48 protein-coding genes and 5 tRNA genes are annotated in these 57671 nt (G+C 45.6%); 14 read left to right on the top strand and 39 right to left on the bottom strand.

The window, feature by feature from the left end; translation table 11 throughout:
• Window positions 1–76 precede the first annotated feature (76 nt).
• The 3 genes from FE392_RS17275 to rarD all read left to right on the top strand — a co-directional run bounded on the left by FE392_RS17275 (window position 77) and on the right by rarD (window position 3164).
• Window positions 77–562: a thioesterase family protein gene (locus FE392_RS17275; protein WP_319931432.1), complete on the top strand. Its 486-nt coding sequence runs from the start codon at window positions 77–79 to the stop codon at window positions 560–562.
• Between the two features lie 495 nt (window positions 563–1057).
• Window positions 1058–1942 carry a hypothetical protein gene (locus tag FE392_RS17270; RefSeq protein ID WP_319931431.1) on the top strand — a complete coding sequence of 295 codons (885 nt, stop codon included), beginning with the start codon at window positions 1058–1060 and terminating at the stop codon, window positions 1940–1942.
• 331 nt (window positions 1943–2273) lie between these two features.
• Window positions 2274–3164, top strand: coding sequence for an EamA family transporter RarD (gene rarD / locus FE392_RS17265; RefSeq protein WP_319931430.1), 891 nt, complete (start codon window positions 2274–2276; stop codon window positions 3162–3164).
• Between the two features lie 119 nt (window positions 3165–3283).
• Here the strand turns inward: rarD and corA are convergent, their stop codons facing one another.
• From corA to lptM, 7 genes are all read right to left on the bottom strand, one after another.
• Window positions 3284–4234, bottom strand: a complete 951-nt coding sequence (gene corA / locus FE392_RS17260) for a magnesium/cobalt transporter CorA (protein WP_319931429.1) — start codon at window positions 4232–4234, stop codon at window positions 3284–3286.
• A gap of 88 nt (window positions 4235–4322) precedes the next feature.
• Window positions 4323–6488 (bottom strand): DNA helicase II, encoded by a 2166-nt coding sequence (uvrD, locus tag FE392_RS17255; RefSeq protein WP_500692697.1) that lies wholly within the window; start codon window positions 6486–6488, stop codon window positions 4323–4325.
• Between the two features lie 70 nt (window positions 6489–6558).
• Window positions 6559–7275, bottom strand: a complete 717-nt coding sequence (yigB, locus tag FE392_RS17250) for a 5-amino-6-(5-phospho-D-ribitylamino)uracil phosphatase YigB (protein WP_319931428.1) — start codon at window positions 7273–7275, stop codon at window positions 6559–6561.
• Window positions 7275–8189 (bottom strand): tyrosine recombinase XerC, encoded by a 915-nt coding sequence (gene xerC / locus FE392_RS17245; RefSeq protein WP_319931427.1) that lies wholly within the window; start codon window positions 8187–8189, stop codon window positions 7275–7277. Before xerC ends, yigB begins: the two co-directional genes overlap by 1 nt.
• On the bottom strand, window positions 8186–8899 hold the full coding sequence (locus tag FE392_RS17240) for a DUF484 domain-containing protein (protein WP_319931426.1): 714 nt from the start codon (window positions 8897–8899) through the stop codon (window positions 8186–8188). The genes xerC and FE392_RS17240 overlap by 4 nt, the downstream gene beginning before the upstream one ends.
• Window positions 8900–8947: 48 nt before the next feature.
• Window positions 8948–9772: a diaminopimelate epimerase gene (gene dapF / locus FE392_RS17235; protein ID WP_319931425.1), complete on the bottom strand. Its 825-nt coding sequence runs from the start codon at window positions 9770–9772 to the stop codon at window positions 8948–8950.
• Between the two features lie 33 nt (window positions 9773–9805).
• Complete coding sequence (gene lptM / locus FE392_RS17230; RefSeq protein WP_319931447.1) at window positions 9806–9988, bottom strand: LPS translocon maturation chaperone LptM; 183 nt, start codon at window positions 9986–9988, stop codon at window positions 9806–9808.
• A 78-nt stretch (window positions 9989–10066) separates the two neighbouring features.
• On the opposite strand from lptM, the gene cyaY reads away from it, so the two are divergent.
• Window positions 10067–10387, top strand: coding sequence for an iron donor protein CyaY (gene cyaY, locus FE392_RS17225; RefSeq protein ID WP_319931424.1), 321 nt, complete (start codon window positions 10067–10069; stop codon window positions 10385–10387).
• Between the two features lie 68 nt (window positions 10388–10455).
• On the opposite strand, the gene FE392_RS17220 is transcribed toward cyaY, so the two are convergent.
• Entirely contained in the window at window positions 10456–13044 is a 2589-nt protein-coding gene (locus FE392_RS17220) for a class I adenylate cyclase (RefSeq protein ID WP_319931423.1), read from the bottom strand.
• Window positions 13045–13676: 632 nt separating this feature from the next.
• On the opposite strand from FE392_RS17220, the gene hemC reads away from it, so the two are divergent.
• From hemC to hemY, 4 genes are read left to right on the top strand one after another with little or no spacing between them, the layout of a single operon-like run.
• A complete protein-coding gene (hemC, locus tag FE392_RS17215; protein WP_319931422.1) occupies window positions 13677–14618 on the top strand; it encodes a hydroxymethylbilane synthase in 942 nt (313 codons plus the stop codon).
• Entirely contained in the window at window positions 14615–15355 is a 741-nt protein-coding gene (hemD, locus tag FE392_RS17210; RefSeq protein ID WP_319931421.1) for a uroporphyrinogen-III synthase, read from the top strand. Before hemC ends, hemD begins: the two co-directional genes overlap by 4 nt.
• A 20-nt stretch (window positions 15356–15375) precedes the next feature.
• Complete coding sequence (hemX, locus tag FE392_RS17205; RefSeq protein ID WP_319931420.1) at window positions 15376–16581, top strand: uroporphyrinogen-III C-methyltransferase; 1206 nt, start codon at window positions 15376–15378, stop codon at window positions 16579–16581.
• A 2-nt stretch (window positions 16582–16583) separates the two neighbouring features.
• Complete coding sequence (gene hemY / locus FE392_RS17200) at window positions 16584–17789, top strand: protoheme IX biogenesis protein HemY (RefSeq protein ID WP_319931419.1); 1206 nt, start codon at window positions 16584–16586, stop codon at window positions 17787–17789.
• Window positions 17790–18619: 830 nt separating this feature from the next.
• Here the strand turns inward: hemY and FE392_RS17195 are convergent.
• The 20 genes from FE392_RS17195 to trxA form a co-directional block, all read right to left on the bottom strand.
• Window positions 18620–18696 (bottom strand) — tRNA-Pro (locus FE392_RS17195).
• A 27-nt stretch (window positions 18697–18723) separates the two neighbouring features.
• Window positions 18724–18810, bottom strand: a tRNA-Leu gene (locus FE392_RS17190).
• 15 nt (window positions 18811–18825) lie between these two features.
• Window positions 18826–18901: transfer RNA gene (locus FE392_RS17185), tRNA-His, on the bottom strand.
• A 104-nt stretch (window positions 18902–19005) separates the two neighbouring features.
• Window positions 19006–19082, bottom strand: a tRNA-Arg gene (locus FE392_RS17180).
• A 176-nt stretch (window positions 19083–19258) separates the two neighbouring features.
• Window positions 19259–20629 carry a bifunctional threonine/serine APC transporter ThrP gene (gene thrP / locus FE392_RS17175; RefSeq protein ID WP_319931418.1) on the bottom strand — a complete coding sequence of 457 codons (1371 nt, stop codon included), beginning with the start codon at window positions 20627–20629 and terminating at the stop codon, window positions 19259–19261.
• Window positions 20630–20683: 54 nt separating this feature from the next.
• A complete protein-coding gene (locus FE392_RS17170; RefSeq protein WP_319931417.1) occupies window positions 20684–20833 on the bottom strand; it encodes a hypothetical protein in 150 nt (49 codons plus the stop codon).
• Window positions 20834–21064: 231 nt separating this feature from the next.
• Window positions 21065–21802 (bottom strand): lipopolysaccharide N-acetylmannosaminouronosyltransferase, encoded by a 738-nt coding sequence (gene wecG / locus FE392_RS17165; RefSeq protein WP_319931416.1) that lies wholly within the window; start codon window positions 21800–21802, stop codon window positions 21065–21067.
• A complete protein-coding gene (wzyE, locus tag FE392_RS17160; RefSeq protein WP_319931446.1) occupies window positions 21789–23213 on the bottom strand; it encodes an ECA oligosaccharide polymerase in 1425 nt (474 codons plus the stop codon). The genes wecG and wzyE overlap by 14 nt, the downstream gene beginning before the upstream one ends.
• An 11-nt stretch (window positions 23214–23224) precedes the next feature.
• Window positions 23225–24307 carry a TDP-N-acetylfucosamine:lipid II N-acetylfucosaminyltransferase gene (locus FE392_RS17155; protein ID WP_319931415.1) on the bottom strand — a complete coding sequence of 361 codons (1083 nt, stop codon included), beginning with the start codon at window positions 24305–24307 and terminating at the stop codon, window positions 23225–23227.
• Complete coding sequence (gene wzxE / locus FE392_RS17150; protein WP_319931414.1) at window positions 24304–25554, bottom strand: lipid III flippase WzxE; 1251 nt, start codon at window positions 25552–25554, stop codon at window positions 24304–24306. The genes FE392_RS17155 and wzxE overlap by 4 nt, the downstream gene beginning before the upstream one ends.
• 1 nt (window position 25555) lies before the next feature.
• On the bottom strand, window positions 25556–26686 hold the full coding sequence (rffA, locus tag FE392_RS17145; protein ID WP_319931413.1) for a dTDP-4-amino-4,6-dideoxygalactose transaminase: 1131 nt from the start codon (window positions 26684–26686) through the stop codon (window positions 25556–25558).
• Window positions 26673–27428, bottom strand: a complete 756-nt coding sequence (gene rffC, locus FE392_RS17140; protein WP_319931412.1) for a dTDP-4-amino-4,6-dideoxy-D-galactose acyltransferase — start codon at window positions 27426–27428, stop codon at window positions 26673–26675. Before rffC ends, rffA begins: the two co-directional genes overlap by 14 nt.
• The gene (rfbA, locus tag FE392_RS17135; protein ID WP_319931411.1) at window positions 27412–28287 is read right to left on the bottom strand and encodes a glucose-1-phosphate thymidylyltransferase RfbA; all 876 of its coding nucleotides are present in this window, start codon (window positions 28285–28287) and stop codon (window positions 27412–27414) included. The genes rffC and rfbA overlap by 17 nt, the downstream gene beginning before the upstream one ends.
• Window positions 28288–28305: 18 nt before the next feature.
• Window positions 28306–29391: a dTDP-glucose 4,6-dehydratase gene (gene rffG, locus FE392_RS17130; protein ID WP_319931410.1), complete on the bottom strand. Its 1086-nt coding sequence runs from the start codon at window positions 29389–29391 to the stop codon at window positions 28306–28308.
• The gene (gene wecC / locus FE392_RS17125; RefSeq protein ID WP_319931409.1) at window positions 29388–30650 is read right to left on the bottom strand and encodes a UDP-N-acetyl-D-mannosamine dehydrogenase; all 1263 of its coding nucleotides are present in this window, start codon (window positions 30648–30650) and stop codon (window positions 29388–29390) included. Before wecC ends, rffG begins: the two co-directional genes overlap by 4 nt.
• A complete protein-coding gene (wecB, locus tag FE392_RS17120; RefSeq protein WP_319931408.1) occupies window positions 30647–31777 on the bottom strand; it encodes a non-hydrolyzing UDP-N-acetylglucosamine 2-epimerase in 1131 nt (376 codons plus the stop codon). The genes wecC and wecB overlap by 4 nt, the downstream gene beginning before the upstream one ends.
• A gap of 53 nt (window positions 31778–31830) precedes the next feature.
• A complete protein-coding gene (wzzE, locus tag FE392_RS17115) occupies window positions 31831–32886 on the bottom strand; it encodes an ECA polysaccharide chain length modulation protein (protein ID WP_319931407.1) in 1056 nt (351 codons plus the stop codon).
• Window positions 32887–32917: 31 nt separating this feature from the next.
• Window positions 32918–34006, bottom strand: a complete 1089-nt coding sequence (gene wecA, locus FE392_RS17110) for a UDP-N-acetylglucosamine--undecaprenyl-phosphate N-acetylglucosaminephosphotransferase (protein ID WP_319931406.1) — start codon at window positions 34004–34006, stop codon at window positions 32918–32920.
• A gap of 371 nt (window positions 34007–34377) precedes the next feature.
• On the bottom strand, window positions 34378–35637 hold the full coding sequence (rho, locus tag FE392_RS17105; protein ID WP_319931405.1) for a transcription termination factor Rho: 1260 nt from the start codon (window positions 35635–35637) through the stop codon (window positions 34378–34380).
• A 1025-nt stretch (window positions 35638–36662) separates the two neighbouring features.
• A complete protein-coding gene (gene trxA, locus FE392_RS17100) occupies window positions 36663–37028 on the bottom strand; it encodes a thioredoxin TrxA (RefSeq protein ID WP_319931404.1) in 366 nt (121 codons plus the stop codon).
• A gap of 119 nt (window positions 37029–37147) precedes the next feature.
• Here trxA and rhlB point away from each other — a divergent pair, with 119 nt between their 5' ends.
• Both rhlB and gppA read left to right on the top strand, forming a co-directional pair.
• Complete coding sequence (rhlB, locus tag FE392_RS17095) at window positions 37148–38431, top strand: ATP-dependent RNA helicase RhlB (protein WP_319931403.1); 1284 nt, start codon at window positions 37148–37150, stop codon at window positions 38429–38431.
• Between the two features lie 58 nt (window positions 38432–38489).
• Window positions 38490–40016, top strand: a complete 1527-nt coding sequence (gene gppA, locus FE392_RS17090; protein ID WP_319931402.1) for a guanosine-5'-triphosphate,3'-diphosphate diphosphatase — start codon at window positions 38490–38492, stop codon at window positions 40014–40016.
• 72 nt (window positions 40017–40088) lie between these two features.
• Here gppA and FE392_RS17085 read toward each other — a convergent pair whose 3' ends face one another.
• Together FE392_RS17085 and rep are read right to left on the bottom strand one after the other, a co-directional pair.
• Window positions 40089–41045, bottom strand: coding sequence for an AEC family transporter (locus FE392_RS17085; protein WP_319931401.1), 957 nt, complete (start codon window positions 41043–41045; stop codon window positions 40089–40091).
• A 119-nt stretch (window positions 41046–41164) separates the two neighbouring features.
• Window positions 41165–43186 carry a DNA helicase Rep gene (gene rep, locus FE392_RS17080; RefSeq protein ID WP_319931400.1) on the bottom strand — a complete coding sequence of 674 codons (2022 nt, stop codon included), beginning with the start codon at window positions 43184–43186 and terminating at the stop codon, window positions 41165–41167.
• Between the two features lie 235 nt (window positions 43187–43421).
• On the opposite strand from rep, the gene FE392_RS17075 reads away from it, so the two are divergent.
• On the top strand, window positions 43422–44537 hold the full coding sequence (locus FE392_RS17075; RefSeq protein WP_319931399.1) for a class II histone deacetylase: 1116 nt from the start codon (window positions 43422–43424) through the stop codon (window positions 44535–44537).
• 85 nt (window positions 44538–44622) lie between these two features.
• Here FE392_RS17075 and ilvC read toward each other — a convergent pair whose 3' ends face one another.
• Window positions 44623–46101, bottom strand: coding sequence for a ketol-acid reductoisomerase (gene ilvC, locus FE392_RS17070; RefSeq protein ID WP_319931398.1), 1479 nt, complete (start codon window positions 46099–46101; stop codon window positions 44623–44625).
• Window positions 46102–46260: 159 nt separating this feature from the next.
• Here ilvC and ilvY point away from each other — a divergent pair, with 159 nt between their 5' ends.
• A complete protein-coding gene (gene ilvY, locus FE392_RS17065; protein WP_319931397.1) occupies window positions 46261–47139 on the top strand; it encodes an HTH-type transcriptional activator IlvY in 879 nt (292 codons plus the stop codon).
• Between the two features lie 133 nt (window positions 47140–47272).
• Here the strand turns inward: ilvY and ilvA are convergent, their stop codons facing one another.
• The 6 genes from ilvA to ilvL form a co-directional block, all read right to left on the bottom strand.
• Window positions 47273–48820 carry a threonine ammonia-lyase, biosynthetic gene (ilvA, locus tag FE392_RS17060; protein WP_319931396.1) on the bottom strand — a complete coding sequence of 516 codons (1548 nt, stop codon included), beginning with the start codon at window positions 48818–48820 and terminating at the stop codon, window positions 47273–47275.
• 2 nt (window positions 48821–48822) lie between these two features.
• Entirely contained in the window at window positions 48823–50673 is a 1851-nt protein-coding gene (gene ilvD / locus FE392_RS17055; RefSeq protein WP_319931395.1) for a dihydroxy-acid dehydratase, read from the bottom strand.
• A gap of 88 nt (window positions 50674–50761) precedes the next feature.
• Window positions 50762–51688: a branched-chain amino acid transaminase gene (locus FE392_RS17050; RefSeq protein WP_319931394.1), complete on the bottom strand. Its 927-nt coding sequence runs from the start codon at window positions 51686–51688 to the stop codon at window positions 50762–50764.
• Between the two features lie 24 nt (window positions 51689–51712).
• Window positions 51713–51970, bottom strand: a complete 258-nt coding sequence (gene ilvM / locus FE392_RS17045) for an acetolactate synthase 2 small subunit (RefSeq protein ID WP_319931393.1) — start codon at window positions 51968–51970, stop codon at window positions 51713–51715.
• Window positions 51967–53613 (bottom strand): acetolactate synthase 2 catalytic subunit, encoded by a 1647-nt coding sequence (ilvG, locus tag FE392_RS17040; protein ID WP_319931392.1) that lies wholly within the window; start codon window positions 53611–53613, stop codon window positions 51967–51969. Before ilvG ends, ilvM begins: the two co-directional genes overlap by 4 nt.
• 143 nt (window positions 53614–53756) lie before the next feature.
• On the bottom strand, window positions 53757–53855 hold the full coding sequence (gene ilvL / locus FE392_RS17035; RefSeq protein WP_071822532.1) for an ilv operon leader peptide: 99 nt from the start codon (window positions 53853–53855) through the stop codon (window positions 53757–53759).
• Window positions 53856–54454: 599 nt separating this feature from the next.
• On the opposite strand from ilvL, the gene FE392_RS17030 reads away from it, so the two are divergent.
• The gene (locus FE392_RS17030; protein ID WP_319931391.1) at window positions 54455–55981 is read left to right on the top strand and encodes a YifB family Mg chelatase-like AAA ATPase; all 1527 of its coding nucleotides are present in this window, start codon (window positions 54455–54457) and stop codon (window positions 55979–55981) included.
• A gap of 54 nt (window positions 55982–56035) precedes the next feature.
• On the opposite strand, the gene FE392_RS17025 is transcribed toward FE392_RS17030, so the two are convergent.
• On the bottom strand, window positions 56036–56374 hold the full coding sequence (locus tag FE392_RS17025; protein WP_319931390.1) for a MaoP family protein: 339 nt from the start codon (window positions 56372–56374) through the stop codon (window positions 56036–56038).
• A 116-nt stretch (window positions 56375–56490) separates the two neighbouring features.
• Here FE392_RS17025 and hdfR point away from each other — a divergent pair, with 116 nt between their 5' ends.
• Window positions 56491–57327 (top strand): HTH-type transcriptional regulator HdfR, encoded by an 837-nt coding sequence (gene hdfR / locus FE392_RS17020; RefSeq protein ID WP_319931389.1) that lies wholly within the window; start codon window positions 56491–56493, stop codon window positions 57325–57327.
• A gap of 240 nt (window positions 57328–57567) precedes the next feature.
• Here the strand turns inward: hdfR and FE392_RS17015 are convergent.
• Window positions 57568–57643 (bottom strand) — tRNA-Trp (locus FE392_RS17015).
• Window positions 57644–57671 lie beyond the last annotated feature (28 nt).

Raw genomic sequence — 57671 nt, 5'->3', positions numbered from 1 at the left:
GACTTAACAAGTTATTAACGATAAAGATCTATTAAATGACAGTTTTTTTACTTTTTTCATTATCAGGAAACTCACAATGGAAAATATGCCGCAAGTGGACAAAATATTAACACCAGAAGAAGCCCGTAAATTTGTAGGTGAAGTCTTTGTTTATCAAATGCCATTCAACCGACTTTTGGGGCTTGAACTACTCCGCTTAGAACAAGACTACGCAGAACTGCAATTTCGCAATCAAGAAAAACTGGTCGGCAATATGATTCAGAAAATCCTGCATGGCGGAGCGATCGCGTCCATACTGGATGTTGCCGGAGGGCTGGTTTGTGCGGCCAACGCCTTAACTTCGCTGGAAACACTTACAATTGCAGAAATGCAAAAGCGTCTGACTACACTCGGTACAATTGATTTACGTGTGGATTACCTGCGCCCCGGACGTGGCGAAATATTCACGGCCAGTTGCAGTATTCTCCGTAATGGAAATAAAGTTTCTGTGGCCAGAATTGAACTGCATAATGAAAAACAAATGCATATTGCCAGTGCTACAGGGACTTATTTAGTTGGTTGATATTTTTATCAGGGCTGTTGGTGTCTTATAAAAGAAATTTGAACCGCACGATAATTTGGTCTTACGGTTTTTACCCAAAAACCACGATATCGAGCCATTACGCCAAGAGCCATATTATCAACTTCCATTAAGGAATAAGTTATCTGCATTAATGCAAAATGGCATTAATGCAGTATTCAGGGCGTGTTTGGCATCAAGCCGAATATTACCTGAATTACCTGATATTTGAAGGAGTTTTTTTATCACCCAAAAAAGAATATATTGGCGCGAGCTTCCCCCTGCATTATCGATTAACACTCCCCCATGCTGAGTATATAATGCCCTTATTCTTAACACTCCGTGCTGCGTAACCGTTGCACAAATCCCATTGCACAATACCATCATCTATCATCTGCCTTAACAACCCTCAACCGGGCAATACCAAAAACCCACAACAATTTGTCTTGCAAACCATTTATTGAAACGTGAGTCAATAAACCAACCGGGAAAAAAGCGATGAGCAAAAAAACCAAAGCAGAACAAGAAATTATGAGTGGAACCTCCGTCTCCGCCGTGGTTTATATCTGGTATCCATGTTCCAGATATCCCGCAGGACATGCCTCTATTTATATTGATGGAGTCCCCCAATGCCCTTGGCCGATTGGTGTTTTGGAAGGCATAACACCGCCACTTCGTACAGCACCCAGGCCGCAACCACCGAGACCCGAACCACCAAATGCACCACTCCCAAGAAGAAGAAACGAATTCTCTCCTGCACCTTCGACGCCTGAGCAAAACTTTCCAACGAGCCCTGCCGTTTCAAGACATAGCAGAGCACCCAGTCCTTATAATGTTAGCCCTTATAACGTTGGTTCTTACAACATCGCAGAACAAAATGCCCCGTCAACGTCCTCACAAAATAGGCCTGATTTGGTAAGAGGAACACAGAGTAAGAATTATATCAGCTTCTATTCCACCGCCTCCAATATACTGGAAGGTATTTCATATGTAAGAGGAACTCTCGTTGATATCAAAGAAGATTTTGAGATTCTGCCTCATTTGGAATATTACCTCATTGGCTTGGATGTTGAAAAAATGAAGACTAAAAGCAAAGAGATCTATAATTCGAATAACAGGACTTTACCCACGCATCATAGTTATCATTTCATCAATAAAAATTGTGCGACGATGGTTGCCAGAATATTAAAAACCGGTGGTGTGGAACGTTTATTAAATAGGATTCAACGGATAGGTTATGCTAAAAATATCTATTGGACTCCTCACGATATTGCTCAATTATGTAATGAATTAAGAAATAATGATAAGGCTGTCAAAATAAGAGGGTTAGATTGCCCAGATAAACTTAAATCACCATTGAGAACATTATTAGGCCTCAGATAGATATAACTAATTAAAAAATTTTAATGATAATTTTGTGTGAGTATTCTTTATCTTTCTGACTGCCACCTCCTATACATTGATTGATTTTCACACACTTATAAATAAACAAAATTTGAAATGAAACAGAAGTAAGATTGTATAAAAATAGATAATCAATTCAATTAAGAGTATAAAATCAGCATAAAGTGCTATTTTTGTGATTTTAAAAATTTAATTCATTATTAAGATTATTAACTACTTGCAAATCATATAACCCAATGCCACATTGTATAATGTTCATGGGCCAATACTCCCACATTCCTTCTTACTTCTCGAAATACTCAAGGATATTATGAATAACCAAAACACAGCCAAAGGTATACTATATGCCTTCGGAGCCTACCTTATCTGGGGACTGGCTCCCATTTACTTCAAACAAATACAATACGTACCACCTGATGAAATAGTATCGCACCGTGTTATTTGGTCAGTTTTCTTTATGGTTTTGTTATTGACAGTAACCCGTCACTGGCGCCAAGTTTCGTCTATCCTCAAACAACCCAAAAAACTGCTGGTGCTAGGCATCACCGCTTTTACTATTGCCAGTAACTGGCTGACTTATATTTGGGCCGTCAACAATAATCATATGTTGGAAGCCAGTCTGGGTTATTTCATTAACCCATTAGTCAGCGTGCTATTTGCTATGCTGTTTCTTGGTGAAAGATTTCGCCTGATGCAGTGGGTCGCTGTCGGATTGGCGGTTACAGGTGTGCTTATCCAGCTATGGCAGTTTGGATCTATCCCCGTGATTGGTTTGTACTTGGCAACCACTTTTGCACTTTATGCGCTGCTCCGCAAAAAGCTGGGAGTAGATGCACAAACAGGCATGCTGATTGAAACCATCTGGGTATTCCCGGTTGCGCTGGTTTATCTGTTGTTTTTCACGCATACCCCAACCAGCAATATGTTGGATAACACGATATCCCTGAACCTCTTGTTGGTTGCGGCAGGTATCATTACGACCGCGCCATTACTGCTTTTCACCGCGGCGGCCTCTCATCTGCGTTTATCCACGCTGGGATTTTTCCAGTATATGGCCCCGACGCTGATGTTTTTGCTGGCAACCTTGGTGTATGGTGAAAAAATTGGTTCGGAGCGTTTGATAACGTTTGGCTTTATTTGGGCTGCGTTGATCTTATTTATTCTGGATGCACTATATACTCAGCGCCGTTTACGCAAATAACTCGATGATCCCTCCGCCCATTTATGGGCGGGGATTTCTCTTTACTGAGAGCCGATAAATTAATTTATTCGGAACTCAATTAGACCAGCAGGTTGTTGGCGACAACCCACTCTTCCGTTTTACAACCAATTTTTCCGTTTAAAGTAAAGATAGGGTGCTAATCCTGCCGCAATCATTAAACCAATCGCGCCGGGATAACCAAATGTCCAATGCAGCTCTGGCATAAAATCGAAGTTCATTCCATAGCTGGAGGCCACCAGCGTCGGAGGCAGGAAGACCACGGAGACAACGGAGAAAATTTTGATAATGCGGCTCTGTTCGATGTTGATAAAACCCATTGCCGCCTGCATCAGGAAGTTCACTTTCTGGAACAGGGATTCGTTATGTGGCAACAAAGATTCGATATCCCGCAAAATCTCACGCGCCTGCTCCAGTTGATTGGCCGGCAATCGGGCACGGCGCACAAGAAAATTCAGCGCCCGCTGGCTATCCATCAAACACAAACGGACTTTCCAACCGATATCTTCCTGTTCAGCAAGATTGGATAACGCGGTATCGAATTCATCGCCCTGTTTGCCTTCCATGATGACCCGGCTCAGGGATTCCAACACACTGTAAATATTTTCAATGACGTCGGCCAACTGTTCGACTTTTGTTTCGAACAAGTCCAGTAACAATTCATACGCATTCCCGTCAACCATTGTCTGGTTACGGGCGCGCATTCGGTACAACCGAAACGCAGGAAGTTCACGCTCTCGCAATGTGTAGAGACGACCGTCACGAATAGTAAATGCTACGGTTGAGTTGCCAGCATGGTCTTCGGCATCTTCAAAATAGAAGAATGAATGGACGTGCATACCGTCTTCATCTTCAAAAAAACGTGCCGATGCCTCAATGTCATCCAATTCAGTGCGGGTTGCCAGAACTTGCCCAAGTTCATTTTGAACACGGAGGCGATCACTGTCCCCCAGCCCAACTAAATCTACCCACATGGAATCAGATAACTTATCACCTTCTTCAAGTTCAAGACGGAGCAGGCGATTATTCTCTAGTTTAAATACGTTCAGCATGTACCATAAGTCTCCTTATACTCCCTACGATTATCGTAAGGCGCGAATGTTACGCCCACAGGAAAAAGCCTGTCAACATTCGACCGGATTATTGGCCAGTTTCAAGTCTAGCGTAAGCGGCTACCAGCCATTTGATGCCTTCACCCTGAAACGCTATCTGCAAACGGCAGTGCTCCTGACTGCCTTCTATATTGATAATGGTTCCTTCGCCGAATTTAGGATGGCGGACACGCTGACCAAGTGCATAACCGCTATCGTTGGCGCTAATGGGAGTTCCCAGCCGTTTGTGGCTAACCGGACGGGATACTGTCGCCCGCAGGCGAACTTCAGCCACACATTCCGTCGGCAGTTCACCAATAAAACGAGACGGACGATGATACACTTCCTTGCCATATAAGCGACGACTTTCGGCATAAGTCAGCGTCAATTTTTCCATCGCCCGCGTAACACCCACATAGGCCAGGCGACGTTCTTCTTCCAGCCTGCCACCCTCGTCAATGGATCGCTGGCTTGGGAACATGCCCTCTTCCATGCCCACAATAAAGACTTGCGGGAATTCCAGCCCCTTGGCCGAATGCAATGTCATGAGTTGCACGGCATCCTGATACGCATCTGCCTGCCCTTCCCCTGATTCAAGGGCAGCATGGGAAAGGAACGCCTGCAACGGCAGCAGGTTCTCGTCTTCATCCTGATAGCTGAATTGGCGGGTTGCCGTGACCAATTCTTCCAGGTTTTCTATGCGCGCTTGCGCTTTTTCGCCTTTTTCCTGCTGGTACATCGCCCATAGGCCGGAATCACGGATAATGCGATCCGTTTGCACATGCATTGGCATGTCCTGCGTTTCGGTATCCAGCGCGTCGATCAATTCAATGAAACGCTGCAATGCCGATGCCGCACGCCCTGCCAGCACTTTTTCCTGAATCAATAACAGGCTGCTTTCCCATAAGGTTTTTTGCTGATCTCGCGCCATTTGACGCACAACATCCAGTGTTCTATCACCAATGCCGCGTGTCGGTGTATTCACAACACGCTCAAAGGCGGTATCATCATTCCGGTTCACCACCAAACGCAGGTAGGATAAGGCATCCTTGATTTCCTGACGTTCAAAGAAGCGTTGACCACCGTAAATACGGTAAGGCATTGATGTTTGCAACAAGGCTTCTTCCAAAACACGGGACTGGGCATTGCTGCGGTACAAGATTGCACACTCTTTCAAAGCCCCGCCATTGTCCAGCCAATGCTTGATTCGGCCCACAACATAGCGCGATTCATCCAGCTCATTGAAAGCACAGTAAAGTGAAATAGGCTCGCCTTCACTGCCTTCTGTCCATAAATTTTTGCCCAAACGATCGCTGTTGTGGGCGATCAAGGCGTTGGCTGCTTTCAGGATATTGCCGGTAGAGCGGTAATTTTGCTCCAGACGGATAGTTTCTGCGCCCGGAAAGTCCTTGAGGAAGCGCTGGATATTTTCTACCTGTGCGCCACGCCAGCCATAAATTGACTGGTCGTCATCCCCAACAATCATGACTTTGCCGCTATCGCCGGCCAACAAGCGGATCCAAGCATATTGAACACTGTTGGTATCCTGAAACTCATCAACCAAAATATTAGTAAAACGTTCGCGATAATGCTGCAAAATCTGCGGTTTGTTTAGCCAGAGCTCATGGGCACGCAACAATAATTCGGCAAAATCCACCAAGCCTGCGCGATCACAGGCTTCTTGGTAGGCTTGATAGATTTTCAGCCATACTGCTTCCACTGGATTGCCGTAACTTTCGATGTGCTGTGGACGCAAGCCTTCATCTTTTTTACCGTTGATGTACCACATGCCCTGACGGGCTGGCCACTGTTTGTCATCCAAATTCATGGCCTTGATAATGCGCTTGATAAGGCGATGCTGGTCTTCACTGTCAAGGATCTGGAAATCCTGCGGTAAATTGGCGTCCAAATGATGTGCCCGCAGCAAACGGTGAGCCAGACTATGGAAAGTGCCAATCCACATTCCCCCCTGACTCGTGCCAATCAGGCTTTCAATTCGGTGACGCATTTCGGCCGCAGCTTTATTGGTAAAGGTTACGGCCATGATGGAAAATGGTGAGGTATTCTGAACTGACAGTAACCAGGCTATCCGGTGAACCAATACGCGTGTTTTACCGCTGCCAGCTCCGGCCAGCACCAGCATATTAGTACGGGATGCCGCAACGGCTTCTCGTTGTTTATCATTCAGGCTTTCGAGCAGATAAGAGACGTCCATAATTACCATCAGTTGTGTGAGAAACACTGTTTTTTGAACAGTGTTTTTTTATACAGATCGCAATCTGAAATTATATCAGTGCTATCAAAGAAGCCAAATCAGAAATCTCAACATGTGGAACCAAGCGCCCTTCCGGCTCTTGCGTCAATATTTTGTTTTCAAGATTGATCCAGCAGGCCTGCATGCCACTGCAAAGTGCCCCTTCAACATCCGTTTTCAGGCTATCGCCGATGTGCAGGATTTGATTTATCGGAATATTCAGCCGTTCTGCCGCCAACCGGTACATATCCGGATAAGGCTTAGAGCGCCCATCCACGCCCGCTTTCAATACAAATTTGAAATAAGGGGCAAGCCCGCATTCTTCAGGTTCGGCGTTTCCATTGGTAATGGCTACCAATGGAATGTTTTCTGCCAATACAGACAGCGTGCTGTGGGTTGATTCAGGTACTGTGATTTGGTTGCGCCAATACATAAAGCAAGACATGATTTCATCCGTGCCGCGCATGGTTTCTTCATTGCTGAAACCATGATGGCTAAACATAAGCTCTGCGGATTGCCTGCGCCATGAGGTAACGTCATGATAAATGTCCGGCTCCCGTTCAAGAATAGCCTGACGATATAAGTGCAGATCTTCACGTTCGAATTGTCTGAATCGGCTATCGTACTGCCTGATAAAACACAACACTTCTTTTTCGGTTTTATCGATCACAGGATGATTGTCGTAAAGCGTATCATCCAGATCGAATGTCATCGCTGCAAACGGCGCGAGAGGCCGATAAAAACGCATTATGATTTCCCTCGTTTGGCTCTGGGGTGGGCCACATCATAAACTTTGGTCAGGTGCTGAAAATCCAGATGCGTATAGATCTGGGTCGTTGACAGGTTGGCATGACCAAGCAACTCCTGCACAGCACGCAGATCGCCACTGGATTCCAGAATATGCGTGGCAAAAGAGTGGCGCAATTTATGGGGATTGATATGGCTGTTCACACCTTGCCTGATCCCCCATTGTTCAAATCGTTTCTGTACGTTACGGGCAGAAATCCGTTTTCCACTTTTGGATGAAATGAAAATCGCATCATTTTCCGGCTCAAACAACTCCCGCATTTTCAGCCAACGCTGAAGCCATTCCTGTGCCATTCGGCCAAATGGAACTTTACGCTCTTTGCTGCCTTTGCCGTGTACCCAAACTTCCCCAGCTTCCAGATCCAAATGGCGACAATCAAGGCCAACCAGCTCAGACAAACGGAGCCCGGCTCCATACATGACTTCCAGCATGGTTCTGTCGCGAACTGACAGCGGATCATTCAAATTGATGTTGAGGAGTTGGTTAACTTCATCCACATCTATATTTTTGGGCAAATGCCGTTTTTTACGGGGAGCACTGACCGTTTTCGCCGGATTAGCCTCCAACTTCCCCTGCATGACCATCCAATCTAGGAAACTACGCAAAGAAGACAGGCGCAGGGCGAGGCTTGATGTCCCCAAACCTGCCCGGCGGCTGCGGGAAGCAAACATTCTCACTTTAGCCGGATCAAGCTCTTGCCATTCACGCACGCCCATCTCCTGTGACATCTGCGCCAAAACAGCCAGATGATGCCGATAGTGGGTGATAGTGGCAGGACTTAAGCGCCGCTCAACCCGCAAGTAACGCAAAAACGCCTCTACCGGCTCCAGAAGAAGATCGTTTGGCTGAGTCATGCGCGCTCAATCCAGCGGGCCAATAATCCCGGCAGCAATTTGGCCAGATGGTCGAGAAGATCCGTTCCCATGCCGTCGTGATAATGTTTCTTATCATGACTGTTGAAAATCATCATGCCTAAGTCACCCTGTGGCCCCAAAAGGGAAATGGCTACCGAGCCGACATGACGCGCCTGTGGCATCAGCAATAGAATTTCCGGGCCATGCAATGAACCAAGATAATGGTTTTTATCGCCAAACAGCTTAATACGGACAGGTTCAAAAGTATGGCGGGAAATAGCCAGCTCTGGTGAATTCAAAGGAGCACCAAGATGCCATTTCTCACTGAACAGCCGAATATAACAGTTGCTTAGCCCAAACGTTTTTGCCCATGAGCTCAAGCGGGAAAGCAAATCCTGTAAGCTCTTCGCACTGGAAAGATCGGAGAATAACTGTAACAGGCGAATAAACAGTACTTCATTTTGTTTAGCCTGCTCCATTAAATGAACCATATCATCTTCCAGATAACGAATGCGTTTCCTCTGGCGGTTCATGTGCCATTCCACCAAGGAAACACTTTCTCTTACCGGATGAGGTACTCGTACTTTCTCGACCATATTGGCATTGCGGATAAAAAAATCTGGATTATTCAATAAATAATCGACTACCGCTTGCTCATCCTGCCGCTTAAGCTCACTTTCGATGTGCAATGGTTCGTCTTTTCCACTCATTTTCCCATGCCCCATATTTCAAGAATGACCCAATGAAAACTGAATCAATCACAAATGAATCGTACCATCATATACGTGGGTTGCAGGCCCTGTCATAAAGAGCGGCGTTCCCGGCCCGGCCCAGCGGATGAACAAAGAGCCGCCCGGAAGATCAACCCTTACCTGACTGTCCAGCAGATTTTGCTGAATACCTACGGCCACTGCCGCACATGCCCCACTGCCGCACGCCTGTGTTTCACCGGCTCCACGCTCAAAAACGCGCAATCGGATATGACCACGATTCACAACCTGCATAAAGCCAACATTCACCCGTTCAGGAAAGCGTTCATGGTTTTCCAGAACAGGCCCCAACACTTCTACTTCAGCAGTATCCACATCCTCAACCTGTATGACACAATGAGGATTTCCCAGTGCCACTACGCCACACAGTATTGTGCGCTCGGCAGCCCGGATAATATAGGTTTTCTCGGCCTTATTGGCACGAAAAGGAATACGTTGCGGTTCAAAGTCCGGTTCTCCCATGTTGACACAAACTTGGTTATCATTTGTGATGCTCAATACCATGCGGCCAGCTTGGGTACTGACTTTAATATCCCGTTTATTGGTCAGCCCCTTGAGGCGGACAAATTGGGCAAAACAACGAGCGCCATTTCCGCATTGAGAAACCTCGCTGCCATCAGAATTAAAAATGCGATAGTGGAAGTCTAGGTCAGGATCATAGGGAGCTTCAACAACCAGAAGTTGGTCAAAACCTATCCCAGTATTTCTATCGGCCAGACGGCAGATTAACTCTGGAGAAAAATAAACATTCTGGGTTACAGCATCAACAACCATAAAGTCATTGCCAAGACCGTGCATTTTGGAGAATTGCATATACACCCCAAGAGAAATCACATTACCGACTCGTTATTGTTGAATTTCGATAGACTGTTGGCTATCCGCCGGCAGTACCTTATATGTGTTGCTCATATCTGCCTTGCCCGCAAAGGACTGTGTTGCTGGTGGGAAGTATAAAGGCCCTTTCAAGCCACAACCAGCCAAAGAGAGTAATGCTATGATAGTCAATGACCAACGGAGTTGTTTTTTCATCATATTAATGCCTGTGATTCATGCGCCAATACTCTCTATAATCGCAGCTAGGCCCTGAAAAGCAAATAGGAAATAAACATGAACGATAGCGAATTTCATCAATTGGCAGATCAATTGATGCTTCATCTTGAAGAAGAACTAGATAATTATGATGGGGACGCAGATATTGACTGTGAAACAAACGGCGGTGTGATGACGCTCAGTTTTGAAAACGGCAGCAAAATCATTATCAATCGGCAGGAACCTTTCCACCAAATCTGGCTTGCAACCAAAAATGGCGGTTACCATTTTGACTATCGCGATAGCCAATGGGTTTGCGACCGCAGCGGAGATGATTTTCTCTCTGTATTGGCTCAAGGGATCAGCGATCAAAGTGGTGAACCATTCCAGTTTTCGTGATGAACTTTCAGCCCCTCGCCCGCTTCGGGCGAGGGTTCATGGCTGCGCCATCTCTCATTCATTCGACGTCAATAATGATACAAAGAGCGGTAGGGATCATGTGACTGGCGGGTTCCATCAATTTCAAGCCTTGTATTGCTCGTTTCCATATCATCCACAGGAAACGATCCATCAACAAAGGGAGCCACATGGGTACGCTCACCTTTCTTAATAATCTGGTAGAACTGAGGTAAGTTGAAATTGATAAAGCTGGAGCCATAGGTAAAACGATCATGGGATGAAGAGTAAAAACGGCTGATATCACGTACCAACTCTTCTCTGCTCCCTTCGCAATGAGAATAAATTTCTACCCGATTGGATTCGTCAAGGATATAGATATTAAACCCTTGCTTGTTTTCAATGTCTTCGAAAAAAAACTGGATGATCCCTTCACAGGCAAACCCGTCTATCACGGGGGGCAGTAGCTTTTCTTTGTTATCAATTTTAACGGGCAAGCCATGCAGTTTTGTATTGGAGATCGCGCCATAAAATTCCACGGCATTTTCCAATTTTTGTACCGATACGTTCAACCGCTCGAAGAACAATCCCCATGTTTGCCCTGCAATACGCAATGCTTTAAAACGATTGGGATCTTGACGATTACTGGAAAGGCGCAATTCAATACATTCGGAGACCAATTGCTGGATGCGGGTACAAATCAAACCACGCAGATGCTTACTATAGCAAAATACTTCAACATCCGAGGGAGGGGCCGCATCACGATGCATTTTGCCCAAAATGGTTTTCAAGGCTTCCAATACCGATTGTTCACCGCTGAAATGCAGGGTTCTCACTTCATTCCAGGAATTGCGGTAAAGCAAGTCAATACTCCCCACCAAACATTTCTGGGAGTCGCCAAAGCTGAAGACATTCATTTTCTTGAAGTCAAAATGAACGACTTGATTGGAGAATGCTGTTGTCGGATCTTTTTCCAGATTGACGATGATCGCCAAATGGCGAATTTCACAAGGGCTATATAGCGCTTTCGGTGTGGGTGCCGGTAAACGGATCGGGAAATGCGTGCCAATATCATTCACCAAATCGCACAGTTTATCCCTGTCACACTGGGATTCCCCATAATGCATGTGGATCCGGGTTTCTTTCGTTAATAGCCCGTTGAAATATGTCCAGGAAACCAATTTATTCAAGTAGCGGTTATATTCCAGCGGCTGATGGCCGATGATCGATTCTATCGTTGGCGCCTGATTATACAGATACCAGCCACTGCGGTTCACACGCCCCGGAGGAACATAAATGAAAGTTAAATCTTGTTCTGACAGATCCGGTGATATCTGAGGATTCACCAATGTCACTTTACCGGGCAGGGCTTCAAAAGCTGCGTACAATTTACGGGTCAATACGCCAATATCTTGCGGGCTGGCACTGACACTCAAGTTGTTGCGGCGGGCAAAGCGGATCAAGTTGCGATAACTTTGCATCATGGTATCGAGCAATTCATTATGGGCTTCACGCACCTGCTCAATTTTCCACGAGTTGCGTTTATCCAGCATCGCTAATTTGCTTTCATCCCAGCCCCATTCATGCACCAACTGAGACATCACCTGACGGCGCCATCCGGTACAGCCTTTATCACCACGGCTTTCCAGCAATTTTTCGCATACCTTCAGATAAAAACAGCGGCGCGCCAAATCCAACCGAGTGTGATCATTCGTGGCAGTCAGGTAACGGGTTACCCGTTCCAGCATCAAGCTATAGGCATCAAGGCCAAAAGAAACAATCGCACCGTCATGAAAATATTGTTTCATTTCCAGCGCCAGAAGCTTGCCATTGGGGTATTCCCATGAGTAGGCTTCCAGCAGCAGGCTTTTCAATACCGCTTTATAAGGGGAATCCACGCTTTTATAAAGCTGCCAAAGGCTTGCGCCAAAATATTCTTCTGCCGACAACTCGCCCAATCCCCCAAGATCCAGCCATTCATTTGGCGTCAGAACGCCCTGGGCATAGAGAGAAAGGACATATTCGTCATAATGCGCTTCTTCTTCCACCGGAACCATCGTCCACAGCAGACGTTTGCCTGCCATACAGACCGCCGTACGGTAAAATTCATCAAGCAGAAGAATATGCTGGGTAGAACCACAATCTTCACCGTTCAGCCGACCACTGGCGTGGTGCCGAAAACGGTTTTCATCTATCAGAAAAAAAGTAACTTCAATCCCCAGAGAAGCAGCCCAGTGTTCTATCAGGGAGCATTTCTTTTCCAGTAACGCTTTTTCATCGTTATCCAGCCAGGATTGGTGACAAACCCAAACATCTACGTCTGAAGAGCAACTTTGCCCTATTGAAGAGGTGCTGCCCATTGAATAAATTCCCGTGATCGGCAATTCTCCATTGGGTGCATGTGACAAAGCACCAGCAAGCTGGCTACCTAAATCATTAATCCAAAATTGTTGAGATTCGTCAGGTGAAAAAAAGCAAACTCCATGCGGAACATCGCTTTTGATATAACCTGGCATCATTGGATGATGATAATGTAATAATACTGGAATTAAATTATAAACTTGCTTAAAAGCGGCACTCATTGAGTTCGTTGCGCGCTCTAATCTGAGTTGATTAATTGCATCCAGTCGCTGCTTCAGCGTTTCAATATAGAGATACAAGAGTTTCGCCTGATATCTGTTCCAGTGCCCACAGTGGTCCCCCGTTTCCGACTATTCATGGCATGGCAATGTTATTTGAAATTATTTTTACAAACTTATTGTCGGAAACGTGATCAATTTAACACCTTGCGATAGAAGCGTAAAGCCCGCAATATCATTTTTTCGCTTTCTATGCAATAGGAAAACTGTAATTAACTCTTTGTAAAGTATTAAGTTAATCACGAAATAGATACAGAAATATGCCTTGTTAGAATAAGTATTATAGTTGATTATTTTTTCATACAATTGATGTAAGGTATTGTAAATCATCAACCTTCTATAACTATTTCATCTAATCGTATTTTTTATTGTTAAATATCTTCTGTCGCTTTTTATCATTAAGTTAAATTAAAAAATATCAATTTGCTTTTAAATCAATCTGTTTGTTTATTTTAACTATTTAAATAAAATATTATTTTAATAATTAAAATTTATTTTTATCTTATAAACTGTATATCCATATACTATTTTGTTTTTTCCTGCATTCTCGTAACTGGAAAAAACATCATTGAAATGTTAAAACTGATTCTATTTTCTCACTAATTAGTGACTCACTGGCGGCTGAAAATCCGCCGTAATCAATATAGTTATCCATGACAATGAAAACCATTCGCATCGCTACCCGCCAAAGTCCACTGGCGATGTGGCAAGCCCAGTACGTTCAAAAGCAACTTAAGCACTTTCATCCAGAACTGCATGTTGAATTAGTTCCAATGGTCACACGTGGCGATGTTATCCTCGACACTCCGTTAGCCAAAGTCGGGGGCAAAGGGCTTTTCGTCAAAGAGCTGGAGCTGGCCCTGCTTGAAAAACGGGCGGATATTGCCGTTCACTCAATGAAAGATGTTCCTGTTGAATTTCCCGACGGTTTGGGGTTGGTCACAATCTGTGAACGGGAGGATCCACGGGATGCTTTTGTTTCAGTAGAATACGCCTCTCTTGATGAACTGCCCGCGGGTAGTGTTGTCGGTACTTCCAGTTTGCGCCGCCAATGCCAAATTCGTCAATTGCGCCCTGATTTGGTGATCCGTGACTTGCGTGGCAATGTCGGTACTCGCCTGAACAAGCTCGATAACGGCGATTATGATGCCATTATCCTTGCGGCTGCGGGGCTGAAGAGACTGGGGCTGGAAGAGCGCATCCGGATGCCATTGCCACCAGAATTATTGCTCCCGGCGGTTGGTCAGGGGGCTGTCGGCATTGAATGCCGGCTTGATGATATGCAAACCCGTGAGCTGTTGGCACCACTGAATCACACCAGAACGGAGACCTGTGTTCTGGCCGAACGCGCCATGAACACGCGCCTTGAAGGCGGTTGCCAAGTACCAATCGGCAGTTATGCTATCTGGCAAGAAGATAAAATATGGTTACGCGCACTGGTTGGCGCCCCTGATGGCAAGGTCATCGTGCGTGGAGAAAGAGTGGTATCGCCAGAAAACGCCCGTCAATCCGGTATAGAGTTGGCGGAAGAGTTATTAGAAAAAGGTGCTCGCCAGATCTTGGCCTGCGTATATCAGAGGAATCCACCTGAATGAGCATTCTGATCACCCGCCCTGCCCCCGCCGGGGAGGATTTGGTCAAGCGATTGCAGGCTGTGGGAAAAACAGCCTACAACGCGCCTCTCATCGAAATTAAGCCGGGGGCTGGCCTGCCATTGCTGTCACAAAAGATGCAATGTCTGTCTGCGGGGGATCTGGTTTTTCTGTTATCGAAAAACGCTGTTCATTATGCAGATAACCAACTGACTCAAGAAGGCCAATCGTGGCCTGATAAGCTATCTTATTATGGTATCGGCAAATCAACTTCCCTGCTGTTTCAGCAGCAGACTGGGCTGAAAATTTCCTGGTCTGAGCAAGGTGAAACCAGTGAAGCGTTATTGCAACTCCCCACTCTACAGCAAATGAACAATAAACGAATTTTATTGCTCCGGGGCAATGGAGGCCGTGAAGTTATTGCTTCTACATTAAGAATGCGTGGGGGTGAAGTAGATTACTGTGAATGTTATTCACGGCAACCAGTAAAATACCATGCAGCAGATTTTAGTCGCTACTGGCAGCAGCGTGGTATTAAAACCATCGTTATAACTAGTGGCGAAATGCTGCAACTGTTATATAACTTAGTAACTGACAGCGATGGAAAAGCGTGGTTATTGGGTTGCTGCCTGATTGTGGTCAGCGAACGCCTTGCCAATATTGCCCGGACATTAGGCTGGCAAGTGATAAAAGTAGCCAAAAGTGCAGATAATGACGCCTTAATGCAGGCACTTGAATAAACCAATATGGGATGTCCATTATGACGGAACAAAAGCAATCCAGCGATGCGGTTGAGATAACACCCCCTCAACAGCCTGAAACAACGCCTCTCCATCAGCCTAAACGCTATGGATGGGTGGGTAATGTGCTTTCAATCGCCATTTCATTGGCAGTAGGTGCTGGCGGCCTTTATATTTATTATCACAATAAACAGCAGAATGCGGCCCTGAATGCCGAAAAAACGACTCTCCAGCAACAAATTGCTTCTCTGACTCAGCAACAGTCTGCCGATAAACAAAATTTTGATGACCAGCTCAAAAAGTTACAGTCATCTTTACAACAAGCGGAATCACAAAACCAACAACTGGATGAAAACATTGCTGTGTTGCGGGATCGGGTTTCAGCACTTTCGAGTACGGATATCGAAAACTGGCGGCTGGCACAGGCAAGTTCGTTGGTGACAATGGCAGGCCGTAAAATATGGAGTGACCAAGATATTCCCACGGCAATCGCCTTGCTGAAAGATGCCGATCATAATCTTGCTGAAATGAATGATCCCAGCCTGCTGTACGCCCGCAATGCAATCAATACAGATATTATTGCGCTGACCAAAATCAAGCAGATTGATTTAGATGGCATTATTCTGACGTTGAATAATCTATCCAACCAAGTCGATGATTTGCATTTGGCAGATAAGATGGAAAAAGCTGCGTCAACGGCTGAGAACGAACGCGAAATTACGTCATCTCTCTCTGACTGGCGAGAAAACCTGAGCAATAGCTGGTCCAGCTTTATGGATAATTTTATTACCATTACTCCCCGGGATAACAGCAAAGAGCCGTTGCTGGCGCCTAATCAGAATATCTATTTACGTGAGAATATCCGTTCCAAACTGCTCATTGCCGCACAGGCTGTTCCGCGTCATCAAACTAAGATTTACAAAGATGCTCTGGAACAGGTCAACAAATGGGTCAACGCCTATTTTGATACCTCAACGCCACAAGCAGCAGCCTTCTTAGAAAATGTTAATTCATTGACACAACGCCCGCTTTCTATTGATGTTCCGGAACAACTGGGCAGCCAGCCAATACTGGCAGATCTGGTGCGTAAGCGTATCTATAATTTACCTCAGTCCCAAACCAGCACCCAATCCAAAGCGAATCCCCAAGCCCAGCCAGAAAAACCATCTCAGCCAGACTCCGCACCTGCATCTGGTCAAGCAGAAACATTGGTTGAGGAGAGCTGAGCATGCTGAAGATCCTATTATTGTTCATTGTCCTTATCGCAGGCATTGTGCTTGGCCCGGTGCTGTCTGGGCATCAAGGGTATGTCTTGATCCAGACGGACAGTAAAAATATCACCACAAGCATTACTGGTCTGGTGATTATGTTCCTCCTGCTGCAGTTCCTGCTCATTTTTATCGGTTGGTGTTATCGTCGGTTAAAAAGCACCAGCACATCTACCCACAGTTGGCTTTTTGGCGGGTATAAACGCAACCGGGCACGCTCGCAAACCAAACAAGCATTGCTGAAACTCATCGAAGGCGATTTCAAACAAGTTGAGCGTCTGATAACCCGCAATATTGACCATGCGGAATCCCCTGTCGTTAACTATTTGCTGGCAGCAGAAGCCGCCCAGCAACGTGGCGATTATCTCCGTACCAACCAATACATTGAACAAGCCGCTGAAGTTGCAGATAAGGATCAACTGCCAGTGGATATCACCCGTGTACGCATCCAGTTGGCGCAGGGTGAAATCAACGCCGCACGCAATGGCGTGGATAATTTGCTGAATCATGCCCCTCGCCACCCTGAAGTTTTGCGGCTGGCTGAACAGGCTTACTCACAGTCTGGTGCTTTTTCATCCCTGATTGATATCCTGCCATCAATGTTGAAAGCCAAGCTGTACAGCGAGGAAAAAATTCATAAATTGCAGCAGCAAGCCTACATCGGGTTAATGAATCAAATCATGGCTGAGAAAGGCTGCCCGGGGCTGAAAACCTGGTGGAAAGATCAAAGCCGGAAAGTCCGCCACGCTATCGCACTGCAAGTTTCCATGGCTGAACATTTAATTGAGTGCAACGATCACGAAGCTGCCCAGCAGATCATTTTGGATGGATTAAAGCAGCAATATGACGAGCGCCTGCTGTTATTAATTCCACGCCTAAAAACCAACAACGCCGAAGCCGTGCAAAAAGCGCTGACTCATTTGTTAAATCAACATGGCGCCACGCCATTACTTAACAGCACAATGGGGCAAGTTGCTTTGCATCATGGTGAGTGGGCAAGTGCGGAATCCGCTTTTAAGGCTGCACTGACGCAACGGCCGGATGCCCATGATTATGCATGGCTTGCCGATGCCCTTGATAAATTGCAGAAACGCGACGAAGCAGCCCAAACACGCAACAAAGGTTTCATGCTGACATTAAAGCGTGATAGTGACATCAAAGCGTAAGCGTCCAGCGTTGTTTCTATTGGTAAGGCGTGCATATACCGGCTAAATTCCGGCCACTGCACATATATTCAGGCAATGCTTCTCCGGTTACATGGATAGCGGTTAGGTAAATCGATCGCCATGTCACCGGAGAGTGTCAGGCAATCTAATCTGAATGGGCGCAGGCAAAAAAAAAAACACCTATCGAAAGAGACAGGTGTATAAATACAATCAGGTTTACAGACGGATAGTGCCTCACTCAACGTTGTGTCCGGTTTGTGATGAAAAACAGTGATGCTTACTCATCTATAACGTGGACCATAGGCACTGACAATCAGCTCTACATCATCCCGAGGTTTATGAAGCCAAATGCTGTCATAAGGAGTAGGATGAGTATCTACAATCTCTACTATGCATTTAGCGTGCCAACTTTTCCATATTGACTAACCTCCCGTTATCTCAGAAGAAGCTGACTTTCTATAATCAATACTCCGGTTTTCACAAGAAAACAGCAAAAACACCGTCTCCCATTTGAGACGCCATTCAAGTTGTTTGAATTTAATCATTAAAAATCAATATATTAAATGTCTCTTTTTTGAGACACCAAAGACATGGTTTGTCGTGAAAACACAACACTCATATAAAAATAGCTTTTAAAACACTAGGTTAATACTTAAGCAAAAGTCGTTGAGGGAGTTTTTTACATTAGACGGGTGATAGAGAAATCAAACAGAAATAAAATAGAAAAAAGTTATGCCGCAGGGAAAAAGAAAAAAGAAGAAGAGCAAGAAGAAAGAGAAAAAAGTGAAAGCAAAGAAAAAGCCCTGCTATTGCAGGGCTTTCTCAGAATCTGGTCGGCGAGAGAGGATTCGAACCTCCGACCCACTGGTCCCAAACCAGTTGCGCTACCAAGCTGCGCTACTCGCCGAAATATCACTGTAAACCTCTTTTTTTATGGTGCGAAGGGGGGGACTTGAACCCCCACGTCCGTAAGGACACTAACACCTGAAGCTAGCGCGTCTACCAATTCCGCCACCCTCGCGTTTCATAAAAAAGATGGGGTGGCTAACGAGACTCGAACTCGCGACGACTGGAATCACAATCCAGGGCTCTACCAACTGAGCTATAGCCACCATAACAGCTTTTTACGTACTACTTTATTTCTTACTGCTGACAATAAGAATTACAACAACATCAACCACGATAACCCATTGTCACTGCTCTTGCACGCTTTAAATGGCGCGCCCGACAGGATTCGAACCTGAGACCTCTGCCTCCGGAGGGCAGCGCTCTATCCAGCTGAGCTACGGGCGCTTAACGCCGTTGCGGTGGAGGATAGTACGGATTTAATGTCGTACTGTCCAGTGCTTTTTTAAAAGAAATGATTCGTTTGATTACGCTTTGCTCATTTAGTTGATAAAGGCAACACATTTCCACCGCAATACCACCTTAAACAGTTGATGGCTTATTTATTAATCGGAAAATTATTTTTATTTTTTCGGCTTATTAGTGACTTTGCCCAGAAAATAAATTAATGACACGACCAACAAAAACACGCCCCCGACTATCAGCGAAAAACGGGTATCTGGGTTAATCGCCATCCCTACCAGCACACAGCTCAGGAAAATCAACGTCAGGTAATTGACATAAGGAAACAGGATTGATTTAAATTTGTGCTGTTTCAGGGCCTCGGCATTATGCTTGCGGAAACGCAACTGGCTCACCAGAATCACAAACCACGGCACCATGCCGGGCAATACGCTGGCACTATAAACATAAACGAAAACCGATTGTGGATTTGGCAGCAAGTAATTCAGGCTTGAACCCGCTATCAAACAACCAATGGTGATCGCGATGCATCGTGCCGGAACACCGTTTTTCGATAATTTCAGCAGTGAAGCCGGCAGTTGACGGTTTTGCGCCAAGGCATACAACATTCTGCCGCCACTGTACATTCCGCTGTTACATCCTGAAAGTGCCGCAGTCAATACAACAAAGTTAATCACCGCAGCCGCTGACGCAATTCCGACTTTAGCGAAGGTCATGACAAACGGGCTGCCGTGTGCTCCCACTTCAGTCCAAGGAAACAGCGTTACAACAATAAAAATGGCACCCACATAGAAAATCAGAATGCGCCATAAAATATTATTGATCGCCTTTTTAATGGTCACCTGTGGGTTTTTCGCTTCACCTGCGGTGATACCAACCAATTCAACGCCCTGATAAGACGCCACAACAATACAAAGAGCAAATAAAAAGCCTTTCCAACCGCCAGAGAAGAAACCACCATGTGAGGTCAGGTTATCCAATCCGATGGGTTGCCAGCCGTTACCCAGCCCGAAGAAAATTAAGCCGACGCCAATCAAGATCATGACGATGATTGTGGTGACTTTAATCATGGCGAACCAAAATTCCAATTCACCATACAACCGAACGGCAGCCATGTTAGCCAAAGCTACCAGCCCGACTGCTACCAGCGCGGAAACCCATTGAGGCAGCTCCGGGAACCAAAATTCAGCATATACCCCGATTGCCGTGATTTCTGAAATCCCGACTGAAACCCACATGAACCAGTAGCCCCAAGCCGTCAAACATCCCCAATACGGACTGAGATATTTATGCCCAAATGCGGCAAACGATCCTGTCACAGGTTCAAGGAATAACATCTCCCCCATTGAACGCATGATGAAAAAGACAAAAAGGCCCGCAATAATATAGGCCAGCAAAACAGAAGGGCCTGCCCATTTCAAAGTACTGGCTGATCCCATGAACAGCCCTACTCCGATTGTGCCGCCCAGCGCAATCAGCTCAATATGACGAGCTTCAAGCCCTCTTTGCAGGCTCTGTTGTGAATCACTCATAAAACTCCCTACTTACTTTTATAGCTGCTGTCTTTCAAGTTGCCTCTTTGCTGGCTATGCCCGCTCCCGCCAGTCACCGTTTTTATCAACATACGGTTGTCCGTGCTCCCGGGGAGGGATGAAAAGCTCCTGCTGCCTTTCATCGGAGGCCAGCCTTTGATACGTTCCTGACGGATTAGCTACTCCCTTGCCGCCTCGACGCAACTCGAAATCCATAGGTTATATGATGTATATATTTGCAAACAGAAAAATACAGGAATTGATAATCAATCGTTGTAAAAAGTTTGGGATCAAAACACGTTTTGCCAATCAGTGAAATAAAAAATTGTAAAATTGCACCAATATTCGTTTTATTCGGCTATAACGATAGGAAAATGAAGGGCACCTGCTGCATATGACTGATGCAGCAGGTTTAGAACAGAAAGAACGCCTGAATTAGAGCTTTCCGCCGTAATAATAACCAAGAAATTTCAGTAACTTAAGCTGCCTGCGAATACGGCTTGGCTGAGAGAGTAAACGGTATAGCCACTCCAAACCCAAATTTTGCCAAATTTTCGGCGCGCGTTTGACGTGCCCGGTGAAAACATCATAAGTCCCACCGACACCCATATACAATGCGTCAGGATGGATCTTACGGCAATCACGCATGAAGATTTCCTGTTTAGGCGATCCCATCGCCACAGTCACAATGGCAGCGCCACAAGCATGTATCCGCTCAAATACAGTATCGCGTTCCTCAGGCGTAAAATAACCGTCCTGACTGCCGACGATATTAACATTCCACTGCGTCCGCAATTTGCTTTCTGTCTGTGCCAAGATTTCCGGTTTTCCGCCCACCAAAAAAACAGGAGTACCTTCACGGCCGGCTTTCTCCATCAAGGCTTCCCATAAGTCTGCGCCCGCAATACGTGACACATCTGCCTCTGGGTATTTACGACGAATAGCCCGTACGATGCTGATACCATCTGCGTATAAATATTCAGCTTCATTCAGCAACATATTCAATGCATTGTCTTGCTCTGCCGTGAGGACTTTTTCAGCATTAATCGCAACCAACGTACCTGTTTTTACCTGTCCATCCTGAAAAAGATGGGCAAGAAAGTGCGACATACCTTTAAAACCCCAAATATTGAGGCCACGAATGCGATATTTGGCAATATTATTCAACGCCATTTTTATTCCTTACACCCAAAGTAACGGATGTTTTTTGCGAAGCAGCCGAACTGCTGGCATCCAGCTTGCGGATCAGTCCCGCACTTTCAAACAGCCAATACAGCAGCTTCGCCGCAACCAGACACAGACCAAAAACAATGCAAAAGAACACAACCCGTGAAACAAAAGAATCCACTCCCTCACGGGCGAGAACGATCATGTTAAAAATTGCACCGAAGCAGAAAGCCTGCAAAATAGCAGCCTTATAACGGTTAGTTTCCCGCTTCCCGGATTCATAGATCCAATCAAACCATTTGATGATAAGACCAACAACTACCGCCCCCAGAGGAATAAAGAATACGCCTCCCATAACCACGAGCGAACCAATCAATGTTGGTGAAATCGCAAGGCCAGAGTGGTTGTTCAATACGTCCCATGTGAAGTAATTGGCGGTATTCAAAACCAGGGCTGGCCTGTCAGGCCATAACCAACTCGGAATAAAGACATAGAAATCACGGATGATAGGTGCCAAACCCTGAAAGTCTATTTTGCTGTAGTTATTCAATAACAATGCCAAGTTTTCCCACGGCGAGAAAGTATCCCGCGTGAGATACAGAAAAGTATAAAATGCCTCCGCGCCACTGACATCCAAACTATAGCGTTTCAATGCCAGCCAGAACATGCCGACTATTCCCATCATGCCTGCGGCAAACAGCATCCACAGGGTTATCCAGCCCCGAACAATGCCTATGAACAGAAACAGCGCAAACGCGATAATGATATTAGCCCGTGTGCCTCCGACTATCACGTAAGTCAGAATGCCAAATCCTACGGTTCCCAGTAAAAAGCACAGCCAACGAATTTTGGTGGGCTTCAGGAAAAAGATCACCAGCATGGCAGGAATGAAAAAGTAGAAAAACCGTTTGAGTGCCACACCGGAAACCTGACTGGAGAATATCTGACTGTAAGACTGTAATTTAAACAGCAAGAAACCATTCTTCATAAAGAACAGCCCCACGGTAACGACGGCAATGCTCGCCAGCAGGAACCAAGTCAGGTTGGTTTCCACACGATTCATCGTAAACAACGGCTTGCGTGATGATACCGCCAATAAGGGATCAGAGTCGTTGGGACGGGCAGTGATTTTGCTACTGAGCCGGGTTTTATAGGCAACATAATAGATTGCGTAAAAGCAACCTGATGCAAGCATCGCATGCAATAACGCATCGGCCGGCACGACCCGTACATCAAACTGAAACACCAGTAAGCTCGTCAGAGGGAAGCCAAAATAGAATGTCAGCAAGTACAGCAATGAAAAGAAGACATTGAAATTAAAGCGGACGCGCCGGAATTCCTGATACGTCAAAGTCAGGATAAAGACCAATGAGATAATGTAAACAACAAATAGCCCGCCAAATTGCGTTAAGGTCAATTGCGTTAAGGTCATTGTTCCTCTCCAGATGCAGCTGACAGGGCAACTTTCCATCCCTCAATAAAATTAGGATCAAAAAAGGCAATGGTCGTTTTATCAAGGGATAGCATCTGGCGCTGTGCTTCCTGCACCCAGTGTTTATTCAAATCATCGCCATCAAACAGGACAGGAACCTGCTGTTCCGTTAAATCATGCCAGAACGGATTTTGCCGGCTGAGAACAAACGGAATGCCAAATTGAATCAATAAGCAAAGCGTACCAATGCCCTGTTGGCGGTTAAAAATGAAATAACCCAAGTCGCATTGACGCAGTAATGTGAGATATTCGTCAAACGCCATGTTATCTTTCAGAATACGGACGTTTTGCGCTGGAAACAGCGACAATGCGGTTTGTTCTACGCTTTGGACGTAAATCTGATTATTGTCAGGATACCCCATTGGCATGATGACCCGTGCTTCATCACCAAACTGGTGGTGAATTTTATGCAGTGCTTCAATGTGGCGGTTAGATTGATCACCTGAATTTCCCAATAACACCGTGATCCCTTCCGGTGAAAAGGTTTTTTCCGTTACCGTCAGTGCAGGGTCCATTCTGGTCGGGAAATAGAGCAATGACGAAGGAACATCAGGGTTAGCGCGACCAAAGTAACGAAGATCACCTTGTGTCGCAAAAATATGCCCCACCCGCTTTTGCGCCAAGCGACGAAGCAGATAGAACAACCGGAATTTCAGTTGGCGGGATTCTTCGTACAAATCAGCGCCCCAGGCATGCCACCAGAATTGATGCCGCTTAATCTTGCCCAGCAATAAGGCTATCCACAAAGCAGCGTTAAATTGCCCATGAAACCAGAAACGAACGCTTCTGTTTTCCTGTGCTTTTGCGATCACCGCCCGTGACAAAGCAGATTTGCTGTCATAAGCCGCAATCATTAAATTGGGATAATTCGATAACCATGCGTGGTCCTTGGACACCACCATAAAACACGGTTTGGCCGGGAAATCGTTCTCCTTTATCAGGACGTCATTAAAGAAACGCAGTAACGTTTGATTGTGATGTGGGATATCCGATCCCAGAACGTGAATTAGGGTTGTCATGCTCGCCTGCGATAAATAATAAATACGCTACAACAAAGAATGAAATAAACAATGTAAGTCGCCATATATGACTGAGCTGCTCCCAATGCACCATTTTTCGGTATCAACCAATGAGAGAACCCCGTCAGCAGGAGAAATTGGCTAACTTCAGCCAAGATATAAAAACGCAGCGCTGCTTTCGCTATCACCAAATAACCGAACACATACGCGCCGACTTTCAACACATCTCCCACCAACTGCCATGCAAATAGCCCGCGCATAGTGGCGAATTTATCTGTAAACAGCAACCAAATAACAAAATCCCGCAGCAACCAGACAGAAAAGCTGGCAACAGCAACAGCAGGCAAGACAAATTTCAGCGCTTTCATCAGCTCACCGGTAATTTCCTGCTTACTTTTCAAACGGGAAAGTGTCGGCAACAGGTAAACCGTGAAAGACGCGGTGATAAATTGTAAATAGGCATCTGAAATGCTGCTCACACCCTGCCAAATTCCGACTTCTTCCCAGCTATAGCGCTCTGCCAGCAAGTTTCGCATCATGACATACGCGACGGGTAATGTTATGGCAGTCAGTAACGCCATCAGGGTAAATTTGCCCAAGTGGCTGGCAATCACGCGATCCCACATCGGTTTCAAGGCCGCGAATGGAATGGCCTTGCGTTGCAGAAGCATTCCCCCGGCAGGCAAAACCACCAGCGCCGGCACCAAAGCCAAACCTGCCAATGCGCCTTCGTAGCCTCCCAGCCAATAACAAAGACTGTAAGCAACTACACCCGTCAGACTTCCAAGGATGATGGCGAGTGCATTGCCCTTGGCATCCCTGAAGCCTTTCAAGATAGCCAGAAAGTAATTGGCGTAAGCAATTCCCATTTGGATAAATGCGAGAGCCTGCACAACCTTGGCATAACGGTCATGGCCAAATAATCCAACGGTGATGGCATCAGTGAACAACAGAAAAATCACAGCCAACAGCGTCGAAAAACCTAAAATAATTAAGGATGACGTTCCCAGCACTTCCCTGAGTTTTTCGGGTTGCTGATGATATTCAGCGACATATTTGGTCACCCCATTGAAAATCCCCGCGCCGGAGAGTACCCCCAGCACGGTAATAAGCTGGCGAAAATTACCTGCCTGCCCGACACCTGTAGGGCCAAAGGACACCGCCAGCAGTTTAATGACCAACAACCCCACACCAATTTTGATCAGTGTGGAAGCTGCGGTCCAAACAGAAGTTTTGGCAAGTGACATATCAGGAGAAATACGCCTTGACGCGATTGATCACAATTTGCAGCTCTTCATCGGTGATGTTGTAGAACATCGGCAACCGAACCAGGCGCTCACTTTCACGAGTGGTAAAACGGTCTTCTCCGTGGAAGCGGCTGCATTTCTCACCGGCAGGGCTGGAATGCAGAGCAACGTAGTGGAATACGCTCAAGATGCCGTGTTCTTTCATATAACGGTTAAATTCACCGCGTTCTTCCACATCTTTTAATTTGATATAGAACATATGCGCATTGTGTTTCATGCCTTCAGGTACGATTGGCAACGTTAAACGACCCGCATCCGCGAGCGGTTTCAGTGCTTGATAGTAACTCTCCCACAATGCCAGGCGACGTTGGTTGATTTTCTCAGCCACTTCCAGTTGGCCCCACAAGTAGGCAGCCTGTAGATCAGACAACAGATAGCTGGAGCCTATGTCGTACCAAGTATATTTATCCACTTGCCCACGGAAAAGTTGCGCACGGTTGGTGCCTTTTTCACGAACAATTTCTGCACGATCAATCATGGATTCATCATTGATTAAGATCGCACCACCTTCACCACCGGCGGAGTAGTTTTTAGTTTCATGGAAGCTGAAACAGCCAATATGCCCAATCGTTCCCAAGGCACGGCCTTTATAGGTGGACATAACACCCTGAGCGGCATCTTCTACCACATACAGATTGTATTTTTCCGCCAATGCCATGATGGTGTCCATCTCACAAGCCACACCGGCATAGTGTACCGGCACAATGGCACGGGTTTTTTCTGTAATGGCGGCTTCGATTTGGGTTTCATCAATGTTCATCGTATCTGGATGAATATCCACAAATACAATTGTCGCGCCACGCAACACAAAGGCATTGGAAGTCGAAACAAAGGTATAGCTTGGCATAATGACTTCATCACCGGGCTTAATATCCAGCAAGATAGCCGCCATCTCCAATGATGCTGTACAAGATGGTGTCAGCAATACCTTCGGGCAACCAAAGTGCTCTTCCATCCAGGCTTCACAACGTTTGGTAAAGTCACCATCACCACACAACTTACCACTGCCCATCGCCTGTTGCATGTATTGCAATTCTGTGCCGACTATCGGTGGTTTGTTAAATGGAATCATTTAATCTTCCTCTATATAACCAATATGCGGTGCTCTCTATGGTGGCACCACGACGTGTATAAAGACGCAAAGCAGTAATGTTGCTGATTTGTGTTGCCACTCTCAGCCGCTGTATCTGATGGTTCTGACACCACAGCTGCGCCGCCGACATTAATTTTTTTCCAATTCCTTGATGGTGATTGCCCGGTACTGCGGCCAGTAGGCCAATGCGTGCCTCATAGCCACCGAGATTTCTTAACGTGACAAATCCTTTCAACTGTCCGTATTCATCATTGATAAGCAGGCATTCGTGATCAAACGTACCCAATACCGCTTTTTCAACCCAAGCGGCATAAAATCGACCACTGTCTCCCGGCTGATACCACGGCTCGCGGAAGCGACTGGCTTTGAATACGTGTGCCGCAACCGCCTTCAATGCAGGAATGTCTTGTGGCTTCGCATTAATGAATTCTGTAACCTGATGTTTCTCTGCACTCAAACCAACCAGCTCTTTGGGTTCAATCGGTAACAGCAAATCCGCTTCACCTTCCACCAAAGAAAAACCCAAACCAGACAGCCCATCAATGATAGCTGTCTGCTGCGCAGGGATTTTTGCTTGCACCAGTGCATATTCATCCAACTGTTCAGCCGTTATTGCCACAGCGTCTGGTGATGTTGCCAGCAATGGATGCAAGCGCGCAGTGGATAAGCCAAAAAACTGGCTATCCCAAGCCAGCGGCTCAAGATTAGCGTGAATAGACATCAAGCAAATCCATGATATATCTGCCGTAACCCGTTTTTGCCAAATCTACGGCAGCGGCTTTGAGCTGTTCAGTACTCAGCCAGCCATTCCGCCATGCGATTTCTTCCAGACAGGCAATTTTAAAGCCTTGCCGCTTTTCAACCGTTTGCACAAATGTACTGGCTTCAATCAGACTGTCATGGGTACCGGTATCTAACCAAGCAAAACCACGCCCCAATAACTCAACATTCAGTTCACCCTGTTCCAGATACATCTGGTTAATGCTGGTAATTTCCAGTTCACCACGGGCAGAGGGTTGTACTTGTTTGGCAAAATCCACAACTTTGTTGTCATAGAAATAGAGCCCGGTCACTGCCCAATTGGATTTAGGCTGCACAGGTTTTTCTTCAATGGAAAGTACCCGGTACTGATCATCAAATTCCACAACCCCAAACCGTTCAGGATCCATCACTTGATAGCCGAATACAGTTGCACCAACCTTACGGGTCACGACACTTTGCAGTTTCGGGCTAAATGCCTGCCCAAAAAAGATATTATCGCCAAGGACTAAACAGCAGGAATCATCGCCAATAAACTCTTCACCAATCAGGAATGCCTGCGCCAGCCCGTCAGGAGAAGGTTGTTCAGCATAATTCAGATGAATGCCAAACTGTTCGCCATTGCCCAACAGCCGTTTAAAAGCCGGTAAATCTTCCGGCGTAGAGATAATCAGGATATCGCGTATTCCCGATAGCATTAAAACTGACAGCGGATAATAGATCATCGGCTTGTCGTAAATAGGCAATAGCTGTTTTGATATGCCACGCGTTATTGGATACAAACGGGTGCCAGAGCCTCCCGCCAATATAATTCCTTTCATGTGTTCCCCCTGAAAGGCTTATTCATTTCCCAGCCCAAGACGTTCTCTTGCATAAGAACCATCCTGAACTCTACGCCACCAATTCTCATTTTCCAGATACCATTGCACCGTTTTGCGGATGCCGGATTCGAATGTTTCTTGCGGTGTCCAACCTAATTCACGTTCAATTTTCGCCGCATCAATTGCGTAACGCATGTCGTGCCCCGGGCGATCAGCCACATGGGTAATTAAATCCCGGAAATATGCAATTCCTGCCGGTTTTTTCAGGCCCTTCCCTTCGGCACAAAGCTCTTCCAGCAATGCACAAATCGTTTCCACCACATCAATATTGCGGCGCTCATTATGCCCGCCGATATTATAGGTTTCGCCGGGCTTGGCCTGAGTTACCACCAAATGCAGCGCTCGCGCATGATCTTCTACATACAGCCAATCTCTGATTTGTTCACCTTTGCCATAGACCGGCAACGGCTTGCCTTCCAGTGCATTAAGGATCACCAGCGGGATCAGTTTTTCCGGGAAGTGGTAAGGCCCATAGTTGTTGGAACAGTTGGTGATTATCGTGGGTAAACCATAAGTCCGGCGCCATGCCCTGACCAAATGGTCACTGGATGCTTTTGAGGCCGAATAAGGGCTGCTCGGCGCATAAGGCGTGGTTTCAGTAAAGAACCCGTCTTCACCGTGTAAATCACCATAAACTTCGTCAGTCGAGATATGATGAAAACGAAAGGCAGCCTGCTTTTCTTGATCCAGTTGTGACCAAAATGCACGAGCTGCTTCCAGTAAGACATAAGTACCAATGATATTGGTTTCAATAAAAGCGGCTGGGCCATCAATTGAACGGTCAACGTGACTTTCCGCCGCCAGATGCATGACTGCGTCTGGTTGGTATTGTTGGAATACACGATCCAAGGCATCCCGTTGGCGGATATCAACCTGCTCAAATGCATAGCGGGGATGATTGGCAACCGATGCCAGTGACTCAAGGTTACCGGCATAAGTCAGACTATCCACGACGACAACGCTGTCTTCCGTCTGGTTGATAATATGACGGACAACCGCAGAGCCGATAAAGCCCGCACCGCCGGTGATCAGAATACGTTTCAACGCCAAACTCCTTTTGTATCCACAATCCATTTCTGTTTGATTTCACTGCCACTGATGGCCTTGAACTGACGGTGATCCACCAGCATTAACACCACGTCTGCCTCTGCCAGTGCCTGATCCACATCCATCAACTCAACCAAGCCTTTTAATGAACGAGGGAGTTCATGTACATTGGGTTCAACGGCCACAGTTTGCCCTGCATGCCACTGGGCAACTAGCTCTGTGATATGAACGGCCGGGCTTTCACGTAAATCATCAATGTTGGGTTTGAAAGACAGACCGAAACAAGCGATCTTAATTTCATTCGCGCGTTTGCCACTCTCTGCCAAACAATCCGCCACTGCGGCTTTCACTTGGTCAACCACCCAAAGTGGTTTGCCATCATTGACTAAACGCGCCGTATGGATCAAACGGGACTGTTCAGGATTCTGAGATACGATAAACCACGGATCAACGGCGATACAGTGCCCGCCAACACCCGGGCCGGGCTGCAAGATATTCACGCGTGGATGGCGGTTTGCCAGACTGATCAATTCCCACACATTGATCCCCTGTTCAGCACAAATCAGGGAAAGTTCATTGGCAAAGGCGATATTGACATCACGGAAGCTGTTTTCTGTCAGTTTGCACATTTCCGCCGTTTTGGCATTGGTGATAACGCATTCACCTTCAAGGAAAATTTTGTACAGTTCGCTTGCCCTACGGGAGGATTTGGCTGTCATGCCACCGACTACGCGGTCATTTTTGATAAGCTCCACCATGACTTGGCCCGGCAACACACGCTCAGGGCAGTAAGCAATATCAATGTCTGAATCTTCACCAGCCTGCTGTGGAAATGAAAGGTCAGGACGTACCATCGCCAGCCATTCTGCCATTTGCTCCGTCGCACCCACAGGCGATGTGGATTCCAAAATGATTAAATCGCCTTTTTTCAAAACCGGAGCGATTGATTCAGCCGCAGAACGAACATAAGCCATGTCCGGCTCGTGTTCACCTTTAAACGGAGTCGGTACAGCAATCAAGAACGCATCCGCCGCTTGAGGCGCGGTCACGGCTCTTAAATAGCCGCCTTCAACGGCAGCCTTGACCACTTTATCCAAATCAGGTTCAACAATATGAATTTCGCCACGGTTAATCGTTGCAACCGCATGTTGATTGACATCAACGCCAATAACCATTTTTTGGCGGGAGGCAAATGCCGCGGCGGTCGGCAATCCAATATAACCAAGGCCGATAACAGAAATTGTTTCAAAATTCATAATGTCACCTGATTTTTCTTTAATGCTTCAAGAATTCGCTGGCAGGCCTGCCCATCACCATAAGGGTTGTGAGCGTGGCTCATTTGTTGATAGGCGATGTCATCCGTCAACAGACGCGTAACTTCTGCAACGATAGTCTGTGTTTCGGTTCCCACTAATTTTACGGTTCCCGCATCAACGGCTTCAGGCCGCTCTGTGGTATTGCGCATGACCAAAACCGGTTTTCCCAGAGAAGGCGCTTCTTCTTGGATACCACCAGAATCGGTCAGGATCATGTAGGCATGATTCATCAAATAAACGAATGGCAAGTAATCCTGCGGGTTGATAAGTATAACGTTATCAATACCATGCAGAATACGTTTTACAGGCTCACTGACATTCGGATTCAAATGGACAGGATAAACGACTTGGACATCAGGATGTGCTCTGGCGATTTGGGCCAAGGCTTCGCAGATACACTCAAAGCCCTTGCCAAAGCTCTCACGGCGATGGCCTGTCACCAGAATCATTTTTTTATTGGAGTCAATGAACGGATAAAATTCAGCAAGCTGGCCGGACATCGTTTCGTCATTCACGATACGGTCACGCACCGACAACAGGGCATCGATCACTGTATTGCCGGTAACGAAAATTCGGTTTCCTGCAATGGATTCTTTCAATAGATTGTTGCGGGAGTTTTCCGTCGGCGCAAAATGGTACATTGCCAGATGCCCGGCGATCTTACGGTTGGCCTCTTCTGGCCACGGAGAATACAAGTCTCCCGTTCTCAATCCCGCCTCAATGTGGCCTACAGGAATATGTTGGTAAAATGCCGCCAGACTGGTTGCCATGGTTGTTGTCGTATCGCCATGCACCAGCACGACATCCGGCTTGAACTCTTCCAGTACAGGCTTGATACCTTGCAAAATACGGCAGGTAATATCAGTCAGATCCTGCCCTTTCTGCATGATATTGAGGTCAAAATCCGGTGTTATCCCAAACAAATGCAAAACCTGATCCAGCATCTCCCTATGCTGGGCAGTAACACACACTTTTGCGTCAAAGGCAAGATCCCTAGCCAATGCGTGTACCAACGGTGCCATTTTAATGGCTTCAGGCCGGGTACCAAACACAGTCAACACTTTCACAGTGGCTCTCTTATTTTATTAATCATTACAGATAATTCCACGAAAGGGAGTGGTTACTTACGATTCCGTTTTACCAAAGCAACGCCCGCCCCAACCAACATACCGATAGCTCCCCACATCACCATCATAAAAATACGGCGGGGGCTATCTCGGTTAACGGGTTCTTCAGGGGTTCTGAGGTAACGATATGTCTGAAAAGTGTTTTGCAAGGTCGGCCCAACATTCAATGTCGCCAACATTGCGATGTTTTGGTCATAATCAATGCTGTAATCAGGGCCGGTAGCCTCCAGAGTTTCAATCTGGGCCTGCAACAGTGGTGTGCCCAACATAAACATTTTGGATTCAGGCAGTTCTTCGATAGGGATGTTTGTTTGATTGCGATGAATGCCTTGTTTTTCGGCCACTTTCAGTGATTGCTGCAAGACATTCAATTCACGTCCATAGACTGCCTTGGCGACTATTTCCTGACGTTTGACCAGCGCTTTCATCGATTGGGTGCGTGTTAACCATGCACCTTTGATTTCATTGTTGAGGTGGGTACTCGCCCTTTGATTCGCAAACGCAATATATTGGCGCAGGAGCTGGTTGGCATCAGCTGCGGTTTCTGCTGTCAATTTGATACTGTCATCCAACGCTTTTTTATCGTCACTCCGCGTGATTTTAATATCATTGATCAGATTTTCCAGCAGCACAGCGTCCGCTTTTTCTCTCCCTTCCCTGCGCTGTTTGTAATAATCTGAATGAAGCCAGAATTCACGGCGTGTGTCATAGGCTGATACCTGAGTCATAAACTCTTTGTATGCACCATCCGAAATGGTCGGCAGTTGAGTTTCTGGTGAGGCATTGATGTGAGTATCCAAATTACGCAAAAATTGTTGTTGCGAATAGTAGCTACCCAAATTATTGGTCGTCGGTAAATCTGTAATAGCGGTTGCGCTCCACTTTTGTGGCATCAAATAAGATGCCAGCAGAGCAACGGCAGCGAAAATAATTGCCAGTGCGATAATCCATATCTTTCCACGCCACAGAGCATGACACAGTCCACGAATATCCAATTCATACTCTATAGCTGGCTGATCCTGTTTAGATTTCGTTTCTGAGTTTATCACTGCACAAAACCTCTTTGATAAGTCGATGTTTTTAATGGTGGCTGGCAGTCCGGCGTATGCGTCGCTTAAATCGTTTGATAAAACGGGCTACTCGCCAGGCTCGTTTGATGCAATAGCCATACAACATAAAAGCAAGCAAGAATAATGCCAACATAACCCATTCAGGAACAAAACTTAACCGTTCACCAATAATCCCAAAGGCCGCCAATAAAGCTGCTGCCAAAGTAATCAAGATAAATGCCTGACGGGAAGTAAACCCAGCACGCATGATCAAGTGATGAATATGTTGACGATCTGGAGAGAATGGACTCATACCCTTACGTAAGCGGCGATACATAATGGCGACCATATCCATCAGGGGAATCGCAATGATCCATAATGCTGTTACAGGGTTAATCGAACGATTTTCCCCTTGAGTCGCTTCAGTCAGCAACCAAATAATGGTGAAACCGATTAAAGTGCTTCCTGCATCTCCCATAAAGACTTTGAAGCGCTTTCCTAATAACCCAAGGTTGAGAAAAATGTAAGGCAATATGCCGGCAATAAATGCAAAACACCAAAATGCCAAGGCGGTATTACCTTTTTCGTACAGCAAAATTCCCAACGCGCCGAAAGAGATACAGGATAGTCCCCCCAACAAACCATCAATCCCATCTACCATGTTGAAAGCATTAATGGCAGCCCAGACAGCGAATAAAGTCACAACATAACTGAATGGCCCTAAGATCATTTCCCATGGACCAAAGGTATTCCCTAGACTTTCAAGTTTAAGGCCCGCGAAATACATCATGCTGATACCAACCAATGCCTGGATGGTTGCCCTAATCTTCACACTGATATCGAAGCGGTCATCCAATGCACCAACAAACACCAATATCCCTGCACAGGCAAGGTATAACCATTTATGAGGTATAAACTCTTTTGTAATAACAAATGCGAAACAAACACCAAAAAACACAGAAATTCCACCAACCAGAGGGATCAGTCCATGATGGCGCTTACGATAATTCGGCTTATCAACCAGACCGATATTTTTTGCAACTTTGCGCGCCATAAATAAAAACGCAAATGAGAATATAAATACGCAAAAAATTTCGATACTCATGCTGGAAATATTCACAATAACAACTCTCTGTAAAAATAATGATGGGTCATCTATTATTCGTTGACTTATGGATACCCAGTGTGACACCGCATCCATAAGTTCCCTGCCACAAAACAAGGTATCTTGGCTTATAAAAAATTATAAAAAGTAACAAAATGGGACACATAAGCTATAAGTCACGATCAATAATTTTTTGAATCATCAAAAAATATTGCTTATAAAACATACTGTTAAACACTCGGAAAACATGCAATATATGTACCAATTTAAGCGAATAAGGTAAGTTACAAATAAAAAAAACGCCACAAAAACGTGGCGCTTTCATGAAATGATTATTTTTTATTGCGTGAGAACTAACTTGCAATGTTATCGCTTCACTCGCGCAACTATGAACGTTTCATAAAGTCGAAGAATTCTTCGTTTGTTTTTGTCATAGCCAGCTTGTTGATAAGGAATTCCATCGCATCAATTTCACCCATCGGATGAATAATCTTACGCAGGATCCACATTTTCTGTAGTTCATCCTGTACAGTAAGCAGCTCTTCTTTACGCGTTCCTGAACGGTTGTAGTCAATGGCAGGGAAAACACGTTTTTCAGCAATTTTGCGAGACAAGTGCAGTTCCATGTTGCCTGTACCCTTGAACTCTTCGTAGATGACTTCATCCATTTTAGAGCCGGTATCAACCAACGCGGTCGCAATAATGGTCAGGCTACCACCTTCTTCAACGTTACGGGCAGCACCAAAGAAACGTTTTGGACGATGCAATGCATTCGCGTCCACACCACCAGTCAATACCTTACCAGAAGCAGGTACCACGGTGTTATAAGCACGGGCCAGACGGGTAATGGAGTCCAGCAGAATAATAACGTCTTTTTTGTGTTCAACCAGGCGTTTCGCCTTTTCGATGACCATTTCAGCCACTTGAACGTGACGGGAAGCCGGTTCATCAAATGTGGAAGCGATCACTTCACCTTTTACCAGACGCTGCATTTCGGTTACTTCTTCTGGACGCTCGTCAATCAGCAGAACCATCAAAACGCAATCAGGGTAATTATGGGCAATATTAGCTGCAATGTTTTGCAGCAGCATGGTTTTACCCGCTTTTGGTGGAGCAACAATCAGACCACGCTGGCCTCGGCCAATCGGGGCCGCCAGATCCAGTACGCGAGCAGTCAAATCTTCAGTAGAACCATTACCGCGTTCCATGCGCAAGCGATTGTTGGCATGCAATGGGGTCAAGTTTTCAAACAGGATTTTACTGCGGGCATTTTCAGGCTTGTCAAAGTTAACTTCATTAACTTTCAGCAAGGCAAAATAGCGTTCCCCTTCTTTGGGTGGGCGAATTTTTCCTGAAATTGTATCACCGGTACGGAGGTTAAAACGGCGGATTTGACTAGGAGAAACGTAGATATCATCGGGGCCGGCAAGGTAGGAGCTGTCTGCTGAGCGGAGGAAACCAAATCCATCCTGTAATATCTCCAGCACACCATCTCCGAAAATATCCTCTCCGCTTTTCGCATGCTGTTTGAGGATAGAGAAAATGATGTCTTGCTTACGCATACGAGCCAGATTTTCCAGCCCCATATTTTCGCCGAGAGTAATCAACTCTGATACCGGCGTATTTTTTAATTCGGTAAGATTCATAATGGTGGGTTCTTTAACTCGGGGTATATCTCGAACTATGAACGTGAATGGTATGGCAGCGTTATCGATGCCTGTTTATTTGTACCAAAAACGAATAACACCTTCTAACATATTAAATTATATTACAAGGCAGTAACTTGGAGCACTCAGGGAGATAGCAAATTAAGGCTGACAAACAGTCAAATATGACTGAGACAATAACGAAACGTGGTTTATGTCAATATATACCTGTCGTCTTTCAAGTTGCCTTTTTGTTGGCTGCGTTCATTCATTCCAGTCACATAGTTATCTATGTTCCCGAAGGTTCACTCCCTTGCCACCGTGACGCATCTTGAAATCCATAAGGTATAGGAACTATCTCAGCGCAAGTATTATCTCTGAATGAGTACTGTTTATAACTATTTTTACTATACCCTTCGTCTTTCAAATCGCTTCTTTGTTGGCTGCGATGCAACTTGAAATCCATTGGGTATATATATCTAAACTATCTATATGTTACGCCAAATCTATAATGCAACCACATAATGTGAACATTATTCATGTGTCATAACAATGGATACTATTTCAGCGCGAGCAGCTTCGTTACGGAATCAATATCTGATAGTAAGAAGACCCAACATGAAAATGCCCAGTAAAACATCCTAATTGAAGATGTTTAGCATTAGAACGCATCAGCACGCCAATCTATATACAATCCATATAACTAATACTTTGTATATAGACTCAGAAGGTTTACTCAATGCGATATGCTATCAGATACTTTAGGTGATCCAGAATTAACAGATTTATCAGATACTACAGATTTTTTAGTACGCAACATGCGTTATGTCAACTCCTGATCCCAACTATTTATACAACTCTTTATACAAATAAGCCGTTATATCGAATGAGGAATTCTCTTACGCAATGCTCCATATGAGTACGTGGACGCTAACTTATCACGCTTCGTAGCGGACGTCTAGCGGTCAATAAGATAAATAACTCTATACGCTAAACGCCCGTAATTACTGTGACCTATTTCTAAATTAGAGGTGAGGTTCCAAAAATTCTTTCAATTGAGTTTTTGACAACGCTCCCACTTTTACTGCGACTTTCTCACCATCTTTGAACAGAATCATCGTTGGGATACCACGAATACCGAATTTCGGTGCTGTTTCACTGTGATCATCAATGTTCAATTTAGCGACAGTCAGTTCTCCCGCGTAATCGGAAGAAATTTCATCCAGAATAGGAGCAATCATTTTACAAGGGCCGCACCACTCAGCCCAGAATTCGACCAGGACGGCACCTTTCACATTCAGCTTATCTTCGACAAAATCACTGTCAGCCAGATGAAGGATACCTGCTTTCGCAGTTTCTGCTGTCTCGTCGTTCATAATCTTTTCGTTCATTTTTTTGCTCCAAAAGTAACATCTTTTACTACGTCAGTGTACATTACCAACACTAGGGTGTCTTTATTTCAGCGGATACACTTTCTTAAAGCAATAGTTAACTGATATTCTACCATACTATGAGCAAAACACATTTGACAGAAAAGAAGTTTTCCGACTTCGCATTGCACCCCAAAGTCCTGGGAGCCCTTGATAAGAAGGGTTTCTCAAACTGTACGCCGATACAGGCGCTAACATTGCCTTTTACTGTCGAAGGCCGAGACGTTGCGGGGCAGGCACAAACCGGAACAGGCAAGACGCTGGCATTTCTGGCGTCTACTTTTCACTATTTACTGACGAATCCTGCGGCGAAAGAGCGCAAAATCAATCAGCCGAGAGCATTGATTATGGCGCCTACCCGCGAATTGGCAGTCCAGATTTACTCTGACGCAGAAGAACTGGCAGAAGTTACTGGATTGAAAATGGGCCTTGCCTACGGCGGCGATGGCTACGACAAACAACTTAAAGTGCTGGAATCAGGTGTCGATATTGTTATCGGGACAACCGGACGTTTAATCGACTACGCAAAACAAGGCCATATCCATCTTGGCGCCATTCAGGTTGTCGTACTTGATGAAGCAGATCGCATGTATGATCTAGGCTTTATCAAAGATATTCGCTGGCTGTTCCGTCGCATTCCGGCGGCAACGGAAAGAATGAATCTGCTATTTTCCGCTACCCTGTCTTACCGGGTGCGTGAACTGGCTTTTGAACAGATGAATAATCCTGAATATGTAGAAGTAGAGCCTTTGCAAAAAACAGGTCATCGCATTCAAGAAGAACTGTTTTATCCTTCCAATGAAGAAAAAATGCGTCTGCTACAGACCTTGCTGGAAGAAGAGTGGCCAGACCGCTGCATTATTTTCGCCAATACGAAACATCGTTGTGAAGATATTTGGGCCCATTTGGCTGCTGATGGTCACCGTGTCGGTCTCCTGACTGGTGATGTTGCCCAGAAAAAGCGCCTGCGTATTCTGGAAGAATTCAGTCTGGGTAATCTGGATATTCTGGTGGCCACCGATGTAGCTGCCCGTGGCCTGCATATTCCATCTGTGACACATGTATTTAACTATGACCTGCCGGATGATTGCGAAGATTATGTCCACCGGATTGGTCGAACAGGCCGCGCCGGAGAGAGTGGTCATTCTATCAGCCTGGCATGTGAAGAGTATGTGTTGAATTTACCGGCGATCGAAGAATATATTCAGCACCAAATCCCTGTCAGCAAATATAACAGTGATGCATTATTAAAAGATTTACCTGTCCCTAAGCGCCGTAACCGCGCACGTTCAGGGGGACATCCACGACGGACGAATATGCCGCGTCGAGGTAATCCAACACGCAACCGCAAACGCCCAAGCTGAGATAATGCGGTGCAGGAATAACACGATGCTAAAACAATATATGCCGGAATAATATACTATGCTGAGTTCTTCTTCGCTCTATGCGGCCATCGATTTAGGCTCAAACAGCTTTCATATGCTGGTTGTCCGCGAAGTCTCCGGAAGTATTCAAGTAGTCAGTCGCATCAAGCGTAAAGTGAGGCTGGCTGCTGGGTTGGATAAGAATAACCTGCTCTCACAGCAATCAATGGAGCGGGGATGGCAGTGTTTACGCCTCTTTTCCGAATACTTGCAGGGTATTCCTGCCACGCATATTCGTGTTGTTGCGACCGCAACCTTGCGTCTGGCGGTAAATTCGGACGTTTTTGTCGGGAAAGCCTCAGAAATATTGAGTGTTCCCGTCAACGTCATCAGCGGAGAAGAAGAAGCCCGGCTGATTTATCAAGGTGTAGCCCACACGACGGGTGGATCTGAAAACCGGCTTGTGGTGGACATTGGTGGCGGCAGTACAGAGCTGGTAACAGGAACTGGAGCCAGGGCCAACCAGCTATTCAGCCTCGAAATGGGTTGTGTAACTTGGTTGGATCGTTATTTTAATGATCGCAGCCTGACGGAAGAAAACTTTACCAAAGCCGAATCTGCTGCCCATGAAATACTCAGCCCGATTACCACAGCGTTGCTTCAGCAGGGCTGGCAAATCTGCGTAGGTGCTTCCGGTACAGTGCAAGCCTTACAAGAAATTATGATCGCTCAAGGGATGGACGAGTTGATCACGTTGCCAAAACTCCAGCAACTCAAATATCAGGCGATCGAATGTGGCAAGTTGGAAGAATTGGAAATTGCCGGGCTGACGCTAGAACGAGCGTTAGTTTTTCCCAGCGGGTTAGCCATCTTAATCGCCATTTTTCAGGCTTTGAACATTGAAAGCATGATCCTGGCTGGTGGCGCCCTGCGCGAAGGCTTAGTATATGGAATGTTGCATTTACCCATTGAACAGGATATTCGCGCCAGAACTATCTTCAATATTCAACAACGTTTTCAGATAGATATTGAACAGGCACAGCGAGTAAAACAACTGACAGAACATTTTGGCCAGCAAGTTGCCAAACCATGGGAGCTGGATAATCGTTGCCTTGAGTTATTGAGCAGCGCCAGTTTGCTTCATGAAATCGGCTTGTTCGTTGATTTTCGTCAGGCACCGGCACACTCTGCCTATCTGATCAATCATCTGGCTTTGCCCGGTTATACCCCCGCCCAGAAACGGTTGCTGGCCGCTTTATTGGAAAATCAAAATGGGCCAATCGATCTAACGTCTCTTAGTCAACAAAATGCCCTGCCATTGTTGCAGACCCAGAGGTTAAGCCGCCTATTAAGGCTGGCGATTATTTTCGCCAGCCGCCGGCGGGATGACAGCTTATCAGAGTTGCAATTACAAGTGGAAAATGAGGATCTCATTATCACTTTGCCTTACCAATGGCAGGCCAAACACCCACTCAGGGCAGAAACGTTACAACAAGAAATAAAATGGCAGAGCTATGTTCAATGGCCATTGCTTCTGAAGGAGCAGGATCATCTCCATCAGAAACAAGATAACGCCAATAGTTAACAATAAGAGCAACCGCATACTAACGTTAATTATCGATATGACGGTGACTGAAATTAAAATCCCCATCCAAATTTAGGCAGGCAACAATTGCAAAATAATGGGGATAGTCACTAATGCGATAAGCAGGGAGATAATAATGGAAAGGGAAATGGCTTCCTGTTTAAAACCATACTTATTGGCAAAAACATAAACCCCCGCCCCTATTGGCTGCGCCGCCATAACAACCGCAACAATCATCCAAATATCTGCTTTCTGCATGCCAAACAAATAATAGGCACAGATAAACGTAATCAATGGCTGTATGCCAATCTTAAGGCATAACATTGGGACAACCAGTTTCAATGTATGACCATTGATATGTTCTGTAATCTTAAGGCGAGATAAACCCAATCCTAAAGCGAATAGCGCTGTTGGGCCAGCCGCACTGCCAAGCAGCTGGGCAAATGATTGCAAAAATTGCGGAACCGGAATGCTAAGGCAAACGAAAACCAAGCCTGCAATAACAGAGACAGTCAGGGGATTGCTCAATGTCGTTTTTAATGCCCCGGTGAAACTTTGCCTGATCGATATCTTACTGCCTGATTGGCGTGAGGAAAAAATATCATAAGTCACGATAACCGCTATGATAGCCGGGATATTATGCAAAATCGTCGCAATGGCAGCCGGAAGCGCAGCAGATTCACCGTAAACAGAAATCAGGATCGGAACGCCCATATATCCGGTTGTGCCATAACATGCCCCCATGCTTAAAATCGACGATTGTGGCAAACCAATCCCCATGATTTTTGCCACCAGAATGCCTAAAATATACACCGCACCGATTCCGGCCAGACTGGCTGCGATAAATCCCCACTGTTTCAGCTCACTCATATCTGCACGAGCAATGGCAAGGAATAATAACGCGGGAAGTGCGATATAAAGTACATAATCATTGATTAACTTATCGGACAACCCGCTATCAGGACGTAAACGACCAAAAAAATACCCGACCAAGATAATTAGGAATATAGGTGCAACTATCATAAACATTTTAAAGCCAGCCTTATGCAGATGAATTTAAAATAATATAGCTATTCATTAAAAATCAGTGGGAATATTACTTTAAGCAATGCACTCCCTTTTATGAAAAAGAGGGCTTATGGCAGCTTTCATTTTTTTTGCCCCAATCCCAAGCGGGATTTAATGTCTGCAAGGCGCGATTGTCCCTGCTTCATTCTCTCTTCTGCACTCACCACACGTTTACTCTGTGGCCAGCTCAAATCATCTTGAGGCAATTCCAGCAAAAAACGACTTGGCTCCGGGCGAATGAGTTCGCCATACTGGCGGCGCTCTTTGCTAAGAGTGAAGAAAAGCTCTCTCTGTGCACGCGTGATCCCCACATAAGCCAAACGGCGCTCTTCCTCAATATTGTCTTCATCAATGCTACTTTGGTGTGGCAACAAACCCTCTTCCATGCCAACCAAGAAAACATAAGGAAATTCCAACCCCTTGGAAGCGTGCAATGTCATCAACTGAACCTGATCCAGCTCTTCATTTTCCTCTCCTCTTTCCAGCATATCCCGCAGAGTAAAACGCGCCACGACTTGGGAAAGCGTCATCGGTTCATCCAAATCATTCCCCTCAAGCATTTCGCTCATCCAAGTGAAGAGTTGATTGACGTTTTTCATTCTCATCTCTGCCGCTTTCGGACTCGGCGAGGTTTCATAGAGCCAGCTTTCATAATCCATGCCCCGCAGCAAATCCCTTACCGCCAGTAATGGCTCCCGTTCAACCTGACGGGTTATCTCTTCCATCCAGTGAGTAAACCGTTGTAATGCGGCCAAGCCCCGCCCATTCAAATGCTGCTCCAAACCGAGATCAAAACTGGCTTGATATAAGCTTTTGTCACGCTGATTCGCCCACTCGCCCAATTTCTGGATAGTGACCGCCCCAATTTCTCTCCGTGGAGTATTGACGATACGCAAAAACGCGCTGTCATCTTCAGGATTGGTCAAAACACGCAGGTAGGAAAGTAAGTCCTTGATCTCCGGTCGGGAAAAGAACGATGTTCCGCCCGAAATACGATAAGGAATACGGTTTTGCATCAACATTTTTTCAAAGATACGGGATTGGTGATTGCCACGATAAAGGATCGCGTAATCTTTATATTCCGTTTTGTTGATAAAATGATGGGCGATCAGTTCACCGACTACGCGTTCAGCCTCATGATCTTCGTTATTGGCTTCGATCACTCTGAGAGGCTCGCCATAATGCAGCTCTGAAAAAAGTTTTTTCTCAAATACATGAGGGTTGTTAGCAATCAAAATATTGGCCGCTTTCAATATCCTTCCTGACGAACGGTAATTTTGCTCCAGTTTGATCACATTCAGCTGAGGGAAATCCTCTTTCAATAAGATCAAGTTTTGCGGGCGGGCACCACGCCATGAATAGATAGACTGATCATCATCGCCAACGACCGTAAAACGAGCACGGTTCCCCACCAACAGTTTCACCAATTGATACTGGCTGGTGTTGGTATCCTGATATTCATCCACCAGCAAGTAACGGATCTTATTCTGCCAACGTTCCCTGACTTCCTCATCGCGCATTAGCAACAGTGTTGGCTTTGTGATCAGATCATCAAAATCGAGAACATTACAGCTCGTCAGATGCAGGTCATAACGGCGATAACACTCAGCAAACTGATGATCTTGTGCCGAACGTGCAGTACCAATCACTCGTTCTGGCGACATTAAGTCATTCTTCCAGTTAGAAATATTCGAAATCAGCTTTTGCAGCAGATCCTTATCTTCCTCCAGCAAATCTGCGGTCAAATCTTTTAATAAGGCCATTTGATCTTGGTCGTCGAACAACGAAAAATTGCTCTTCATACCCAACGCCTTGTATTCACGCTTGATTATTTCCAAACCCAAAGTATGAAAAGTCGAGATCATCAACCCCTTAGCTTCCTTCCGGCCCAGAGTCTGTGCCACACGTTCTTTCATTTCGCGCGCCGCCTTATTGGTGAAGGTGACGGCCACAATGTGGCGGGGCTGATAGCCACAACCGCGGATCAGGTGGGCAATTTTATTAGTGATGACTCGGGTTTTGCCGGAGCCAGCACCCGCCAGAACCAGACAAGGCCCTGTGACAAATTCAACCGCTTGTTGTTGGCTTGGATTTAATCGCATATTTTTTGAAGGTTATATCAGGATGAAAGATCAAGGAGCTGAATTGTAGCAGAAAGCAAGGCTCAGTTATGAACTCATACAATAAATGAAGCCGATGGTTTTTACTGAAATTTTAAGTACCTTAAACTGAATACATAATGAGCCCCACTAATTTAAATACTTAGCATAATTCCGGCTTAACCGGTGTTATAACAATTTCCGTTGAGGTGAAAATCAATCAAAAAGGAGATGCGATATGCTACGTAATACTGGCTTTTTCTTTGATGAACTTTGTTTCTGGCATAGTTCTGGATTATCTCATGTTGTCACATTTCCTGTAGGTGGGTGGGTTCAGCCTCCTGCAAGTAATGGGCATGCGGAATCCCCCGAAACCAAACGCAGAATGAAAAGCTTAATGGATGTTTCAGGCTTAAGTCGTTCATTGCATTTACGAAGTGCTGAGCCTCTCGATGATGAAACATTAAAGCTTGTCCATACCGAAGAGTATTTACATCGTTTTAAGTCCATGAGCGATAATGGGGGCGGTATATTGGAACCTTCCGCCCCGATGGGACAAGGCACCTATGAGATAGCCAAACTTTCCGCCGGCCTGGCTTATGCCGCAGTTAAAGCAGTATTGGCTGGTGAGTTGGATAACGCTTACAGTCTTTCCCGCCCTCCCGGACACCATTGCTTGCCTGATAGCGCGATGGGCTTTTGTTTTCTTGCCAATATTGCCCTTGCCATTGAGGCCGCAAAAGCAAAACTTGGCGTTGGCCGAGTTGCCGTCGTTGACTGGGATGTTCATCATGGCAATGGAACACAACACATTTTCTGGGAACGTGATGATGTGTTGACCATCTCGCTGCACCAAGACGGAAATTATCCCGAAGGTTACAGCGGTGAAGAAGATATCGGTGCCGGTAAAGGTCAAGGGTTCAATATCAATATCCCATTGATGGCAGGTGCCGGGCACAATAGTTATATGTATGCCATGGATAGAATTGTCCTGCCGGCACTCAAACGCTACCAGCCTGAATTGATTATCGTTGCCTGCGGCTATGATGCCAATGCTTACGATCCATTATCCCGAATGCTACTGCACAGCAACAGTTTTCGTGAAATGACCCGGAAAATACAACAAGCGGCGGATGAGTTATGCCACGGCAAACTGGTCATGGTGCATGAAGGGGGATATTCCGAAGCCTATGTGCCATTCTGTGGTTTGGCTGTTCTTGAGGAATTAAGCGGCGTCCGTACTGACGTTAACGACCTGTCGCTGGAAATGATCCAATTACAGCAGCCCAGAGAGCCATTTGAGATTTTACAACGCCAACTTATTGATGAAATGAGCTTAAGATTTAAGCTGTAGTTTGTATTCTGTAACATCTAAAATATTCTGCCCGATATCGCTTACCGGGCAGAATAAGTTCTGTACTGTTCTATCGAGTATTACTTTATCCGCCGACAGAAATACGTTTCATATCAGTCATATAACCACGCAATGTATGGCCGATGATTTCAATTGGGTGATTACGGATGGCTTCATTCACATCGCGTAACTGAGCATTATCGATGCCCCGATCTGCAACGGGTTTACCTAAATCCCCTGCTTGCAGGGTCGCCATAAATTTTTCTTTCAGCAACGGAACCGCAACATGAGAGAACAGATAGTTGCCATATTCCGCAGTATCAGAAATAACCACATTCATCTCATACAAACGCTTACGGGCAATCGTATTGGCTATCAGCGGCAGTTCATGCAACGACTCATAATAAGCAGACTCTTCAATGATGCCGGAATCTATCATCGTTTCAAATGCCAGCTCAACTCCAGCCTTCGCCATAGCGACCATCAGTACGCCGTGATCGAAGTATTCCTGCTCACCAATGTGACCATTGTATTCAGGATAATTTTCGAATGATGTTCTGCCGGTTTCTTCACGCCAAGTCAGCAAGTTTTTGTCATCATTCGCCCAGTCAGCCATCATTGTGGAAGAAAATTCACCGGAAATGATATCATCCATATGTTTCTGGAACAGCGGTGCCATAATGGTTTTCAACTGCTCTGAAAGCGCATAAGCACGCAATTTCGCTGAATTGGAGAGACGATCCATCATCAACGTAATACCGCCCTGCTTCAAGGCTTCGGTAATGGTTTCCCAGCCAAACTGAATTAATTTTCCGGCATAGCCCGGTTCAGCGCCATCAGCAATCAATCGGTCATAACACAGCAAAGAACCCGCCTGTAACATGCCACACAGAATAGTTTGCTCCCCCATCAAATCAGATTTAACTTCTGCGACGAAAGATGATTCCAGAACACCAGCACGATGACCACCTGTCGCAGCAGCCCATGCTTTCGCGATAGCCATTCCTTCACCTTTGGTATCATTTTCTGGGTGCACAGCAATCAGGGTTGGAACACCAAACCCACGTTTGTATTCTTCGCGGACTTCCGTACCCGGGCATTTAGGGGCAACCATCACAACAGTGATGTCTTTGCGTATCTGCTCTCCCACTTCAACAATGTTGAAACCGTGGGAATAGCCCAACGCGGCACCTTCTTTCATCAGGGGCTGCACAGCCTGAACAACTGATGAGTGCTGTTTGTCTGGCGTTAAATTGATAACCAAATCGGCCTGTGGAATTAACTCTTCATAGGTGCCGACCTTGAAGCCGTTTTCCGTTGCCTTGCGCCATGAAGCACGTTTTTCTTCAATTGCTTCTTTACGCAACGCATAAGAAATGTCTAAACCAGAATCGCGCATATTCAAGCCCTGGTTTAGTCCTTGAGCACCACAGCCAACAATCACTACCTTCTTGTTTTTTAAATACCCTGCCTCGTCAGCAAATTCTTCCCGCGTCATGAAACGGCATTTGCCTAATTGCGCCAATTGCTGGCGTAAATTCAACGTATTAAAATAGTTAGCCATGGTGACTCCGATATAATTATGTGTGATGTCGTGTTTGCATAGAACCAATATATGACATGTACGCCATTGCTTAAATTGATATATTAACAAGACTACATTGCAGTTTATGAAACAAGTCTTCCCATACACACAAGTTTCTAAGCAAAAGGTTTACACGCGATGGATCTACGTGATTTAAAACTGTTTTTACACCTTGCAGAAAGTTGCCATTTTGGGCGAACAGCCAAGGCCATGCATGTCAGCCCATCGACACTTTCACGCCAAATCCAACGTCTTGAAGAGTTATTGGGGCATTCACTTTTTCTGCGGGATAATCGGACAGTGAAATTAACTCCCGCTGGTGAACAACTTAAACAATTTGCTCAACAAACTCTCCTGCAATATACGCAGCTAAGGCATTCGTTAAACCACCAAGCCCCTTCATTGACAGGAGAACTTCGCCTGTTTTGTTCCGTCACTGCCGCATATAGTCATCTTCCGCAAGTATTGGATAAATTCAGGGCTGAACATCCTTTGGTGGAAATTAAACTGACAACCGGAGATGCCGCAGATGCCGTTGATAGAGTTCAATCCAATGATGCTGATTTAGGTATCGCAGGCAAGCCGGAGAAACTGCCTGATAATGTCCGTTTCACCAAAATCGGGGAAATTCCGCTGGTATTGATTGCCCCGACTTTGCCCTGTGCTGTGAAAACGCTCGCCACACAGGAATCCCCCGATTGGAATCAAATACCTTTTATCCTGCCTGAACATGGCCCTTCTCGCACACGAATTGAACTTTGGTTTCGGCGGAATAAAATCCTGCATCCCATGATTTACGCAACCGTCTCCGGTCATGAAGCGATTGTTTCCATGGTGGCATTAGGTTGCGGGATTGCCCTTATCCCAGCGGTTGTGGTCGAAAATAGCCCTGAGCCCGTACGTAACCGTATCTCTTTGTTGGATATTTCACTGGTCGAACCGTTTGAATTAGGCGTTTGTGCATTGAATAAACGTTTAAATGAGCCTTTGATTAAAGCATTTTGGGAACTGCTGTAATCCGCAGTTCATTGGAACTCTCTGGCTATAAGTCTCTATATGCATATGCGGCGAAAAATAGCCCCAGAAAAGAGCTATTTTTCGGCTTGTTATAAAAACAAGTAATTAAGAACGGATGTTTAAGAACTGCTGATTAAGTCAAAAATAATTTAAACGAAGGATTATCTGTTTCATCATGATATTCGTAACCCAGCTCGTCCAAATGGCGATCAAAGCGCAATTCCGGCTCAGAAAGTTCAAAAGCAGCCAGTACACGGCCATAATCCGTACCGTGACTACGATAATGAAATAAAGTGATATTCCAATGTGCGCCCAGTGTCTGTAAAAATTTCAGCAACGCGCCCGGAGATTCAGGAAAAGCAAAACTGAACAACCGCTCCTGCAATGGCTTGGATGGCCTGCCACCTATCATGTAACGAACATGCAGTTTTGCCATTTCATCATCGGTAAAATCAGCGACCTGATAACCCGATGCTTTCAACTCTTCGATTATTTCACACCGTTCGACATATCCACGGCTTAATCGAATACCAACAAAAATACAGGCTTTACTTGGATCAGTGGCATCCGAATAACGATAACTGAATTCAGTTACCACACGGGAACCCAATACTTGGCAAAAGTGCAGGAAACTGCCCTTTTGTTCCGGAATGGTCACCGCCAACAACGCCTCTCGCTGTTCGCCCAGTTCGCAACGCTCTGAAACATAACGTAAACCATGAAAATTCACATTGGCGCCAGAAAGAATGTGTGCCAACCGCTCCCCCTGAATCTGGTGTTGCTGGACATATTTCTTCAATCCTGCCAATGCCAAGGCGCCGGAAGGTTCCGCAATCGCCCTGACATCCTCAAAAATGTCTTTCACCGCGGCACAAATAGCATCGCTGTCTACCGTGATGACATCATCAACATACTGCTGGCATAAACGAAATGTTTCATCGCCGATGCGTTTCACCGCCACCCCTTCCGCAAATAAGCCAACTCTGGGCAAATCAACGGGGCGGCCAGCTGCCAAAGCCGCTTTCAAGCAAGCGGAATCTTCAGCTTCCACACCAATGACTTTCATCTCAGGAACCAGCTGTTTGATGAGAACGGCAACACCTGCAATCAATCCACCCCCACCAACGGGCACAAAGATACGATCAAGGTGAACATCCTGCTGCAATAGTTCCATCGCCAATGTTGCCTGACCTGCAATCACTGCGGGGTGGTCAAAAGGGGGGATAAAGGTGTAACCCTGCTCTTTTGCCATTTCGATCGCTTTTGCTTTCGCTTCGTCGAAATTTGCGCCGTGTAACAAAACATTGCCGCCAAAGCTGCGAACCGCATCGACTTTAATATCTGCCGTTGCTGTTGGCATCACGACGGTTGCTTTCACACCGACTTTATTCGCGGACAACGCAACACCTTGCGCGTGATTGCCCGCTGAAGCTGTAATCACTCCCCTGTTTTTTTGATCTTCCGTCAAGCCAGCAATCATCGCGTATGCACCACGCAATTTAAAACTGTGTACCAACTGACGATCTTCCCGTTTTACTAAAATCGTATTATTTAAACGAGAAGAAATTTTTTGCATTCCCTGCAGTGGCGTAACTTGAACGACGTCATACACAGGCGCACTCAATGCAGCCTTAAGATATTCCGCCCCATTCGGCTCTGTATTAAGAGAATAAACCGCCACAATCAGTACCCCAGCTTGGTTTTATCACGCACTGCGCCTTTGTCAGCGCTGGTTGCCAACGAAGCATAGGCACGTAATGCAAAAGAAACCTGACGCTGCCGCGAATGAGGCGTCCACGCTTTCTCTCCGCGCGATAATTCAGCCTGCGTGCGTTCAGCCAGTTCAGTTTCGGCAACATCCAACTGTATTTTACGGTTTGGAATATCAATATCGATGATATCGCCATCTTGAATCAATCCAATCAAACCGCCATTCGCCGCTTCAGGAGAAACGTGACCGATGGAAAGACCCGATGTGCCTCCTGAAAAACGTCCATCGGTGATCAACGCACAACTTTTGCCCAAGCCCATCGATTTCAGGTAAGTCGTCGGGTAAAGCATTTCTTGCATTCCGGGGCCACCTTTCGGGCCTTCATAGCGAATGACAACCACATCTCCTGCCACCACTTTTCCACCCAAGATAGCATTGACGGCATCGTCCTGACTTTCATAGACTTTAGCCGGCCCCCGGAAAGTCAAGCTGCCTTCATCAACCCCTGCCGTTTTTACAATGCAACCGTCCACTGCGATGTTGCCAGACAGAACCGCCAAGCCCCCATCCTGACTGTATGCATGTGCATATTCACGGATGCATCCTTCCTTGCGATCGTCATCCAATGTTGGCCAGCGGCAATCCTGCGAGAAGGCTTGGGTAGTGCGTATACCCGCAGGCCCCGCAGCATACATGCTCTTCACACTTTCATCTGCTGTTAGCATGATGTCGTACTGCATCAAGGTCTGCGATAAATCCAATCCCAGAATATTTTTCACATTGCGATGCAAAAGCCCTGCACGATCCAATTCACCAAGGATGCCAATTACACCACCAGCACGATGTACATCTTCCATATGATATTTTTGAGTGCTCGGTGCAACTTTGCAGAGGTGAGGAACCTGACGGGAAAGACGGTCAATGTCTGCCATGGTGAAATCAATTTCGCCTTCCTGTGCTGCGGCGAGCAAATGCAGAACAGTATTCGTAGAACCACCCATCGCGATATCTAATGTCATGGCATTTTCAAATGCCGCTTTAGTCGCAATACTGCGAGGTAAGGCGCTGTCATCATTTTTTTCGTAATAACGCTTGGTTAACTCGACAATACGCTTACCTGCATTGATAAACAGGCTCTTGCGATCCGCATGTGTCGCAAGCAATGAACCATTGCCCGGTTGCGAAAGCCCAAGCGCTTCAGTCAGACAGTTCATTGAGTTAGCCGTGAACATGCCAGAACAGGAGCCACAAGTAGGGCAAGCAGAACGTTCGATCTGATCACTTTGCTCATCACTGACGTTTGGATTAGCCCCTTGGATCATGGCATCGACTAAATCCAGCTTGATGATTTGATCAGATAAACGTGTTTTACCCGCTTCCATTGGGCCACCGGAAACAAAGATCACCGGAATATTCAACCGCAGAGATGCCATTAACATCCCCGGCGTTATTTTGTCGCAGTTGGAAATACACACCATGGCATCAGCACAGTGGGCATTGACCATATATTCAACCGAATCCGCAATCAACTCGCGCGAAGGCAGCGAATAAAGCATGCCTCCATGCCCCATCGCGATGCCATCATCAACGGCGATGGTATTGAACTCTTTTGCAACTCCCCCTGCTGCCTCAATTTGTTCTGCCACCAATTTGCCGAGATCGCGCAAATGTACATGCCCCGGCACAAATTGAGTGAATGAATTAACAACAGCGATAATGGGCTTTCCAAAATCTGCATCAGTCATTCCCGTAGCTCGCCATAAAGCACGGGCACCTGCCATATTACGGCCATGTGTCGTCGTGGCAGAACGGTATTTAGGCATTGCTTTTACTCCCATGTCTGTCTTATCTAATTAACTTCACAACCAGAACAGGCGGGGAACAGCCGCCCGTTGGATTTTATATTTTTTATTAAGGGTTAACTGGATCCAGCCAGCCCCATTTATCTTCTGTCGTACCATCAAAGAGGCCAAAGAACGCACTTTGGATTTTTTTGGTGATAGGGCCACATTTGCCAATGCCAACTTGAATCCCATCGACACTGCGAACCGGTGTGATTTCCGCAGCCGTGCCGGTCATAAAGACCTCATCAGCCAAATAAAGCGATTCGCGAGAAAGTGTCTGCTCACGCACTTCCAGCCCCAGATCCTGAGCCAGTTTAATTATTGCATCGCGCGTGATCCCCGGCAGGGCTGATGAAGTAAACGGAGGTGTAAACAGAACCCCGTCTTTCACTTCAAATAGGTTTTCACCAGCACCTTCTGAAATATGACCATGAATATCCAGTGCAATCCCTTCCTGATAGCCATGGCGTCGGGCTTCACTTCCCACCAGCAAGGATGAAAGATAATTTCCTCCAGCTTTTGCCCCCGTCGGGATCGTATTTGCCGCAACGCGGTTCCATGAAGAAACCATTGCATCAACACCTTGATCCAACGCATCTTCACCAAGATAAGTTCCCCAAGGAAAGGCGGCAATAATAACGTCTGTTTTATAACCCGCTGGAGGGTTAACACCCATGCCAACATCACCAATAAAGACCAATGGGCGAATGTAAGCACTGGATAATTTGTTTTTACGAAGAGTTTCACGACACGCTTCCATCAGTTCATCGACACTATATGTCACCGGGAAACGATAAATCTTGGCTGAGTCACGCAAGCGCTGCATATGTTCACGATGGCGAAACACAACGGGCCCTTTGTGAGAGTCATAGCAACGAATGCCCTCAAATACCGAAGTACCATAATGTAAGGCATGGGACATTACGTGAACTTTTGCTTCTGCCCAAGGCACCATTTCCCCATTGAACCAGATGTAATCAGCTTGCTTTGTCATTCTCAGTTTTCCTTCAATTGCGCATTATGCGCTTATCAATTGTGATTTTTTGTGCTTGATCTCAACGCCTGCAACATCGACCAATTTCATCAGTTGAGAAAAAAGTAAATTAACAGGGCGCTGGCTGGATACTGTCAGCTCGATACTTACATTATCACTATCTTCGGCATGATCCATATTCAATGCGCATATCTGAAATCCACGATGGCGAGTAACTCTCAGAATTCTTTCCAAAATTTCAGGACAAAATCTTGCCTGAATGGCCAGTTGATGTTGCATCATAATGACTTCTCCAACATAGTTGCGTTGCTTGAACCCGGGGGCACCAGCGGCCAAACATTTTCTAATTCATCGATGGATACATGTAACAAATACGCACCCTTACTGTTAAACAAAGCATCCAAGGCATCGTCCACCTGCGATTTATCGGTAATGTGTTGCCCAGGAATATCGAAGGCTTGTGCCAGCGCAATAAAATCAGGGTTATCAGTTAAGATTGTCTCGCTATAACGTTTTTCAAAAAACAATTCTTGCCACTGACGAACCATTCCCAGGCGTTGGTTATCCAATAAGATCATTTTGACCGGCAACTGCTTACGCTTGATTGTGCCTAATTCCTGAACATTCATCATGAAAGAACCGTCACCGGATATGCAGATAACCATATCTTCCGGACGCGCCATTTGTGCGCCAATCGCTGCGGGAATACCAAACCCCATCGTGCCCAATCCGCTTGAGGTGATGAAATTCTCCGGCTGGCTAAATGTCATGTGTTGAGCAGTCCACATCTGATGTTGCCCGACATCGGTTGTAATGATGGTATTCGAGGATGAACGGTCAGAAATTTGTTTCAACAGCAACGGCGCATAAATGCTTTCGCCTTGATAGTCATAGCGACATACGTGTTCATTTTTTAATTGTTTTACTTCTTCCTGCCAGTCCTGAATTGACAAAGTTTGCTGTAATTGGGGCAGTAATGTTTTTAAATCACCTAATAACGAAATATGCGTTTGGCGTAATTTATTAAATTCAGCAGGATCAATGTCTAAATGAATGACCTTGGCATTGGGTGCAAACGTATTCAGCTTCCCTGTCACACGATCATCAAAACGTGCACCAGCAGCAATTAACAAATCACAAGATTGAACAGCAAAGTTGGCGGCTTTAGAACCATGCATCCCCAACATGCCCAAATAGCACTCATGGTCACAATCCGCAGCTCCCAACCCTTTTAATGTGGAAACAACCGGCATTCCTGTCTCGGCAACAAAATGGCGTAATTCGGGAACAGCGCCGGACATCCCAACGCCTCCGCCTACGTATAAAACAGGTTTCTGAGAGGAGGCCAACAAATCGCGGGCTTGTTCCAATTCTCTCTGCGGAAGAGGTAAGTTTTGAGGTGTCGGTATCAGGTACGGGGCAAAATCTCCCTGAGCTAATTGGATATCTTTCGGAAAATCAATCAAAACAGGCCCGGGGCGATCATTCATGGCAACACTGAAAGCATCAGCCATAACTTGGGGTATTTTTTCTACCGAATCGATAAGAAAGCTATGTTTCGTACACGAAAGGGACATTCCCAAGATATCAATTTCCTGAAAGGCATCCGTTCCGATAAGTTCAGTGCCAACCTGACCAGTGATAGCGATAACAGGAACAGAATCCAGCAGGGCGTCAGCCAATCCGGTGATTAAATTTGTCGCGCCAGGGCCTGAAGTTGCAATACAAACGCCAGGCTTACCACTTGCCCTTGCATAGCCGATTGCTGCTATAACAGCCCCCTGTTCATGGCGGCATAATATGTGGTCAATTCCACCGTCATACAGAGCATCATAAACGGGCATAATAGCCCCACCAGGATACCCGAAAACTTTTTCAATCCCCTGCTCTCGTAATGCTGCGATAAGTGATTGTGCCCCGTTCATTGTGCCCCCATTGCATTCAGCCTGTGTTTGCTTGTTGTGACGTATTCGTTATGTTTGTTTTTGTTTGCATGCCAGAGTGCTAAAAAAAACCCCCGCGCCTTTCGGTGCGGGGGTTTTTTGAAATCTGGCGACTTTTTGTCTGTCTAAGCCTTCCTTCGTCCAAGTGCAGCCCCGCACGGTGGGATAATAATCACCACCACACTCACAATAATTAGGCTAATCACTAGGACAAATGCGTTCATAATTTAGTTCGTTCTGCTTCTCATGCTTGACGTATATTTAAGAGTTATCACTTTCTATGAACATTGACAATAATTATTTTTTATTTTTTCGTAACAAAATTATTTTATTTATACTTTTCATTCAGATAGATATTAAAGCAGATTTATCTGCTTTAATGGGCTCAGTTTACATGTAGAAAAATAGCTATCTATCTGTTTAATAAAATTATTAATAAATAAAATCACAAAAAAACCATTGAATCATCTGTCTGTTGATGGCGCAGTATCAAACATAATCGAAATCGATAATGTTGACTAATAGTTATTATTATTAATAATATTAGATTACAAGATATATAATAATTATTAATATTTAAAAGATAATTACTATAACTATTGGTATCATTAAGAAGTCGATATAATTTGTTATTTTCTAGCGTTTGTTTATCTGATTATTCATAAATAACATTGAGTTATTATTTAATCAGAGTAAAGACATAAACCTCAAAATAACCGTAAGAATAAATACTTTTACGAATCGCTTCGCAAAATAACATCAAGAGACTTTTTATTATTTTTTATCGATTCATGATATTTGCTTTCTTGCTAAGGAGAGCATCATGGCACTCGCCGTCATTCATACACGGGCAACAATTGGCATTGACTCCCCTATTGTTACGATAGAAGCCCATATCAGTAATGGGCTGCCTGGCCTGACCCTTGTTGGTTTACCTGAAACTACCGTTAAAGAAGCCCGAGATCGAGTCAGAAGTGCATTGTTAAACAGCGGTTTTACTTATCCACCCAAAAGGATCACGGTGAATTTAGCCCCGGCAGACCTTCCAAAAGAAGGCGGAAGATATGATCTGCCTATTGCTATCGCGATATTGGCAGCATCGGAGCAAATCTCGACAGAAAAGCTGCAAAATTACGAATTTTTAGGTGAGTTAGCGCTTTCTGGCGAAATACGGCGAGTGACAGGAGCCATCCCGGCAGCCTTGAGTGCCAAAAGAGCCGAGAGGCAGCTGATCCTCTCTTCAGAAAACAAAACCGAACTGGCTATTTTGTCCCAAAATGAAGTATTGCTGGCCGAGCATTTGTTGCAGGTCTGCTATTTCCTGCAAGGAAAAGATGCCCAATTATCCTCCCCCCCACCGATTGAATTACAGGCTGAACCATCTATTTTGGATATGCAGGATATCATTGGGCAGGAACAAGCCAAGCGGGCATTGGAAATAACTGCTGCTGGAGGACATAACCTTCTGCTACTCGGCCCTCCGGGAACAGGTAAAACCATGCTGGCCAGTCGCTTATGCCATCTACTGCCACCATTAACGCATCAGGAGGCTCTGGAGGTCGCTGCGATCAATAGCCTTGTCGGATACTCAATTACCCCGCAAAAATGGCATATACGCCCATTTAGAGCCCCTCATCATAGTTCATCAATGGCAGCCCTTGTTGGAGGAGGTTCAATACCAAAACCTGGCGAGATTTCTCTTGCGCATAATGGGGTATTGTTTCTGGATGAATTACCCGAATTCAATCGCAGTGTTCTTGATGCATTACGTGAGCCTCTAGAGTCTGGCGAAATAGTCATATCCCGAGCAAAGGCAAAAGTCTGCTTCCCTGCTCAAGTTCAGCTTATCGCAGCAATGAACCCTAGCCCAACAGGCTATCATCAAGGTTTGCATAACCGAAGCAGTCCACAACAAGTATTACGCTATCTTTCCAAGCTTTCCGGGCCTTTTTTAGATCGTTTTGACCTTTCGATTGAAGTTCCTCTGCTTCCTCCTGGTACGCTGAGTCAATCATCAATAAAACATGGAGAAAGTAGCCACGAAATCAAAAAACGAGTACAGACCGCCAGAAAAGTACAAATCGAACGTTGCGGGCATGTTAATGCTTGCCTCAACAGCAAACAAACTGAAAGCATTTGCAAACTAAAGGCAGAAGATGCCGTTTTTCTGGAGAATACCTTATTAAAACTAGGGTTATCTATACGGGCCTGGCACCGGATACTCAAAGTTTCCCGAACTATTGCTGACCTAAAAGGCCAAAAAGAAATAGAAAAACCAGATATTATGGAGGCACTAAGCTATAGAAGTATAGATAGGCTACTTATTCAGCTACAAAAACAAGCCGGATAAATAAGAAAGGGGCTTTCGCCCCTCTAGATAGATCATTAATATCAAATGATGGTATTAATCATCAGTATCGGTATAGTCCTCAGAAGAATCTATTTGTGGTTTTCCGCCGGAAAGAGTATGAAAACGTTTTGGACGGCTGATCTTTGCCAAATACTTAGCCCATACTTTTTCCTCCGTCGTCACCGGAGCACGTTCACCGCGGCAGACCGCAACAAACAGTTTTTCTTCTTCTGTTTGAGGTTCACGTTTACCAAGATCCAATTCATTAAACGCATACCCATGGCGTTCTAATAATTGGGCTTCTTTGATGGTGAAATCACCATGACGGGAAAATCCACGTGGATAATGTTTATTATCAAAAAAACGATTAGTCGTGATGAAGCTTTCAGCCATCTGACACACTCCTAACTCTAATGTCATACTAATTATGGCGCGGAGTATTAGGGAGGCTTGACATTCTGTAAAACAAAATATTTAAATCTTAACGACAAAAACTATTGGAGATGCATGTGGACACTGAATTACTGAAAACCTTTTTGGAAGTCAGTAAGACTCGTCACTTTGGTCGGGCAGCTGAATCGCTCTATTTAACACAATCCGCTGTTAGCTTTCGGATCCGCCAACTAGAAAATCAGTTGGGCACCAATTTATTCACACGGCATCGTAATAACATCCGCCTGACTGCGGCCGGAGAGCGCCTTGTTCCCTATGCAGAGTCACTAATGAATACTTGGCAATTAGCCAAGAAAGAGATCAACTATGTTGCCCAACACACCGAACTCTCTATTGGCTCGACTGCATCACTATGGGAAGGTTACCTAACTTCTTGGCTGAATACGTTTTATCAATTCCATCAAGAAACAAGAATCGAGTCATTGGTGTCTACACGTCAATCACTGGTCAAGCAGTTGCATTCTCGTGAATTAGATCTTTTGATTACCACAGAGCCCCCCAAAATGGATGAGTTCCAAAGTCAGTTGATCGGTAACATTCAGCTGGTTTTATCAACGACACAGCATAACCTTGAAAAGGGTATTGAAAATTACATCAAATTAGAGTGGGGAGCTGACTTCCATCACCAAGAGCAACAAATTTTAAAGAATGAACACCCGCCTATCATCACAACCACATCAGCACATATCGCCAGAGAATTATTGGACAGTGTAAATGCGACAACATTTCTTCCCGTCCACTGGCAGGAAGAATATCCTAAGCTCATAGCTTCACCTAATGCTGGGTTAATAGAACGGCCATTATATGCTGTATGGCTGCAAAATAGTGACCAACAAGCCCTTATCCAACAACTCATAAAAATTCCTGTCGAAAAAGCGCCTATGAAGCTCTGAGGACAATGCTTTTGATAAAAAGAGGCTACTACCTGTTCGCATATGTAGGATAGAAAAAGTAGTGTCTATGGAAATGTGATATCTACAGGAAAGGTAGGTCTAGATCGCCAACAGAAATATATTGAAGATCAGTAAATAACGAGGATATTGGGTGAGAAAAACAGAAATAAGAAAAAACCCAGCTAAAATTAGCTGGGCTATTAATCTGAAAGCTATATCAATTATTACTTAGTTGTTAACTGGCAGGGGCGGAGAGACTCGAACTCCCAACACCCGGTTTTGGAGACCGGTGCTCTACCAATTGAACTACGCCCCTAAATAACGGTGGCGGTGCGGACGGGACT

The organism is Xenorhabdus santafensis (assembly GCF_033949405.1).
Lineage (GTDB): Bacteria > Pseudomonadota > Gammaproteobacteria > Enterobacterales > Enterobacteriaceae > Xenorhabdus > Xenorhabdus santafensis.
Note: the sequence above shows the minus strand (reverse complement) of the source record. Positions and strands in the feature narration are given on the sequence as shown.

What these genes read in the sequence shown, in the direction of transcription:
- ilvL (WP_071822532.1), bottom strand. Translation starts at nt 53,855, where the DNA reads ATGAACGCATTTGTCCTAGTGATTAGCCTAATTATTGTGAGTGTGGTG.
- FE392_RS17075 (WP_319931399.1), top strand. Translation starts at nt 43,422, where the DNA reads ATGCTACGTAATACTGGCTTTTTCTTTGATGAACTTTGTTTCTGGCAT.
- rep (WP_319931400.1), bottom strand. Translation starts at nt 43,186, where the DNA reads ATGCGATTAAATCCAAGCCAACAACAAGCGGTTGAATTTGTCACAGGG.
- rhlB (WP_319931403.1), top strand. Translation starts at nt 37,148, where the DNA reads ATGAGCAAAACACATTTGACAGAAAAGAAGTTTTCCGACTTCGCATTG.
- rfbA (WP_319931411.1), bottom strand. Translation starts at nt 28,287, where the DNA reads ATGAAAGGAATTATATTGGCGGGAGGCTCTGGCACCCGTTTGTATCCA.
- FE392_RS17275 (WP_319931432.1), top strand. Translation starts at nt 77, where the DNA reads ATGGAAAATATGCCGCAAGTGGACAAAATATTAACACCAGAAGAAGCC.
- rarD (WP_319931430.1), top strand. Translation starts at nt 2,274, where the DNA reads ATGAATAACCAAAACACAGCCAAAGGTATACTATATGCCTTCGGAGCC.
- FE392_RS17050 (WP_319931394.1), bottom strand. Translation starts at nt 51,688, where the DNA reads ATGACAAAGCAAGCTGATTACATCTGGTTCAATGGGGAAATGGTGCCT.
- ilvD (WP_319931395.1), bottom strand. Translation starts at nt 50,673, where the DNA reads ATGCCTAAATACCGTTCTGCCACGACGACACATGGCCGTAATATGGCA.
- FE392_RS17270 (WP_319931431.1), top strand. Translation starts at nt 1,058, where the DNA reads ATGAGCAAAAAAACCAAAGCAGAACAAGAAATTATGAGTGGAACCTCC.
- hemD (WP_319931421.1), top strand. Translation starts at nt 14,615, where the DNA reads ATGAGCATTCTGATCACCCGCCCTGCCCCCGCCGGGGAGGATTTGGTC.
- gppA (WP_319931402.1), top strand. Translation starts at nt 38,490, where the DNA reads ATGCTGAGTTCTTCTTCGCTCTATGCGGCCATCGATTTAGGCTCAAAC.
- wecC (WP_319931409.1), bottom strand. Translation starts at nt 30,650, where the DNA reads ATGAATTTTGAAACAATTTCTGTTATCGGCCTTGGTTATATTGGATTG.
- ilvM (WP_319931393.1), bottom strand. Translation starts at nt 51,970, where the DNA reads ATGATGCAACATCAACTGGCCATTCAGGCAAGATTTTGTCCTGAAATT.
- ilvG (WP_319931392.1), bottom strand. Translation starts at nt 53,613, where the DNA reads ATGAACGGGGCACAATCACTTATCGCAGCATTACGAGAGCAGGGGATT.
- lptM (WP_319931447.1), bottom strand. Translation starts at nt 9,988, where the DNA reads ATGAAAAAACAACTCCGTTGGTCATTGACTATCATAGCATTACTCTCT.
- yigB (WP_319931428.1), bottom strand. Translation starts at nt 7,275, where the DNA reads ATGCGTTTTTATCGGCCTCTCGCGCCGTTTGCAGCGATGACATTCGAT.
- wzxE (WP_319931414.1), bottom strand. Translation starts at nt 25,554, where the DNA reads ATGTCACTTGCCAAAACTTCTGTTTGGACCGCAGCTTCCACACTGATC.
- FE392_RS17240 (WP_319931426.1), bottom strand. Translation starts at nt 8,899, where the DNA reads ATGAGTGGAAAAGACGAACCATTGCACATCGAAAGTGAGCTTAAGCGG.
- trxA (WP_319931404.1), bottom strand. Translation starts at nt 37,028, where the DNA reads ATGAACGAAAAGATTATGAACGACGAGACAGCAGAAACTGCGAAAGCA.
- hemX (WP_319931420.1), top strand. Translation starts at nt 15,376, where the DNA reads ATGACGGAACAAAAGCAATCCAGCGATGCGGTTGAGATAACACCCCCT.
- rffC (WP_319931412.1), bottom strand. Translation starts at nt 27,428, where the DNA reads ATGTCTATTCACGCTAATCTTGAGCCGCTGGCTTGGGATAGCCAGTTT.
- FE392_RS17030 (WP_319931391.1), top strand. Translation starts at nt 54,455, where the DNA reads ATGGCACTCGCCGTCATTCATACACGGGCAACAATTGGCATTGACTCC.
- ilvY (WP_319931397.1), top strand. Translation starts at nt 46,261, where the DNA reads ATGGATCTACGTGATTTAAAACTGTTTTTACACCTTGCAGAAAGTTGC.
- hemY (WP_319931419.1), top strand. Translation starts at nt 16,584, where the DNA reads ATGCTGAAGATCCTATTATTGTTCATTGTCCTTATCGCAGGCATTGTG.
- rho (WP_319931405.1), bottom strand. Translation starts at nt 35,637, where the DNA reads ATGAATCTTACCGAATTAAAAAATACGCCGGTATCAGAGTTGATTACT.
- FE392_RS17085 (WP_319931401.1), bottom strand. Translation starts at nt 41,045, where the DNA reads ATGTTTATGATAGTTGCACCTATATTCCTAATTATCTTGGTCGGGTAT.
- hemC (WP_319931422.1), top strand. Translation starts at nt 13,677, where the DNA reads ATGACAATGAAAACCATTCGCATCGCTACCCGCCAAAGTCCACTGGCG.
- dapF (WP_319931425.1), bottom strand. Translation starts at nt 9,772, where the DNA reads ATGCAATTCTCCAAAATGCACGGTCTTGGCAATGACTTTATGGTTGTT.
- cyaY (WP_319931424.1), top strand. Translation starts at nt 10,067, where the DNA reads ATGAACGATAGCGAATTTCATCAATTGGCAGATCAATTGATGCTTCAT.
- rffA (WP_319931413.1), bottom strand. Translation starts at nt 26,686, where the DNA reads ATGATTCCATTTAACAAACCACCGATAGTCGGCACAGAATTGCAATAC.
- thrP (WP_319931418.1), bottom strand. Translation starts at nt 20,629, where the DNA reads ATGAGTGATTCACAACAGAGCCTGCAAAGAGGGCTTGAAGCTCGTCAT.
- FE392_RS17025 (WP_319931390.1), bottom strand. Translation starts at nt 56,374, where the DNA reads ATGGCTGAAAGCTTCATCACGACTAATCGTTTTTTTGATAATAAACAT.
- ilvC (WP_319931398.1), bottom strand. Translation starts at nt 46,101, where the DNA reads ATGGCTAACTATTTTAATACGTTGAATTTACGCCAGCAATTGGCGCAA.
- uvrD (WP_500692697.1), bottom strand. Translation starts at nt 6,488, where the DNA reads ATGGACGTCTCTTATCTGCTCGAAAGCCTGAATGATAAACAACGAGAA.
- xerC (WP_319931427.1), bottom strand. Translation starts at nt 8,189, where the DNA reads ATGACTCAGCCAAACGATCTTCTTCTGGAGCCGGTAGAGGCGTTTTTG.
- wecG (WP_319931416.1), bottom strand. Translation starts at nt 21,802, where the DNA reads ATGGCGTTGAATAATATTGCCAAATATCGCATTCGTGGCCTCAATATT.
- FE392_RS17155 (WP_319931415.1), bottom strand. Translation starts at nt 24,307, where the DNA reads ATGACAACCCTAATTCACGTTCTGGGATCGGATATCCCACATCACAAT.
- corA (WP_319931429.1), bottom strand. Translation starts at nt 4,234, where the DNA reads ATGCTGAACGTATTTAAACTAGAGAATAATCGCCTGCTCCGTCTTGAA.